At 33.6% G+C, this 40502-nt stretch carries 49 protein-coding genes, 1 tRNA gene and 1 CRISPR repeat array; of the genes, 5 read left to right on the plus strand and 45 right to left on the minus strand.

The genetic code is table 11. The features are described from left to right. Positions 1-309: a CRISPR direct-repeat array (repeat unit 23 nt; unit sequence CAACACCGCTTAGCTAGTGAAAC). Positions 310-575: 266 nt separating this feature from the next. Next, complete coding sequence (locus tag PHY84_RS02270; RefSeq protein WP_299857304.1) at positions 576-806, plus strand: hypothetical protein; 231 nt, start codon at positions 576-578, stop codon at positions 804-806. Beyond that, positions 793-1086, plus strand: coding sequence for a type II toxin-antitoxin system mRNA interferase toxin, RelE/StbE family (locus PHY84_RS02275; protein ID WP_299857305.1), 294 nt, complete (start codon positions 793-795; stop codon positions 1084-1086). The genes PHY84_RS02270 and PHY84_RS02275 overlap by 14 nt, the downstream gene beginning before the upstream one ends. Positions 1087-1546: 460 nt before the next feature. On the opposite strand, the gene PHY84_RS02280 is transcribed toward PHY84_RS02275, so the two are convergent. The 33 genes from PHY84_RS02280 to PHY84_RS02440 all read right to left on the minus strand — a co-directional run bounded on the left by PHY84_RS02280 (position 1547) and on the right by PHY84_RS02440 (position 29639). Next, positions 1547-1674, minus strand: a tRNA-OTHER gene (locus PHY84_RS02280). Between the two features lie 58 nt (positions 1675-1732). Then, positions 1733-2245 (minus strand): hypothetical protein, encoded by a 513-nt coding sequence (locus PHY84_RS02285; protein WP_299857306.1) that lies wholly within the window; start codon positions 2243-2245, stop codon positions 1733-1735. Next, positions 2242-2388 carry a hypothetical protein gene (locus PHY84_RS02290; protein ID WP_294880859.1) on the minus strand — a complete coding sequence of 49 codons (147 nt, stop codon included), beginning with the start codon at positions 2386-2388 and terminating at the stop codon, positions 2242-2244. Before PHY84_RS02290 ends, PHY84_RS02285 begins: the two co-directional genes overlap by 4 nt. Positions 2389-2491: 103 nt before the next feature. Then, positions 2492-2737, minus strand: a complete 246-nt coding sequence (locus tag PHY84_RS02295) for a hypothetical protein (protein ID WP_299857307.1) — start codon at positions 2735-2737, stop codon at positions 2492-2494. A gap of 11 nt (positions 2738-2748) precedes the next feature. Further along, on the minus strand, positions 2749-2949 hold the full coding sequence (locus PHY84_RS02300; protein ID WP_299857308.1) for a hypothetical protein: 201 nt from the start codon (positions 2947-2949) through the stop codon (positions 2749-2751). A gap of 17 nt (positions 2950-2966) precedes the next feature. After that, positions 2967-5027, minus strand: a complete 2061-nt coding sequence (gene traN, locus PHY84_RS02305; RefSeq protein WP_299857309.1) for a conjugal transfer protein TraN — start codon at positions 5025-5027, stop codon at positions 2967-2969. Then, positions 5024-5797: a DNA/RNA non-specific endonuclease gene (locus PHY84_RS02310; protein WP_299857310.1), complete on the minus strand. Its 774-nt coding sequence runs from the start codon at positions 5795-5797 to the stop codon at positions 5024-5026. The genes traN and PHY84_RS02310 overlap by 4 nt, the downstream gene beginning before the upstream one ends. Positions 5798-5810: 13 nt before the next feature. Beyond that, positions 5811-6554 carry a thioredoxin fold domain-containing protein gene (locus tag PHY84_RS02315; protein WP_299857311.1) on the minus strand — a complete coding sequence of 248 codons (744 nt, stop codon included), beginning with the start codon at positions 6552-6554 and terminating at the stop codon, positions 5811-5813. Positions 6555-6687: 133 nt separating this feature from the next. Beyond that, the gene (locus PHY84_RS02320; RefSeq protein ID WP_299857312.1) at positions 6688-7065 is read right to left on the minus strand and encodes a hypothetical protein; all 378 of its coding nucleotides are present in this window, start codon (positions 7063-7065) and stop codon (positions 6688-6690) included. A 73-nt stretch (positions 7066-7138) separates the two neighbouring features. Further along, complete coding sequence (locus PHY84_RS02325) at positions 7139-8311, minus strand: hypothetical protein (RefSeq protein ID WP_299857313.1); 1173 nt, start codon at positions 8309-8311, stop codon at positions 7139-7141. A gap of 2 nt (positions 8312-8313) precedes the next feature. Next, on the minus strand, positions 8314-9690 hold the full coding sequence (locus PHY84_RS02330; protein ID WP_299857314.1) for a conjugal transfer protein TraH: 1377 nt from the start codon (positions 9688-9690) through the stop codon (positions 8314-8316). Then, on the minus strand, positions 9687-10157 hold the full coding sequence (locus PHY84_RS02335; RefSeq protein WP_299857315.1) for a S26 family signal peptidase: 471 nt from the start codon (positions 10155-10157) through the stop codon (positions 9687-9689). The genes PHY84_RS02330 and PHY84_RS02335 overlap by 4 nt, the downstream gene beginning before the upstream one ends. Continuing rightward, a complete protein-coding gene (locus PHY84_RS02340) occupies positions 10154-10528 on the minus strand; it encodes a hypothetical protein (RefSeq protein WP_299857316.1) in 375 nt (124 codons plus the stop codon). Before PHY84_RS02340 ends, PHY84_RS02335 begins: the two co-directional genes overlap by 4 nt. Position 10529: 1 nt before the next feature. Beyond that, a complete protein-coding gene (locus PHY84_RS02345) occupies positions 10530-13070 on the minus strand; it encodes a TraC family protein (protein ID WP_299857317.1) in 2541 nt (846 codons plus the stop codon). Between the two features lie 4 nt (positions 13071-13074). Then, positions 13075-13377, minus strand: coding sequence for a TraV family lipoprotein (locus PHY84_RS02350; protein ID WP_299857319.1), 303 nt, complete (start codon positions 13375-13377; stop codon positions 13075-13077). A 153-nt stretch (positions 13378-13530) separates the two neighbouring features. Continuing rightward, on the minus strand, positions 13531-14748 hold the full coding sequence (locus PHY84_RS02355) for a TraB/VirB10 family protein (protein WP_299857321.1): 1218 nt from the start codon (positions 14746-14748) through the stop codon (positions 13531-13533). Between the two features lie 9 nt (positions 14749-14757). Beyond that, positions 14758-15465 carry a type-F conjugative transfer system secretin TraK gene (locus PHY84_RS02360; RefSeq protein WP_299857323.1) on the minus strand — a complete coding sequence of 236 codons (708 nt, stop codon included), beginning with the start codon at positions 15463-15465 and terminating at the stop codon, positions 14758-14760. Positions 15466-15502: 37 nt separating this feature from the next. Beyond that, positions 15503-16048 carry a TraE/TraK family type IV conjugative transfer system protein gene (locus PHY84_RS02365; protein WP_299857325.1) on the minus strand — a complete coding sequence of 182 codons (546 nt, stop codon included), beginning with the start codon at positions 16046-16048 and terminating at the stop codon, positions 15503-15505. Continuing rightward, positions 16045-16341, minus strand: a complete 297-nt coding sequence (locus tag PHY84_RS02370) for a hypothetical protein (protein ID WP_299857327.1) — start codon at positions 16339-16341, stop codon at positions 16045-16047. The genes PHY84_RS02365 and PHY84_RS02370 overlap by 4 nt, the downstream gene beginning before the upstream one ends. Continuing rightward, the gene (locus PHY84_RS02375) at positions 16341-16625 is read right to left on the minus strand and encodes a hypothetical protein (protein ID WP_299857329.1); all 285 of its coding nucleotides are present in this window, start codon (positions 16623-16625) and stop codon (positions 16341-16343) included. The genes PHY84_RS02370 and PHY84_RS02375 overlap by 1 nt, the downstream gene beginning before the upstream one ends. Positions 16626-16792: 167 nt before the next feature. Further along, positions 16793-17206, minus strand: coding sequence for a hypothetical protein (locus tag PHY84_RS02380; RefSeq protein WP_299857331.1), 414 nt, complete (start codon positions 17204-17206; stop codon positions 16793-16795). After that, a complete protein-coding gene (locus tag PHY84_RS02385) occupies positions 17203-18069 on the minus strand; it encodes a TrbC family F-type conjugative pilus assembly protein (RefSeq protein WP_299857333.1) in 867 nt (288 codons plus the stop codon). Before PHY84_RS02385 ends, PHY84_RS02380 begins: the two co-directional genes overlap by 4 nt. A gap of 10 nt (positions 18070-18079) precedes the next feature. Next, the gene (locus PHY84_RS02390; protein WP_299857335.1) at positions 18080-19039 is read right to left on the minus strand and encodes a TraU family protein; all 960 of its coding nucleotides are present in this window, start codon (positions 19037-19039) and stop codon (positions 18080-18082) included. Beyond that, on the minus strand, positions 19018-19635 hold the full coding sequence (locus PHY84_RS02395; protein WP_299857337.1) for a chromosome segregation protein ParM: 618 nt from the start codon (positions 19633-19635) through the stop codon (positions 19018-19020). The genes PHY84_RS02390 and PHY84_RS02395 overlap by 22 nt, the downstream gene beginning before the upstream one ends. A 69-nt stretch (positions 19636-19704) precedes the next feature. After that, a complete protein-coding gene (locus PHY84_RS02400; RefSeq protein WP_299857339.1) occupies positions 19705-20958 on the minus strand; it encodes a ParB/RepB/Spo0J family partition protein in 1254 nt (417 codons plus the stop codon). Then, positions 20945-21541, minus strand: coding sequence for a ParA family protein (locus PHY84_RS02405; RefSeq protein WP_299857342.1), 597 nt, complete (start codon positions 21539-21541; stop codon positions 20945-20947). The genes PHY84_RS02400 and PHY84_RS02405 overlap by 14 nt, the downstream gene beginning before the upstream one ends. Next, on the minus strand, positions 21538-22332 hold the full coding sequence (traF, locus tag PHY84_RS02410) for a conjugal transfer protein TraF (RefSeq protein ID WP_299857344.1): 795 nt from the start codon (positions 22330-22332) through the stop codon (positions 21538-21540). The genes PHY84_RS02405 and traF overlap by 4 nt, the downstream gene beginning before the upstream one ends. Continuing rightward, entirely contained in the window at positions 22325-22615 is a 291-nt protein-coding gene (locus tag PHY84_RS02415; protein ID WP_299857346.1) for a hypothetical protein, read from the minus strand. The genes traF and PHY84_RS02415 overlap by 8 nt, the downstream gene beginning before the upstream one ends. A gap of 57 nt (positions 22616-22672) precedes the next feature. After that, positions 22673-26713, minus strand: a complete 4041-nt coding sequence (locus PHY84_RS02420; protein ID WP_299857348.1) for a conjugal transfer protein TraG N-terminal domain-containing protein — start codon at positions 26711-26713, stop codon at positions 22673-22675. Then, on the minus strand, positions 26710-28488 hold the full coding sequence (locus PHY84_RS02425; RefSeq protein ID WP_299857350.1) for a type IV secretion system DNA-binding domain-containing protein: 1779 nt from the start codon (positions 28486-28488) through the stop codon (positions 26710-26712). Before PHY84_RS02425 ends, PHY84_RS02420 begins: the two co-directional genes overlap by 4 nt. 95 nt (positions 28489-28583) lie before the next feature. Continuing rightward, the gene (locus PHY84_RS02430) at positions 28584-28826 is read right to left on the minus strand and encodes a hypothetical protein (RefSeq protein WP_299857352.1); all 243 of its coding nucleotides are present in this window, start codon (positions 28824-28826) and stop codon (positions 28584-28586) included. A gap of 42 nt (positions 28827-28868) precedes the next feature. Continuing rightward, positions 28869-29396, minus strand: coding sequence for a hypothetical protein (locus tag PHY84_RS02435; protein WP_299857354.1), 528 nt, complete (start codon positions 29394-29396; stop codon positions 28869-28871). 21 nt (positions 29397-29417) lie between these two features. After that, positions 29418-29639 carry a hypothetical protein gene (locus PHY84_RS02440; RefSeq protein ID WP_299857356.1) on the minus strand — a complete coding sequence of 74 codons (222 nt, stop codon included), beginning with the start codon at positions 29637-29639 and terminating at the stop codon, positions 29418-29420. A gap of 179 nt (positions 29640-29818) precedes the next feature. Here PHY84_RS02440 and bamE point away from each other — a divergent pair, with 179 nt between their 5' ends. Together bamE and PHY84_RS02450 are read left to right on the plus strand one after the other, a co-directional pair. Further along, positions 29819-30217: an outer membrane protein assembly factor BamE gene (bamE, locus tag PHY84_RS02445; protein WP_299857358.1), complete on the plus strand. Its 399-nt coding sequence runs from the start codon at positions 29819-29821 to the stop codon at positions 30215-30217. Between the two features lie 39 nt (positions 30218-30256). Then, the gene (locus PHY84_RS02450) at positions 30257-30469 is read left to right on the plus strand and encodes a hypothetical protein (RefSeq protein ID WP_299857360.1); all 213 of its coding nucleotides are present in this window, start codon (positions 30257-30259) and stop codon (positions 30467-30469) included. Between the two features lie 3 nt (positions 30470-30472). Here the strand turns inward: PHY84_RS02450 and PHY84_RS02455 are convergent, their stop codons facing one another. The 10 genes from PHY84_RS02455 to PHY84_RS02500 form a co-directional block, all read right to left on the minus strand. Beyond that, a complete protein-coding gene (locus tag PHY84_RS02455; protein WP_299857362.1) occupies positions 30473-34243 on the minus strand; it encodes a toprim domain-containing protein in 3771 nt (1256 codons plus the stop codon). A 10-nt stretch (positions 34244-34253) separates the two neighbouring features. Further along, entirely contained in the window at positions 34254-34694 is a 441-nt protein-coding gene (locus PHY84_RS02460) for a hypothetical protein (protein WP_299857364.1), read from the minus strand. Positions 34695-35230: 536 nt separating this feature from the next. Then, a complete protein-coding gene (locus tag PHY84_RS02465) occupies positions 35231-35440 on the minus strand; it encodes a hypothetical protein (RefSeq protein ID WP_299857367.1) in 210 nt (69 codons plus the stop codon). A gap of 29 nt (positions 35441-35469) precedes the next feature. Continuing rightward, on the minus strand, positions 35470-35787 hold the full coding sequence (locus PHY84_RS02470; protein ID WP_299857369.1) for a hypothetical protein: 318 nt from the start codon (positions 35785-35787) through the stop codon (positions 35470-35472). A 79-nt stretch (positions 35788-35866) separates the two neighbouring features. After that, a complete protein-coding gene (locus PHY84_RS02475) occupies positions 35867-36073 on the minus strand; it encodes a hypothetical protein (RefSeq protein ID WP_299857371.1) in 207 nt (68 codons plus the stop codon). Between the two features lies 1 nt (position 36074). Further along, entirely contained in the window at positions 36075-36680 is a 606-nt protein-coding gene (locus tag PHY84_RS02480) for a hypothetical protein (RefSeq protein WP_299857373.1), read from the minus strand. Between the two features lie 14 nt (positions 36681-36694). Beyond that, positions 36695-36937, minus strand: a complete 243-nt coding sequence (locus tag PHY84_RS02485; protein WP_299857375.1) for a hypothetical protein — start codon at positions 36935-36937, stop codon at positions 36695-36697. Further along, positions 36928-37392 (minus strand): hypothetical protein, encoded by a 465-nt coding sequence (locus PHY84_RS02490; protein WP_299857377.1) that lies wholly within the window; start codon positions 37390-37392, stop codon positions 36928-36930. The genes PHY84_RS02485 and PHY84_RS02490 overlap by 10 nt, the downstream gene beginning before the upstream one ends. 41 nt (positions 37393-37433) lie before the next feature. Next, positions 37434-37688 carry a hypothetical protein gene (locus tag PHY84_RS02495; RefSeq protein WP_299857379.1) on the minus strand — a complete coding sequence of 85 codons (255 nt, stop codon included), beginning with the start codon at positions 37686-37688 and terminating at the stop codon, positions 37434-37436. Positions 37689-37718: 30 nt separating this feature from the next. Beyond that, positions 37719-37955 carry a hypothetical protein gene (locus tag PHY84_RS02500; protein WP_299857381.1) on the minus strand — a complete coding sequence of 79 codons (237 nt, stop codon included), beginning with the start codon at positions 37953-37955 and terminating at the stop codon, positions 37719-37721. 129 nt (positions 37956-38084) lie between these two features. On the opposite strand from PHY84_RS02500, the gene PHY84_RS02505 reads away from it, so the two are divergent. Next, positions 38085-38306 (plus strand): hypothetical protein, encoded by a 222-nt coding sequence (locus PHY84_RS02505; RefSeq protein ID WP_299857383.1) that lies wholly within the window; start codon positions 38085-38087, stop codon positions 38304-38306. 22 nt (positions 38307-38328) lie between these two features. On the opposite strand, the gene PHY84_RS02510 is transcribed toward PHY84_RS02505, so the two are convergent. Then, entirely contained in the window at positions 38329-38802 is a 474-nt protein-coding gene (locus PHY84_RS02510; protein WP_299857385.1) for a tetratricopeptide repeat protein, read from the minus strand. A gap of 50 nt (positions 38803-38852) precedes the next feature. Beyond that, positions 38853-40439: an AAA domain-containing protein gene (locus PHY84_RS02515; RefSeq protein WP_299857387.1), complete on the minus strand. Its 1587-nt coding sequence runs from the start codon at positions 40437-40439 to the stop codon at positions 38853-38855. Between the last annotated feature and the right edge of the window lie 63 nt (positions 40440-40502).

Consider the following 40502-nt stretch of genomic DNA (forward strand, 5'->3'; position numbering starts at 1 on the left):
CAACACCGCTTAGCTAGTGAAACCCGGAGGAGGACGAGCCAGAATACAGCGACGACGAGCGACACTTTACCACAACACCGCTTAGCTAGTGAAACTACCAGCAAAAAGCTAAAGAAGACATTTATAACGGCGACACTTTACCACAACACCGCTTAGCTAGTGAAACCCTTTTGTATAAACTTTAGGAGCGAACCCGCCTTTGCGACACTTTACCACAACACCGCTTAGCTAGTGAAACCTAATAATGGTAGCGTACTCTTTATCCGAATATAGCGACACTTTACCACAACACCGCTTAGCTAGTGAAACATAAACTCCCCCTTTTCATCTTCTACAATCGATAAAAATTTTACTTCCTTGTCGGTTTCATCTAAAAATCTTTTAAAAAACTTATACCTATCACCATTTTTCTCAAACGCCGTAAGCAACCAATGCTTAGTAACCCCGTCATAATCCAATCGTACACTTGCAAAATGATTGTCAGACTCTAACTTAACCCTGTTTTTTGAACGTTTAGCTAGTGAAACTTTTACTTAAAATTGTGTATAATCATACACATAAATAAGGAGTGACAAATGAATACAACTAGATTAAATATAACATTACCTACTTCTATAAACAATGATATAACTCGTTATGCTGAAGAATTAAACGAAAAAAAGAGCCATATTATCGCTTCTGCTCTTGAGATGTATTTTGATTATCTTGATATAAGAGTAGCGGAGAAGAGGCTTAATGACCCTAATCTTAAAACTGTTCCTATGGATGAATTTTTTAAAGAATTGGGCTTAGATGTACGAGATTGATTTTTCAATTACGGCAAAAAAGGATTTTAAATCTATTCATAAATCTGATATAGTATTCATTCGTGATTCTTTATATCAGTTCGCTCAAAACTTTAATGCCGAATATGAGAAATCTCTTATGCACTCTGGGAAGATAAAAAAGCTTAAAGGTCAAACAGAGACACTTTACCGCTTAAAACTCCGCTCTTATAGAGTTGTGTATAAAAAATATGAAAATAAGCTTGTGATTTTAGTTTTACATGTAACTACTCGTGAGGGTGCTTATAAAAGTTTAGATTGATATTTATTTTTCTATGATATACTTCTTTCGTTTGAACAACAAAAGATGTCTTGTCCGACTGATTATCGGACTACTTTGAGTAAGGGCTAGGGCTTCGGTCTTAGCCTTTTTTTTTGCCTTTTTTTTGGCAAGGATGGGGTGGGCGGGAATTCAAAGGAAAGGAATCTTTTGAAGTTCAACATATTAGTAGTTTTTTTAGTGTTGATGGTGTTCGCACCCGCTCTACATTAATCAAAACAGAGGGATTAATCACCCCTCTGGCTGCTATGCTATTATCGATATAATTTGATGTTCCAATATATCATTATTCTCTTCAATATATTTATATGCTCCAGCTGTTAAACAATTTTTTGATGTTACATATAATATTTTTTGCGTATAACCATTTTTTCTTCTAAGGGTACAGAGGGTTTTTACTTAGTTTTTAGAGGGCTTTAAAAGTCCCTAAAATAGGGCTTTGTGGTGGATAGGGAGGGATTTGAACCCTCGGTACGGTTACCCGTACGCATCCTTAGCAGGGAAAAATTAAATCTTATAAACACGTATTTATGAGGATTTTGTCATATGTAATTAACGCCAATTGGCACTATTTCTTTAATTTTTAGCGACACTTTTAGCGACACTTCTACTTTTTTTATAATCAAATTTACAACAGCGTAGAATCTTCATCTAAAAGGTTAAAAACCATATAATCTTCATATTCATTTTTGCCAGAACCAGGAATATTTACAAAACCGTACTCATTATATATTGCTCTCATTTTATCGCTTATAGGGACTAAATAAACATGATTAATAGCTACTAATTTTTGAATATCTATCGCTATATTAATAATATGGTCAAGTAGTAAAAAACTATATTTTATATTTGAAAACTCTTCTATTTTTGATCTATACTCTACTTTTAAATACAAAAACTCAACGATGACACCTGGAACATTATCGATATCATCATGAGTAGTTTTAAGTGCAAAAAATCCAAAAATATCATCTTTGCTTAAATCATAAGCTTCATATATGATAACTTGCTGGCAAGCAGCTGTCTCTCTAACAATACTAATATATTTTTTGATATGCTCAGAATCTTTTGAAAAATCAAGCTTCTTAAAAAATGATTCTAGCTCTTGAGCAGATAAAGGGCTTATTGAAATATTTTTCAACTTGCTTCTTTTTGAGCCTTAAGTTCTCTTAACTTAGAAGATTGTTTTGCAGTACTAACTCTTAATACTTTTTTTTGCTCAGGAGTAAGGTTAGTTATGGGTTGAGCTTTTTCAAGTTTTCCATCTCGTATAACATAAGCCATAATAAATCCTTTTTTTATTTTTAAAATTATAACATACTATTAACTACTTATCGGAGTTATCGGTCTTACCAATATAATATATAAAAACCAGAGAAGCCCTATTTTAAAGGTTCTCGGAGTTATCTGAGTTATCGGTTTTTTTTAATTTTTCCAAGCTCTCTTTTACCTCTTCATAATTAAAGGCATATCTTATCATTGATGTTCCCGGTGTTCTAACATCATGAAATTTAATGAGTCCTCTTTTTACTAATCTCATAAATTTACCACGAGTAAATACATTTGCGCTCAACTCTTTGTTTAGTCTCGTACATACCTCTTCTACAGGTATAAAATCTTTTTGGTTACTCATCTTTTTGCCTTTTACCTTATTTTACTCTTATTCATAATTTTTATCTCTTCAAATTTCAAAGAAAAAATTTTATGAAGCAATTCTATATCGTCCAAAACATCAATGATATCTCTTTTTTCTAGCTCTTCAATCGTTCTTTTAAGCCAATAACTAACATCAGGAGCTAATAAAATTTCTTGTATTAGCTTAGAACTTGTATCTTTTTTTGGCATCTAAATCCTTTTTCTGCTCATCTGTTAATATCTTTTACTTTGTTTTTTATATTGTCAGTAATAGTTGTCATGTTGATAGTATTAAGCTTTATATCTTCAAAAACCTCACTTAAATCCATCTTGCTAAAATCAAGCTTTTGAAACTCTTCTGGAGTAAAACCTCTGCATTGAGGATTCTCGCCGCTTCCCCAGCCTATATTTAATTGAGCGCGTCCTTGTTCTTGAAGTATTCTTCCAAGTTTTGAATTAAAGCAGCAGTGCCCTTTAGATTTTTGAACGCATATTTTTACAAAACCTAGTTTGATTTTCTTAGAGCAAAACTCTCCGACGTAGTGGCACTGTTCAGCTTTATTTTTTTCAGCAAGAAGCTTTTCATTAGCTTTGCATGCTATTAACCCAGCAAATACTTTGTCTTTATCACAACATCCGCCGCCTACCAAACCAAAGAACATATCCCATGAGCGGCATTTTTCGCCTTTACCACTAAAAAGGTATATCTGTCCATCACACCCTCCGTTCTCATTCCAACCGCCATTGTCAGGATCAGAAGCTCCGACACTTGCATCTAAATTTTCAACATCACTCTCTCCAATACAAGGGAATGGACTACACTGCCATTGATTGTCAACCCAAGCAGGCTCTCTCAAGGTAGAGTTACATGTATAAGCAACTGCTTTACAGTTGTCTGGAGGAGGTGTAGAGCTGTTACAAGGATCATCCAAAGTAGATGTATTATCAAGCGTAAGATTTGGATCTGTTTTTAAACAATTACCGCCATCGTCAATAACCGTTCCTGTAGAGCATAGATAGTTGTAGTAGGTGTAGCTTATTGTTTTCTTACAGTTTGTGCCGTTGTCGGTGTAGGTTGGGGGGCAGGTGTAAGTTGTGGTCGTGCCGCCTCCTTCGCTAACCAATCTAAATTTAAGGTAACCATTAGCCATTGCTGGTTGGACACTAATACTTCCTGATGATGACACATCAGTCCAATTAGAATTAGAGCTACTGGTTTGTTGTAATTTATTATCATAAAATCTAAATTTAAGGTAACCATTAGCCATTGCTGGTTGGACACTAAGACTTCCTGATGATGACACATCAGTCCAATTAGAATTAGAGCTACTGGTTTGTTGTAATTTATTATCATAAAATCTAAATTTAATGTAACCATTAGCCATTGCTGGTCGGGCACTAATACTTCCTGATGATGACACATCAGTCCAATTAGAATTAGAGCTACTGGTTTGTTGTAATTTAAAAGTTAATGGATTTTGAGTGACAGTTGCTACCTTCCCCACATAATCCACCACAGTCCCCGTATTCGCCACGCTATACCCATCGTTATAATCCCAATAGGTGTCTGCGGGGGCTAAAGCTTCTGGGCAATAATTTGTTCCGTATTGGTCAGCCATACAGTTAAAAGTTTGCCCCGGAGTTAAGACATCCGCTGTTTCATCCCAAACGCTGGTATTACATTTTTTTGCCGTAAAATCATCAGCAGAGATAGCGTCATCTTCTTTAAAACATTCAGGCTTTGTGTCATACTCAAATACCGCTATGAACATAGCAGGATTGTTAAAAGAATCAGCATGGGAACCATAATCTGCCCACTTGCCGTTATTTCCACTTATAATTCCCCAATGCTCTCCGAGAGGTGCTACCATAGCCATATTATCTACAATATCATAGTCTCTTACAAAGTTGTCAGGTTGAGCTGCATCCCAATTTGAATAGGTCAGAGCTTCATTTTTAACAGTCTTGAAGCGTGATGGATTAGTGCTGCATACACCACTACCCTCGTAGCAATAGCTTGATGAATAGTTTGGGTCCCAAACACCAATCCAAGCTGCACTGCCTCCAATCAGTCCTTTGATAAAGTTATTCTCTGTTGTAGTATTTGGAATGGCTAAATATCCACCGTTATTTTCAGCAACCTGTTTTGCAACATCAAATGTCAGCTTGTCTGTTGTAACAGTATAATAGTGTCCGTTGTACTCCAAAATATCTTTCGTGGATGAGCAATCGAGGGCAAAAAGAGAACTGAAGAATATTGCTTGTATAAATAATAAATTTATTTTCAATTGAGAATCTCTCTTAATAAATTTTCTGATGGTTTACCAATATAAAATCCTTGCGAAAACTCAATGTCAAGCTCACAAACTTTATTGTAAATACTTTCATCTTCTACATACTCTGCTATGATTTTTATGTCATGAATTTTGCAAAAGCTTAAAACTGGCTTATTCTCAAAATAAAAACATCTTTGATATTTCTGTTCTTGATTGTAATACATCTTCCAAAAAGCATCTGGTACAGCAATTTGATTGTGTCCTATACGCTTAGGACTGTTAGAATAGATTACACCATTGAGAACATCAACTTTACCCATCTTTGTCGCTATGGCTCTTCCAAAGCGTTCTACGCCTGCCCAAGCTTTTTTGTCTCTATTTACTGTAGAGTGTTGAGGAATAATATTGCTCATGACATAGACTGCGTTTAGGCTTCTTTGAGAATAATCGAACGATGCATCTTCTGCCATATGTCCTCTGTCCATGCCATAGCGATTTCTGATATAGTCGGAATGTTCGCTGCTGTATTGATTTGGTATGTTTTTGTCTGGATAAAAACGAGGGCGTTCATCGATATTGCCTTTGTTTGCTAAAGAGCCGTCTATTGTGTAAGCAACATATTTTGCACCCTTTACCTTATAGTCATAACAAGTCTTAAAATACCCGTCGTTTTCAAGAACCTGATCGCACACTTTATCGTTAAAAAATTGATGCAAGAAAGTATCGCTTGCCAAAGCCAGTGATGTGGCAAGCACCATAGTTGAGAGTATTTTTTTAAGCATTTCTCATCCCTCCTTATTTAATATATTTTTCTAGTTTTGGAATATCTGCACCATTGACAACATCAACAATTTTTTGCTCTTTTTCATCAATTACATAAATTTTTGGAGTACCCTCAACTTTCAGTTCTTTTGCAAGAATCTCCATTTCTTCTAGTTGTTTTTTTGCAGCATCAGTCAACTCTACTGTTGGGATATTTTCGCTATGTATATCATTTAATGCTTGTTTAAAGTCTTTTGAAGATAATGCTATCTCACTCCACTCTTTTGCATTTTTATGAAATGGAAGAGGAGTAAAGTTGTAGTAAACTGTTGTGTTGTTTTGGCTAAAAAACTTTTCAACTGTTTTACAGAAAGGACATTCAGGGTCTGTGAAGAGTACAAACGAATAGTTATTTTGAGTGCCTTTGTTGAATATAGCTTTTTTTGCAGGCTTAAGCAATTTATCTATTGATATATTTTTCAGTTCATTTTTCGCCAGTTCTTCTTTCCACTTTTGCACAAAATGCGTGGTATAACTTTTACCCTCTTTACTCCACACTTCTCCAAAAACTATTGTTTCGTTTAAAGGATTGATATAAAGAAGTTGCCCATTGTCAAAATAAACTCTATAAAATCCATCCAATTCCACAGCTTTTTCATATTTTATAAACTTAGAATTTGGAATAACATTTTGGATTAATGCTTTTTGCGCATCGACTTTTGAAATATCTGCCAGAAGAGCAGATGCCATTAAGGATATAAACAATATTTTTTTCATCTCTTGCCTTTTTTTCTATTTACTCTTATTCATAATTTTGATGATTTTAAAGATATAGATGCATAAAAAAGGAAGTAGTTTTTTTGAAGTTAATTGGAATTTTTAGATTTTATTCTTTATTATCGGTAGTTAATTATTTGTATGCTTTTTGCTCTGTTGTTTTCTGTAATTTCGCAAACATATCACAATGGTTACGCAATGTGATTGTTTTTTTCAACAAGTCTTCACCAAGCATATTGGTAAACTCTTTTTCTTTTCGATAACTTTCATCTTCCACTATCTCCAATAGTTTTGAGGCAGTTGGATGAAACAGTGAAAATTTGCCTCTCCACTCATTGTAGTAAGGGCAATCAGAGTTGGCAATCTGCTTGAAGCTTAAGCTTCTGCGCTTAAAACATATTTCCTCTTTTCTTTTATGAAACGCGCTATAAATTAAATGCAAATGCGTCAATGCACCTGAAAGGTCTCTTGTTTCGATACACTTTTTAGCTTTTTTTATGTTCTTTTCCAATACTTGCTCCTATCGTAATTTTTTAAGGATTTTAAAAATGCGTGTATGAAACAAGTTCATTGGAGAAAAAGATTTAATTAGTAGAGCAAGTCATGTCTTTTGCTAATTCGTTAAGCACACTAAGACTAGCAACAGACTCATTAAAGCTTGATTTATTTACTTCTCCACAAGCATATTTGACAGTCTCACCTGTTTCAAATGGGCAGATATCCCGATTTGCACCGGTACATTCTCGTAGCTCATATTCAAAAACTTGAGTATTTGTCGTATTGGATGTATAAGAAGTTGATCCGTCAGTATAGATTTGTCCGTTTGAAACAATTCTTTGAATTTGACAGTATGTAGGTTCTTCTAAATCTTCTATCCTAGACATATTGAAAGTTTCGCCTGCAGCAGAAACTATTTTATTGGATTCAGTTGCTACAGGTATTGAATCTGCCTTTGTTCTTAGGGCATTTTTATCGGCAGTAAAATCAATACTATTTTCATTTACCGTTGCTCTGAGTAAAGTTCCAGCTGCCGTATTTGGATTATTTTGGTCGTTATACATTGTAGTATTACCTTGATTAATTATGCTTGAGTTATCGGTCTCACTGTATGCATAGTTGCTGCTACCTGTTTGATAGTTTCGGCAAGTATCTTGATTTTCTCCAAAAATCTCAACTATAGAGTTGTCATTACTTACTCTTGTAAGCACAAAACGAGGCATATTTGCTTGTAATATATTATAGATACCTGCTGATATATCATTCAAAATTCTATCATTGCTAGAACTCGCCAAGCTCCCACAAGAGCTGTTAATGCAGTAGCAATTTGAGGAGCGATTGGAGGCAGCTAAAGAAATACCGCTTGAATTGTATTGATATCTATGATAGCTACAGTTATTCCAAGTGCCTACATCACACTTAACAACCCCGTCTGCGCATATCCCGCTTATACCTGTAAGCGTACTATGCATTTCTTTTGTACCATCTCCATTTATATCAGCATTAACAGATATGGAAATATCACTAGTGCCCGTATAAGAGATATCTGCTATAGCTTGAGTTGAGCCGTCGCAAGTCATATTTGCCTTAAAAGTAGACTTGCCATCAACGGTATTAAAACTAGAAGCACCCGTTCCTGGAGCAACGATTGTGTTTTGAAAATTTTTGCCAAAATGATTATTTAAACTTTTTGCTTCGTTTAAATATTCCCCAGCATTTATGTTACTAATTAGCGTAAGTAAAAATAATAATTTATACATTGCTATTTACCCATAAAGGCTTGATTTGCAGCTTGGGACTTAAGGTCTTGATCTCTTTTGCGGATAAGATCTAATATATTTTTATGTTGTGTAAAATTTTCCTGAATAGCAGAATAATATTGCATTGTTTGCTTGTTTAGCTCATTTATTTTTTTGGTCATTTCATTTGCATGTTTAACATTTTCAGGTGAAAGGTCTTTACCATGAATAGCAATATAAGAAGAAATACCTCTAGCAATCAATCTTGATAAAAACAATACTAAATCTTTTGTCTGGTCTGCAGCAATCTGGCTAGTCATAAAATCAAAATCGTTATCAGCTCTGCTTAATACTGCGGTGTTTAAATATTTGTACACAGGAAAACTTAATGTTGATAAAAATCTTTTATCATCATCATCTAATATTTGCCTATTTTTCATCTTATTGTAAATCTCGGTTAGATGTTCTTTGATAATATCTTTCGCACCCTTCGTTATATCATGCTCATTAAATTTTGAGAGATTTTTCGTTGCGGTTGAATAACTAGAATATGGTATTTTTCCACCTTCGTAAATTGTTTTAAAAAGATCATTTGTTGTTCCACCTGGTACTGCATACGCAGTCGGTTTTCCATCGGTATCCTTACCGCCGATAACATCACCTATTGCAGCTCTAAAAATTGATAAAATAAGTTTATCTCCATCAGCATCATTACCTAAAAGATCTAATTTAGAAACATTAGGCAACCCTTTTGTTGAAACAAGATGCAGTAAGCTACCCTCAAGAATTAAGATTTCCATCATATCATTTGCTTTTTGTGCATTTCCACCAAAATAATTTTTTAAACTACTGTTCCATCCTTGAATAGCTTCTGTTCCTGTTTTTAAATTTTGGGACATCCATGAATCTGATTGCCCACTAAAGACAGACTGATTCATCGCTTCGCCGACTAGCTTGCCCGCACCTTCAGCGCCTTGTATAGCACCACAAGTATCAAAGTTCATTCCATTTATCATATTTGCAAATTTCTCAAGCTCATTCATGATGTTTTGACAATCTTTGCATAGAGCGGAAATCGCCATTTGATAAACAAATGCTGGAGCCGCAGCACTTATTGCTTTTAGCTTTTCAATAATAAACTCTGGTTGAAGATAGTTAAACCCTCCCATGCCGATATCTATACCGCCGCATCCAACATTGAATCGTGGAGGATCTATGTGAAAAGGCGTAATTGTTCCGCCAACCTCTCTATAACGTATGGTTTGAGAACCTAATGTGTAGATACCTCTTGTTTGAGTTTGATAGTAGCCCATATCTGTGCCGACATCAATCATATTATCTTTTATCCAATCTGCCGATAATATGCCAATTGCGACAATACTTAAAACTATTTTTTTCAAAATATCCTCCTCGCACTTTTTGAAATTTGCTTTTTATCCACTAACCCAAAGTATCTACTGTCAAAACTTTTAAGATGCTCACCCAAAGCAAAGAATTGGTTGTTTGGAATAATTCCGTCATAGCTATAATTTGGCATAAGCTGTCCTTCATTGTTTTTTTGGAATATGGTTGCAATTGCTCTTCCGTCACAAACTACTTTGTAATCCTGAACCAATAAATGCTGTCCACTATCACAACCGATTTTTTTAATAAACAGCTTGCCACGATGATAATTTTTATAGTCAATTTTGTTATATTCAAACACAACATAATCATTTGCAGCATCTTTATCTTGAAGTAAAAAAAGCGAGCCATTTACAGATTCGCTTTCAGGAATTACAAATTTCATATCCGATGCTTTTAGCCCAACAAATATTGCAACCATAGACACCACAACAATTGATATATTGAGAACTTTTTTATTCATGGCAATAGTTTTTGCTGTTTAAGTCTATTGATTAAATCATCGGTAAGATCTATGATTTTATTTGATTTTGTGGTTAAGATATGCGTTTTTGGATAAACAAGAGTCTCTTTCTCTTGAGAGACAGTATTTATATAGTCGTTAGAAAAAATAATAATTTTTTCTAAACTATCGTAATGTTTAATAACATCATCTTCGGTTGCAGAAGAAGCTTGCAGTGTTGCTTGTTTTAGCTGGTAGATTCTTTGTGCATCTACAACATAAACCTTTTGATTTGAAGTTTTATATGCATCATAAGCATAAATACCGCCGCCAATTGTGACAGCTACAAAAACTACATCTATTAGCCCTTTTAAATTATTTTTCAAATTCATTTTACGCTCCTATTTTTTCTTGATCTACGATATATTGAATCGCTTTGCCTGTTGACAACTGATGCTTATTCATAATTTCGTTGATTTTTGCTTTGTCTTTTGGATCGGAACTGCTTAGATAGTAAAAGTATCTATCTATTAAAAGTCTAACGACCGATATTTCATTCTCTGGATTGATGTAAAATATTTCAGAGTAGTATCCTTTTAAGCTTTTTGTGCTTTTTAGCAGCTCTATATCAAGTTCTGAGAGCGTAAAGAGTCCTGATTGCTTGATAGCATTGATAGCAGTATCGTTTTGATTGAGAAAGAATTTATAAGGACTGTTTGCCATGATTGCTTGTCCTGCAATAGATAAGCCGCCTGTTTTCATATTGTAGATATCTTCAAAACTTTGAGTGATAACGATAATTGAAGCATTGTGCTTTCTAAATCTTCTATACGCTTGGTCAAAGAAAGCATCCATAATCGCGTTTTTACCTAAAAACTTATGTGCCTCATCGATAATTACTTGTGTCTGAATATTAAAATCATGATTGTTATAGATAAACGAAGCAATGTTTGAAGCCATTATATAAATTAGTGCATCTCTAATATCTGCTCTTTGCTCAACGCTGGAGAGGTCTAGCACAACCATAGGTTTAGTCATATCCACATCTCTAGCACCGGCTACAAATTTATAATATGCTCCGCCTTTACACCAAGGCTTTAGATGAATAGCAAAATCTCTTAACCTAACATCCTCACACTTTTGCAAAAGATGTTCTTGAATATCATGAATTTCAAGAATCTTATCTTTATTATTGTCTAGCAAATGTGCAATAACATCTTGTAAAACACCTTTGATATATCGTTCTTCAGACTGAGCTTGTTCCGAAAAAAGATTTGCACCTATCATGTAAACAAAGTTGATCATAAACTCTGTCTGTTCAAGTACTTCATCAAGCGTTTCTTTGGCTGCAGTTTGAAGATACTCATTATATGTTGTCTGCAGCCCATGAAAAGGATTGAAAGAGATAGGTTTATTCATGTCAATGGATATATATTCACCCCCATTCTCTTCACAAATCTTTTTATAAGATTCCCCAATATCTATAATAAAAACTCTCGTTTTTCTGCAATACTCATTGAAAGCAATAAAGTTTGCCAAAACAGATTTTCCTGCTCCGGCTTGTGCAACGATAAAAGCATTTTTTGAATAGTTAGAATTAAAAATATCTACACCGCACATTTGCCCTCTTTTACTGACAAATATTAGGTTTGGATAGTTACCGCTATAGTCTGCTTCCAAAGGTAAAAACTGACACACTTCATGTACAAAATGGTTTTCATCGTTAGATTTAGAGATAAGCTGAAAATACTCTTTGTTGATTCCAGCCGGTAAGCTGCCTATAAACAATGGCATTACCGCAAATGTAAAATCTTCTAAGATGATACCGCCTATCTCTTCCTCGCCCTTTTGAGTTTTTTTCTGCCAATATGATTTGATTCTATCTGTATTTGCTTTTGCCAGCTCATATGTTTTACCGCTGACCCAGATATTCAAATCAACCTTAAATAAAGGCTTTCTATCCTCAATATTTTCAATAATATCCTGTATCTCTGTTTTTTCTTTCTTGACTTTACTTCCTGTATTTCCCCCACCTTTAACAATTTGTTTATTTCTTTTTATAGAGGCAGATTCAGTAGAACTTACTCTTGTAAGATTAAGACAAATCATATAATTATCTACGAATTGATTGCTATCCGAACCTTTGGAGATATAATCCCCAAGCTTCATGCCAAACTCACTTATATGTGCATATTTTGGATATTTTATTGGAGTCAGAGCTTTAAAGTATTTTCCATCTACTACGACACTGTCTTTGTAAACAGATATTTTATTGTCACTTGCCATAATCTGTTTATTAAAGAATTTTCTCTCGTTGTATTCTTGAATATTCTGCATGCTATGATTTGGATTTACCATTTCAAAAAATATTGCTTTTAGCTCATTTTCTTCTAAGTTTGTTGGGTAAAAATGGTTAGAATTTAAAATATTGAAAACATCTTCTTTGATAGCTTTTAACTTACTAAAATCTCTATTTTTCAAGACAAAAAAAACTCTATTATTTTTAATTTGCGTAGAAAATCTTGCATTTATAGGCTCTTCGGTTTTTTGGCGTAAAAAGTTTACAAAGTTATAAACACCGTTTAAAACGATATCTTCATCTCTTTGCGTATGCACTTTTGTGTATTCTTGCAGATACAGTTCTATATTTTTAGAGCCAAAGAGAATTATTTGTGTATAAAAACCTTCAGGTATTTTTGACAAAGCTTGCTCAAAAGTCTCTGCTGTTTCACTGCCCATTCTTATTCTAGGAGCAAGTTCACATATCCAAGCATACTCGCCGTCGTTTGTTTCCCAGATACCATTTTCGTCATATATAGAGGGACGAATATAATCAGAGAAGTGAGAAAATGTATAATGCTTTTTGTCATCGTATGCGTTAGAAGCAATGAATCTATCTCTGATATTTTTTCCTATCTTTTTGAACATAGACATATATTTACTCCTTGTTTATGGAAAAATATTTTTTATCTTCGGCAAACGCAGACTCTTGAATTTTTAAATGAAGCCTTGATGCCTCATGATAATCACCATCGGAATCAATATAGCTTTCAATTTTTATTTTGGCTATTTTAGGTTTTGTTAAAAGCGGACTTTCGCTATCGACTTTTTTTTCAACAATTTTAACTTCCAAATTTTGTACTTCTGGTACTTCAAGCTTGTTTTCTGCACATCCTGCAAACGCAATCCCAACTAGTAAGATTACTACTGTAAAAAATCCCATTTTTTTCTCTGTTTTCATTTGTCTTTCCCTGCCTCTAAATTGTAATTGTCTCTTACCATCCCACATCTACCCGCATCTAAATCAGAGTTACAGCTAAAATTCTCTTTATATGGCATTAGCCAACAACCGTTAAAAATTAACATAGTGATTATCAATAGAACTATTTTCATCTCACACCTCTTTCTTAAATTCTATTGTCGATACATCTGTAACCATAATATCTACATCTATATTTGGCTTAATCTCAATGGAAGGTTCAATTTGCCTAACCATATCCATATAAAATTTAGACATTTCCGATCCAGCTTTTGACATTCCTCCGTACGCTCCACTCTTTAGCATTTCGTCACTGCTCATTCCTTCGTTAGATGTAAGAGTTCCTGTAGTAGTTGTCAAAACACTTTGGTATTGGCTACTTCCACTTTTTGCAAAGCCATCCACAAAACCAGCAATCAAACTTCTGCCAAGTAGTGCGCCTTGTTTACTTACAACTACTCCACCAATGCCGTTTGTCCCACTTGTGCCAAATACACTTGCTGAAAGTTTAGAGACTAAAACTTCGCCATCGTTTGTCGTGCATGATAAAAAATTTGTTCTGATATGAACCGTCTCAGTCGCAAGATCTCCTTTTGCTTCTCCCTTAACTATGCACTCTTTAATATTTAATTTACCTCTGTTTGGAAGAATTGCCAAATCAGTTACTTTTAAAAATACAGGTTGCGGTTCATGTACAGCTTTTGTAAGTGTTGGTGCTCTAACCCCACTTATAAGTCTTGCTTTTATTAATACTCCAGGAGCAAGAGTTATATTTTTTTTCCCGCGGGAAATTTTTTTATCATCAGTGATGTTGTCATCATTTTTTTTTATATCAAAAACCATGCTGTCTTGCATATTTTCAATCTTTATTATTTTCTCTACAGGTTTTTGTACGACAGCTGCTTGAGGATTTGTATTTTGGAAACTTTGGAAAGGAAGAGGATAAGAATCTTCTTCTTGATTTGAGTCAGAATACTTAAAATCTACACCTTTTTTAGATTTTGATTCAGGTGTATTTTCTGCCATTTGCTCCATCATCTTCTTCATTTCATCAATCTGCTTAAGCTGCTCTGCTTGTTGTTTTTTCATCTGCTGTAATTCACTTTTTTGTGCACTTATCTCTGGAGCAATTTCGCCTACAAATTTTGTTTGCACCATGTCGTCGTTTTTAAATATTCTGATTTTTTCTTTTTCAACCACCGTGTTATCTTCAGTTGAGCCAATTGCAACCCAAACTCTCCAAGCGACAAGAACAGCCAACGCTGCGCCACCTGCGATAAGTTTTATATTTCTTTGCTCTTTTTGTGCGTCTAAATTCGGAGATATTATCTCGGTGTTATTTTCTTCTTCCATGATGGCTCCCTATTTGTTCTGTTCACACAAAATAAAATAGTTTTGCTCAAATACAGCAGTGGCAACTATCTTATTTTTAACAATTTGATTGATTTTTTCGATTGTTTTGTCGCTTTTATTGAAGACAAAAAATTTATGTACTTGGTAATTTGTACCGTCAAATTGACTTAAAAACAAAAAATCATCATGCCTTGCATTTTGAACAATCTCAGTAAAGCTATTGCTCAATTTATTTGCTATTGCCAATTTAAAAATATTTTTTATATTTTTAGTATATTCGTTTGAGGCTTTTTCAACTTTTTCGATATCTTCTTTTTTTACCGTATTGTCGGTTATGTACACGGTTCTTGTGTCGATTTTATCTGGAACAAAAACTATTGCATAGGTTTTGTTTTCTGTCAAAAAAAACACTTCGGCTTCTTTGTCTGCATAAACTATTTCCGTTTCTGTCACTTTATTGTCAATAGTTTCTGTCTTTTTGGAAGGTATGACTTTTACATATGCTTCATGTCCATTTGATTGTATGTTTAAGTTTTTCTCTTGGCTAAATATTTTGCCTGTAATGGCTGCAGGTAAAACAATTCTGTTTACACTGTTTTTGCTAATGCGTATCCTTAGAGTTTCATTTTCATACTTAAATGTATTTGCATCGGCTTTTGGAGTATCTGCCATCAGAAGAGCAGATGCCATTAAGGATATAAACAATATTTTTTTCATCTCTTGCCTTTTTTCTATTTACTCTTATTCATAAAAATCATTTAATTTCAAAAGTCGAAATATAAAACCTTCCGTTTTGAACTTCAAAATAAATTTTTAAAACCACCTCTTTTTTTTCAACAACTTTATCTCCGATTATGTTGTGCTTTGTCCCCTGAACTAGAATATGGTCTTTTTCATATTTGAATGTTTTTGCCCAAAAAGCACTTGTTATCCCATTTTCAACAAGGTATCTAGTCTGATTTACTAATTCCTGCCTGAGATTTTGATAATAGGAAGGAGCTGCAAGATCAAGGATTAACTCAAACTGTCCTTTTGCGCTATTTGGAGAGACATTTAAAAGTGCAGTCGCTACATATTGCCCCATCTGCTTTAAGTATGTTTCACTTACATTTCTTGAAGTTACCCAAAACTCTTCCGTTATATTTGTTGGCACAACCACAACTTTTTGCTCAGTGTAAAGCTTATAAATTGTAAAGCTACAAACAGCCAATGCTCCCGCCAAGATTATAGAAACTGCCTTATTAGCAATTTCTTTTGCAACTAACTTATCGTGCTCATTTTTAAAAAATTTTCTGGTCATTTTACAAACTCTCTTTCATGGCTTTTTGGAAATGTTTTATAATCTGGGCTTGTGATGCCATACCACCACAGCATCACCCAGTAATAACCTTTCACTTTAGTTTCATTCAGCTCTTTGATAAGAATCATTAAATAAATTGCGACAGCGATAGTTATTAAAGTAGCCGTAAAACCAAATTGAAACACTTTTGCAATGGCTATACCACCGATAGGTATAGCTATATCATGTAATGTATAATTACCTATCGTAATATCCTTATTGGTACTACGATAGATTTTTATATAGTTGCTCATTAGATCATAGCACCAGCAATCGCTTGAGCAATGCTGTCCAATTGCCCAATAATTAGAGCTAAAGCACCTACCATAACACCTTGAAACGGATGTTCTTTATAGGCTCTAAACACAGCCATAGCCAACATACCTACAACAAGTATCGGCTGCAGATATTGGTCTGTCAAAATTGCCTGAACTTTCGTCCAAAGCCCACTCATTCCCAGTGTATCCGTTGTTCCAGCAAATGCTGCCCCACAAAAAACCATCACCAATACGGCAGTAAATATAATCTTTTTATCCATTTTTTTCTCCACTGATATTTTTAAATTTAAAATCCGCTACAACAGCAACATTTGTTAAAAGTGTGTTTTTAACCAGTATCAATTTTTTTCATGGTTCAACCTTTTTCTCTGTTTCCCCTTATTCATAAATAAGTTGAAAAAAAAGGTTTTTAAGAATGTGAGTGTTTTTATATTTCCAAAATCTTTATCAAATAATTAACAAATTCATTGATATCTTCTGGCTCGCCTACCATTGGAGCGATAACAAACTTTTTATTTTGAGTCATAACGAAAGTAGTGGGGGTAGATGTAACCTTGAACATCTGAAGCATCTGAATATCATCTTCAACTAAAGCAAATATATATTTTGAGCTTAAGTGCTGTTTGGTTTTAGCATCCAAAGATACAAGTTTATTTTTGAAAGTTACACAGTGGCTGCAACTGCTAGAAGAAAAAATCAATATAATTTTTCTTGTGTCTTTTGGATTTGAATAATTTAAAACCTCTTTGATATCATAGAAGTAGATGCCGTTTAAATTAAGCACCGGAGTACTCGCAAACAAATTTGAAATGAGAATAATCGTTAAAACTATCTTTTTCATTTTGTTTCCAATTTTTTTAGAATATTTTGTAAAAAAGAGTTTTGTTTCTTTTCATTCATTTTTTTAATGACATAGCCAATAGGCATATCACCGTAAAAAATATATGTATCAGCATCTGCTTTATCAGCGTTTTCAGATTGTACCTCTTGCGATTTCATCTCAAAAAAATCTTTTTGTGTATATAAAATTGCTGGTACTTGCTTTATATTGAAATGTTCAGATAATCTTGGATCTATTACGATTTTTGCATTGGCGTATTTTTCTCCTATAAGTTCTTTAATCCATTGTAAAGTAGGCTTTATCTTTTGCATACCGCCTATAGCACCTTGCATTACAAAAACTACATTATCTTGAATATATTTTGTACTCTCAAGATAGTTTTCAATCGTCTCTTTAGGCAGTGATGAACTTATAAAAATATAGATTGTCTCTTTTGAATTAAAGTAAAAATTTTGCTCACCTTTTTCCTGTTGAGATTTTACATATTGCTCTGCTATTACCGTTTGTTCGCCCCAACCTAATTTTTTGTCATAAAGCAGATTGTCTTTTGCCTCACGAAACTGTTTTTTAAACTTATCGGAATGAATAACTTCAGCATCTGATTTAGCTGTATTTTCAGCATTTTCATCTGCAAGCCTATTTTCAAAAATGTTTTTTGCATCTGCTCTGATAGAATCAGAAATATTTATATCTTTAAATAATTTTAATGCACTCACATCTGCGCTATTGTTGATATTGCTCTCTTTTTTTACTTTTTCAATACCTGTACTATATTTATCTAAAAATATTTTTGATTCATTTATATCAGCTTCTGCTTGTAAGTCCATAAAAGCAATAGCAGACAATAAGATTAGTTTTTGCATAATTTTCTCCTTATAAAACACAACAATCCCTTTTTTTAAATAGCATAAATCCAAAGTTATCTCCGATAAATGGTGGATTGTGCCCTGGTGTCCAAATTAGTCCTGATGTCCCAATCGTTGTTGCATAAGACGGTATTGGAGAAACTAGCTGCAAGCGATATGCTGATTTTCTCCAGATAGGAGCTGGATAGTAACCGCATAATCCTGCTTGCCCCCAACTACCCCATAGTATCAATTGCCTGTGTAGCTTATAGATCATTGAAGATGCTACACTTGCAGCATCTTCCACCATATTTTTTGTATTTGTCCATCCTGTTAGAGGATAAGCATTACCCCAAGTTCCCTTGCACCAAAAGAGAGGGTCTATCGGATTAAAAAGAGTAGCAGCAGCAGAGTCGGCTACACAAGCTAAGTTGGCAATTGGATTCCCAAACAACAAAGCTTCAGGTGTCATAAAAGCACTAAGAGTATCGCTATTCCAAAGAGGATCTACTTCTGTAACATATGCATAGTCAGCCCCAGTACTTTGAAGGCATACAAAATCTGTTAATAACTCAAGTAAGGAAAAAATAGGAAATATTAAATAATGCGCCTGATAGAAAGTTTTTTGTCTATCTTGCCCATCTCCATATGTACCGCCTCCTATTCTTCCTACACCTGCTCCAAAACCAAAAGTAGGAAAGCACCACGAATCAGAAACGACTTCAATTATTCGAGACGGTTCAAAATAGGATATAGGTATACCTATTCTTGGAAATGGATCCGTACACACACAAATAGGGCTGCCTACGTGGCTTGAACTATCTGGCATTCTTCCAGGAACAATAGTTGCCCCAGCAATTCTAAGAGGAAACATTGCGCTATAGTCAATCTTACCTATCAAATCAAGAGTTAATGCCCCCGTTGGCGCACAAACAGCAAAAGCATTTACAACAAACACAAAATAAATTATTGACAATTTTTTAAACATATTTCACTCACTTTGATTTTATTTTTAATTTGTTTTACAATCGATGGGGTTTTTTGGATTTGAAATTTGTCGGCAACCTCTTTAGTAAGATAGTAAGCAGGTTTTTTAAACTCTTCCGTAATCTCAAATGCATTGCCGCCCGCCAATAAAACCATATATTTTGCACTATCAAGATAGCTGTTCTTTTTTGCCCACTCAAGCTCTATTTTATTACTTGCATCGATAATTACAATTTCTTGCTGCATGTGTACATAATCAGCAGGATTAAATTTAAACCCTTTTGCATACATAATCCGCCCCGTAGCATCTTTAATATCTTCAGGCACCGTGTAAGTCATATCTGGGTAAAAAACTTTATTTTTTGTAGCTGCCGTAAGTTTTCTTTGCTCAGGCTTCCAATCTCTAGCTTTACTCTTTTGTTCAAGTTGTTTTTTTGCTATTTTTGCCTCTATGTTTTTCTCATTCTTTTTAATATGTTCTTGAATATCTGCTATTGCATTTTTTTCCGCAAAATCATAAGTTTTTCCCTCTTGAAAAGTAAAAGTTTCACTAAAAAGAAGTTGTGAAATTAGGCATAAAATTACAAACGGTTTCATGAATTTTCTCCCCATTTTCTTTTTTTAAAGGCATTTAACAGGCATGCTATAAGATTTTTCAGCATGTTCTTATATCTCCTCTATTGTAATTTTGTAGTTTTTATTATCATCCAAACCGTAAACATGCAATGGATGGGGTGTCGAGAAAATAAGCCCATTTCTAAACCCATCTTTCCATTCTGGAAAGTTTATCCCTCTTGATGATGTTACAAAACATTTTTTATCTTTCTCTTCTTTCCCGTGGGAAATTTCTTCCTTGTTTTTTCTTAGAGTTCTTGCTTCAAAGATATAATTTTTATCTTTTGCATATTCTGAATAATGCTCTCTTCCTAGCTCTAACGCCTCGTCTTCATTATAAGCTCTTACTCTGTGTCCACCACCGCCATGAGAAGTTTTTTTATTCTGATAGCTTATAATGTATATTTCTTTTTTATTTAGCTCTTTAATCTCGTCTTTGAAATCTTTTAAAAGTTCAAAAAGAGTAACCTCATAAGAGTTATCAAGATATGTTCCGTCCATTCCGCCGCCTACTACACGATTGCCGTCTAGTTCTGCACCAGAGGAGATAGCCTTCTTAAGCTCTGAAATTATCTCATCGATATTTGTGATTGTTTTGTACTCTACGACAGGATGTTTATATTTTTTATTTTTAGAGGTCTTTTTGGTATCTTTTTTGATATTGTCTGCTTTAAAAATCTTAATATCATCCCTCGTTATCTCACCAGCTATATATTTTTCATATACCTCTCTTTGGGTATCTTTATTTTTTACTCTGCTTATCTCTTCAAGTACCGACAAAGAAATGTCATTTTTATTTTCTTCTATCTCATTCAAGATTGAACTATCAAGCTTTAGAGAGCTAAAAACTTTTGAAATATAACTGGAACTCTTACCTATAGCAACCGCCAAATCTTGTTTTTGTGCATACTTACCACTTGCCCATAATTGCCCTATAAACTTCGCTTTTTCAAAATCACTCAGGTCTTCCCTTTGAATATTTTCAATGAGAGATAGTTCTTGCACTTTCACATCATCTGCTTGCAGCACATGTGCTTTTATGCTTTTTAACTCTAAGTATTGACAAGCTCTATATCTGCGCTCCCCACTTACTACCATATAGCCGTCCTCTTTTTTAACTACTGCTATGGGTTGAATAAGCCCTTGCGCTTGTATGCTCTGCGCCAACTCTTCTATGTTTTGAAAATTTTTACGAGGTTGATTTGGATTTGGAAAAATTTTTGTCAGTTCCAGCTCCATAAAAGCACTTACACCTGTAGTGCGTGTTTTACCGGAAGTCGCTTTATTGATTTTATCTAAGTTCATCTCTTACTCCTAAAATCTCTTGTTTCGCTAGAAGATGATCTGCTACTTTAAAAATATGACTTCCATCTCCCATCGTAGTTTTAAAAACTTTGCGTGAACGAACTACAGTGTTAAGTAGTTTCATTTTATTTTTACTAACTGCTTCTTTGATAATGTCAAAGTTTTTTGTAAGGGGATGGATGTTATTTAAGACAACATGTATTTCAGCATCTACTTTCAGCTCTTTTAAAATCCCTTCAAATGTTCTAAATCCTAGAACCTCGGTAATACTTTCGCTGATAGGAATAACTATTCTGTCAGAATGTTCTATCGCTGCACGGTTGATATCGCTATCAAAACCACCGACATCAACGATGCAAATTTCATCTGGAGCAACAGCATCTAGTTCATTTATAAGCTCATCTACACTAAGCGGCTGTAAAACATTAAGCGTATCCCCACTTATAATATTTACAAAATAGAGAGTTTGTTGAAAATCAAGGTCTATAATCTTAACTTCTTTATTTTTAAAGCTATGTGCCAAATGCCATGCAAGGGTACTTTTACCTACTCCACCTTTCGTATGCGCTATTGTTATTATCATTTTTTCTTCTCCTCTTTAAATATCTCTTTGCTATATTCATAAACTTTATTCATAATTTTGTCTTGAGTGCTAAGTCCTATTGCAACTCTTTTCCAAGCTTGTTTCCCATCAAAATCTATCATCAGCCAGATATCAGGCAACCGTTCATCACTTATTTTCAACCTCGCAAAAAGCTCATCCGCTTTTTTATTATTAATGTCAATTTTGAGTTGTTTTATCTCCGAATAGTCATAACTTATAAAATTCATTACATCATCTTGCTTTGATGTAGCTTCTTTTTTGTTGCTATCATAAAACATAACGACAGTCATATATTTGGAAAATTTTGAGAAAAAGGTTTTCTTCTCAGTTTTAGAGGCTTCACCCATAGCACTCTTTGCAAAAGAGGTCTTAGCAATATTTACGCTTATGTCAAGCTCTGGATTTTCCAACATCACTTCTCCCCAAGTTTTTGTCAATGCATCCGCTTTTTGCTGCACAAAGTTTTGAAGTATGATAAATTTTCGGACATTATCTTTAGTGGGGTTCATAGTAGATATCTCTTTTGCCTCAGTGATTAGTGCCTCAAACTCTTTTGCACTAAGCTCTTCAAGATCCTCTGGTATCTCTACTATTTTTTTAGGTTTTTTTCCCGCGGGAAATTTTGCAGTATCTTTTTTGGTATTGTTGTCTTCTAATTTTTCAGTTAAATTTGCATCCTTATATGCAAACCATCCCTCTAAATTATTTTTGTAAAAATTTGCGAAAGCCATACTGGAACACAATAGCGACATTATGATTACTTTAGTCATTGAACCCACCACAAGTATCACTGCCAAAGCTGTTGCCAAAAGTATCAATACCACCCATGCCACCCATCATAAGCCCGCCGCTTACAGGATTGATTAAACTATCGTTTGTATCATCATTATTGATTTTTTTAGTTGTTGTAGAGGTATTGTCAATTTCTACAGATGAAAGTTCACTATCATCTATATCTTTCTTTTTAAATATCTTGTTTGAAATATAAGACAAGCCCAGCATAAGTGAAGTCCAGCCTATTACCACGCCTATTATAAATAATATATCTTCCATTTTTTCTCCAAAATCTGAATTTATCTCTTATTCATAATTTTGGAGATTTTTTAAAAGCTACTCTTTTTCTTTCATCTCTGCAACTGCCTCAGAAATAGTTTTGACACTTTTTTCTGCTTTTTGAACTTTATCCTGCAAAACTTGTTTTTCTCTTCTTGCATCATCATTCTGCATTGGAGCTTGAGCAACTTCACTCTGTGCTATCGGTTGAGCTTGTTTTTCTCTATGTTGAATAACTTGTTCTAATTGTCTCTCTGCTGTATTGCTTAAACCTGCTCCAGCATTATTTTTTTCCCATAACTGCAAATCTTTCAACTCTTGAGTCGAAAACTGGTCAAGTTTTTTAGTATCTAAACTATCGCTGAAGATTCCTTTATCTATCAACCCATTTTTCACCGCTTTAGCGTATGTCTCATCTGCTCTTTGCTCATCCTCGTTTTTACCAAGTATGCTATCCGTTGTATCAAGAACTTTCTGTCCTAAAGGATTAAGCTTTGCAGCGGTTATTATTCCTGTAGTATCTTTAGCCTTTTCAACTTTCTGTTTAGCCTCAAGCGTTTTCTCATCAATCTTATCTTCAGAGTTTAGTTGATGTTTATCTTTAAAATCATGCATAGATTTTTTACTATCTCCCTCTAAAGAGGTTGATTGTGTGTCATAGCTATCTTTGATATTTTGTTTTTTACTATCTATTTCTACCTCACTTCTGGGTGTGTTAGCAGTATTTTCTTTTGCTTTTTCAACAACAGGGATAACATCACCTTTTAAGGCATCACCCTTTGTTGAATAATCTTCACTGGTTTTCTTCATCTCTTCACTTTGAGCCGATATTATAGAGCCTGCTTTTTGAACTTTATCCTGCAAAACTTGTTTTTCTCTTCTTGCATCATCATTCTGCATTGGAGCTTGAGCAACTTCACTCTGTGCTATCGGTTGAGCTTGTTTTTCTCTATGTTGAATAACTTGTTCTAATTGTCTCTCTGCTGTATTGCTTAAACCTGCTCCAGCATTATTTTTTTCCCATAACTGCAAATCTTTCAACTCTTGAGTCGAAAACTGGTCAAGTTTTTTAGTATCTAAACTATCGCTGAAGATTCCTTTATCTATCAACCCATTTTTCACCGCTTTAGCGTATGTCTCATCTGCTCTTTGCTCATCCTCGTTTTTACCAAGTATGCTATCCGTTGTATCAAGAACTTTCTGTCCTAAAGGATTAAGCTTTGCAGCGGTTATTATTCCTGTAGTATCTTTAGCCTTTTCAACTTTCTGTTTAGCCTCAAGCGTTTTCTCATCAATCTTATCTTCAGAGTTTAGTTGATGTTTATCTTTAAAATCATGCATAGATTTTTTACTATCTCCCTCTAAAGAGGTTGATTGTGTGTCATAGCTATCTTTGATATTTTGTTTTTTACTATCTATTTCTACCTCACTTCTGGGTGTGTTAGCAGTATTTTCTTTTGCTTTTTCAACAACAGGGATAACATCACCTTTTAAGGCATCACCCTTTGTTGAATAATCTTCACTGGTTTTCTTCATCTCTTCACTTTGAGCCGATATTATAGAGCCTGCTTTTTGAGCTTTGCTTGTATCTAGTTTAACTCCAAGAACACTGTCAATAGCGTTCATCTTTTCATCTTTATATAAATCATCTCTCATCATGGCAGCAGCAAGTTCAGCAGCTCTTGTTGGATCTGTTTTTCTAACATCAGATAGTTTTGTCCCGTCTTTCATTACTGCTTCATCTATAAACTTATTGAAAACTTTTGGCAATACATCTTCGGTGAAGTTTTTATCTCTTTTTTGAGCGGTTGAATACTGTTCAGATAATGCTTCAGTTTGATTATATGATTTAGCATAATTGTCAGCAATTGTTTTAGTATCACTATCTCCGTAACCAGAAGTCTTTTGCACCTGGTCAGCAAGTGCAAAGGAGAGTCCATCGGTTTTTTGGATTTGCTCTGAGAGATTAGTGCTGAATGACTTCATGAAACTATCTGCCTCTGAAGCAGAAAGTTTTGTTGAATAGCTCTCTCCATCTGCCGTTTTACCGCTAAAGGTTAAAGACCCGTCAACTCCTGCTTTGAAGCCTGTTATACCTTCTAATAACTTCGTTGGGCTAAATCCTGCATGGGCACTTAAATTTGCTCCATTTTCAGTTGTAAATGTTAAATCTTTTCCTCCAGATTTCATATCGCTTAATGTTTTTTGAGTACTTTCATTTGTAGCTGAATTGAGCGCATCTCCTGTTTGATGAGTCACCCCTTTATTATCAGTAAATGTACCAGTATTAATAATTTGTCCACCTGTACTAATGGTATTAGCAGTATTTCTTGCAAAACTAGAGCTAAATGCATCTCCAAGCTGTGATGTCTCTTGTTTTGATGCATTATAATTATCAGAGATACCGTTTGCTATACTGACCCCTGTTGTGCTATTTGAGACTTTTACAACTTCACCTTGCCCATTTACAGCAATATCTGCTGCTCCACTTGCATCTGTTTTTGTCAAACCTTGCCCATCGCTATTTAAATAGGAACTTCTACTTGCACCTTCTGAATTTATCCAAGATTTTTTCCAAGCATTTTGCCCTGCATAATCATGTGTACCGTATTGATCCGTTGCATTGAAAGAGCCTAAGCGACTATTTCCTGCATTAATATTACCACTAGATGTTTGACTTGCTGCTCCTCCTGCTGCACTTGTACTTGCTGCACCGACTCCACCGAACAAACTTACAAATCCGTGCTCTGATTTTTTAGCTATAGCATAAGCAAAAACAGGTATTGAAGCAGCTAAATACCCTAAAAAAGAGAGATAATTTTTTAAATTTTCAGATACATCATTTAGATTTACCATTGTTAAACCGCCATTGGTTATATTCGGCAATATCCTTTCAATGGATATGTTAAACATTCCATTTATTAATAATGCCAATGGTGTCCATAGCACCATTGCAAACAGTAGCGTAAACCCCATTTTGATATGTCCTAAATCGCCATAGATTATAGACAGCAACACAAGTAATATAAAAATACCCAAAACAAGAGTGGTCATAACTGCTTTCATTAACGGTAAATTCTGTTGAGCAAGTATTCCTGTAACTGCCCAAGTCTGCTGTTGATTTGTCTCTGATAATGCCTTTGCATACGCTAAAGCTGAAGCATCACCACCCGTTGCGAGTGCAACCGCTTTTAAGCCGTCATTTGTCATATTTATAAGCGTTTGTTGAAATAAATAATCTTGTGAATTTTGAGAAACACCAAACATCATTCTTGTAGTTTCAGCCATTCCATTTTGAAAAACTGTTTGATCAACCATCATTTTATTTGCGGCAATTTGCTCCATATCATCTAGCTTACTGCCTAGTGCAACTTTTAAATCAGCCCATGCATCTTGACATTGCATATCTACCCCGTTTGGATTTGCGGCACTATAATAAGGCGTAAGATAACCTGTTACGCTCAAATCATTTTTTAAATTTGTACTCATGGTCAAAACATCACCACTCATTTCATTGGCAGTTATGGCACTAAATACACAATTTCCCATATACTCATTAAAAGTTCTTACTAGATAAGCATCTACCATATAAGAAGAGCCAAGGTTAATAGGAGCAGACATAGTAAAGCCTAATCCTGTTTTACTATAAGAAATTGAATTAGGTGTTGCAAATGCGATCTCAAATGCTTTTGCTAAATTTTTTTCCAAGCTTGTAAACAAAGAGAAGGTTTCGCCGATTCCTATCGGAACATTATCAATAGGAAACGCTTGCCCTGTTATCTCATCCTCTACGATATACTGTTTTGTTTGTGTAGAGAACATTCCGATTATTATAGTCGTGATAAACAGGTACTTACCCATCGCAACTGCCATATCAGAGCTGCTACCGCCACCAGCAGTATTTCTAATCATTAGCAAAAGTCCACCGACTGCAAGTGCTGAAGTTATAAGATAGCTCTCTCTTGAAATAATCGTTACGCCCTGAAGTACTTTATAAAATATTTCACCATAACCCCATGTATATATAGACGGGTCGGCAGCAAATACATCTGAAGCGATTGCTGCTACCATAAAAAACAATAAACTGATTTTTCTCATATTGTGTATCCTTTTGTTGTTGATTCAGCTCCGACTAACATAAGTGTCTTATACTGCTCTTGTGTAATTTCATTTCCGTTTTTATCTTCATATCTCGTTTCAATTTCGCCTTTATCCACTTGAGCTTTTCCTTTTGTTTTTTTCTCTTGAGTTGTTTCTTTAGCTTGAATTTTTTTAGCAGCCGGAACCGTTTCTTCATTTGTATTTACAGTCAAACTATTAAACATCTGATTTATTACCGCTTTTTTAAAAAAGTTTATTTGAGATGGTTGAAAGAATTTAAAATGCACAACCGTCACAGGGAAACCAGGCATTTTTAAATATGCAGACAATGGTTTCAAAAGCCCAAGCTCTCCTGTTAGCAACACTTTTTTTGTAGTATTGCGTTCGCTGACTTGCTCTATATCTCTCTGAGCATCTCTGCTTATCATGCGGTTCTTATTTTTTTCTTCAACTTCTTGCTCTCCAAGGAACTCGCTTATAAATTTTTGTCCTTTTGGATCATCATATTGGAGCATTAGCTTTGTACCCAAGAGCTGAAAAATATTTCGCATAAGATGTTCACCGTAAAGCTCTTCCAATCTTGCCAAATCTTGAGTAGCTAGCACAACACAACCACCTTTGCTTCGTCCCTCAGCAAGTTGATCATTAACTTCACTCAACTTTCCAAGAGTTTGTGCCTCATCTAAAAAAATCCATATTCTTCTATTTGGATTGTTTTCAAGACTAAGTATTGTTCTAGTCATCATGTCAAGCATTACTCTGAAATATCCCTCGTAATTGCCCTCTTCTTTTTTTGTTTGCACTAAAAACAATCTCTGGTCTATATTTTTATTTGCAGTTGATTTTATAAACTTAGTTATCGAAAAATCGCTCTCTTCAAAATAAAATTCAGGTCGCATTATTTTTATAAAGTAGGGTTGTAGATTCATCATGATACTTCCCGCCGTTGCTTCTGCAGCTTCTGTCAGTAGAGACTTTATGCTCAACCCGTATTTATCGTTTACATCCTGCAAATTAGCCCATATCTCTTCTTTGGTTTGAAACTGTCTTATAAAATCTATAAGTTTCTTTGTTGATGGTTTCGGACTTGTTTTTACTTTTATGATGATACCTTTTAGTATCATTCGTGCTGTATTGTCCCAAAACTTCTCTTTTGACTGTGTATCGGGTATAAAAGATTTAACTATCTTATCTGCCTCATCAAGCATCTCTTGCTCATCATCAGGTATATCTAAAAAGAAGTTCCATTTAATGCTTCGTGCATCAGCCGGATAAAATAAAAAATCTCTATCCGCCCTGTAGTAAGCTATCCAAAAATCAGGTTTTCTATCATATACAATCATAGTTTCTTTAAAATGGACAACTTGCTCAAGCACTGAAAAAATACCTTGAGTTTTTCCGGAACCTGCCATCCCAATTATTCCAATGCTCCTATTTTCATTTGTATATGGCAGCGGCACTTTTTCTTTACCTATAAAAAGCCTTGATTTTTCTTTAATCATCTTTCTCAATTTTTTTGCATCTTCAATTCTATTGCCTCGAATGAGACTAGTGCTCTTATCGATTACAAGTTTATCAATCAGTAAAACACTCACTATAAAACCCACAACACCACCCCAAATCAGAGCATTGAGAACCCAATCGCTCAATGCCCAATCATAAAGAAAAGATAACCATTTAGCCAAAATCGGTATCGGAAAATCTTTAAAATAAGCATAAGTTTCATAGTTTCGTATATCAAAATTAAATAAGATAAGATCTATATTGAACATAACACTCAGCGAGACAACAAAAACCATGCTGCCGACAACACCAAGTATTGCCAGTTGTATTTTTCTTAGCCTTAACGGACTTATGATCAGACTGGTCATTTTGACAACTCAGAATTAATAGAGATTGCCACTTTTTTTACATCTTTAGTGTAGTTCACATTAAACTTGTTTTTTTCAATTTTTCTTTTTAGTTTATACACCTGCCTTATCTCTCTAGTTAAGAACTTTAAATTTTCACTGCCTCTTGAGGATTCTATTTCATTTATCAACTTATTGACAACAGTCAACTGTGCCGCCTGTCCAAGCATCTTCTCACTCCTATTTTTTCTATTATTCATAATTTTCTAAATTTTCCCACGGGAAATTTAGATGACGATTTACTAATTCCTGCTCACAATAGCTTTGTAGGTAGAAATCAGATTTTTTCTATAGATTTGGTTGTACTTCTCTGTTTTAGAGTGATAAGCAGCTATTCCACGCCATGAATATCCGACTTCATTTACCATCTGCTCCACATAGCTACAAGCTTTAAAATAGCTAGGCTCTATTCTAAAATAATCTTCATGGTTCAGTTTTTGGTATTTATAATTTAGCTGATACGCTCCCAGATCAACATTTGTAATACCTTGTTTAACAAGATGGTTTAAAAAGTTTACGCAACTATCCAAACGCTTGCAATCAAGAGTTCTTTCATCTAAAAAGAAATCATTGTAGTATGCTTTTACAGATTTTGCCTCTGCAGGATTATTGAACGAGATAAGATACTCATATCCTGGATTTTTAGTAGAGTGCCTTTCATTGAGCAGAATTGACAGCATAAGGTTATTATCAATCTTACAATCTCCAAAGATATTTGTAACAATCAAACTGCACACAGCAATCATTCTTTTAATTATCTGTAATTTCATAGAATAGGTCTATTTTTAAAATCATGTATGTTCTTGTGTTTCATCTATCTCTCCTCTAAAGCTCTTTGCCCATTCCAATAGTTCATTTTTTCTATAAAATATTCTTTTCATTGCAGGGTATCGTTTAACAATGTAAAGCCCTTCTTTTATGATTTTTTTGTCTCTCCACATCTTCATAGATGATGGATCAACATCCAATAATATAGATGCTTGCCTTTCGCTAATAAACTCTTCTTTTTCCATCAGATTAAATCTCCTTTTTGTTTTGATTTATCTCTTATTCATAATTTTCTAAATTTTCTCCAATATTTAATTTCAAGACTTTAATTGTCAGGCACACTCTTATTCCTTTGTATTTTTGTATAATGCTTTTATTCATATTTTTTATGAATAGTAAATAAATTTAAACTGGAGTAATAAAAATGCTAAAAAAAATAACTGCATCATCGATGTTGGTTGCAACTTTAATTTTAGGCAGTGGATGTGCTGTAAAAACTGGTAACGAAACTTTAGGAGCAATAGAGAAGAGTGAAATTGACACTAAAATAGTGAAAGGTAAATCTACAAAACAGGATGTTAAAACTTTGTTAGGCGACCCTGATAAAACAGATTTTGATAATAATTCTTTAGAGAAATGGACATACTTGCACACTAGAAAAGATGCTAAATTTGTAAATTATGTTCCTGTTGCAAATTGGTTTGTTGCTGGCACTAACGACACTACAAAATCATTAGTCATAGTTTTTGAAGAAAACGGTATTGTAAAAAACTTTATTACTTCTGATGCAAAAGGTGAAACTAAAGGCGGATTGTTCCAATAATTTATGTCCGACTTATGTCGGGCAATAGAAAGAGAAACGATGAAAAAAGTCAGCACAGCAGCATTGCTTCTTTGTTTGTCGCTTTTTGCACTAGATGAACAAATAGTTTACCAAGATGCTAATACAAGTAATGCTGTATCAGATGATAAAAATTCCATACCACAAAAAACAATAAATTTTTTTAGTGGCATAGTGGATGATTTTAGAGAGTTTGCAGCTGACAACAATCTCATAGATAAAAGTAAGCGATAGTTTTTACATTCCCATACCCGAACTTCTTACCTGCTCTTTTTCAAGATTTATATCTTCCAATGCTTTTTCTTGTAGAGCTGCATCTTTAACTTTTTGGTTTTCTTCACTTTGCTGAGTTTCAAATTCTTGCTCCGGAGTATCTTCTTGAGCTTTGCTAATCATAGATACGGTTTTGGCAAATTCTATATCATCTCTTAACTCTGCTTGAGTCTCTTTATCTAAACCGCTATCTTTTAAATGCTGCTCCGCTTGTTTAAACTCACCTTTTTCTATCAAGCTTTGTATATCTTCAATTTTCGCTTCTTTATTTTCTAAAATATAGTTTTGCCAATCTTCAACGGTTGCATTGCTTATAAGCCTTTGCTCTACATCAACGCCATTTTTTACGAGATCATTGATATCTTGTTTGTACTCTCCGACAGCTTCATACTTTACAAAATCAAATTTTTCTATATTTGCTTTTTCTACGATATCAGATACAAACTTCTCTCCTGGCATATCGTTTTGATTAAAAAATGTAACTTTCTCAAAACCTTGCTCATTTAATAGATCTGCTATTTTGTTAGCTTGTCCCGTACCGTTTGCGATAATGACATTTGTTTCATTTAAGTCTATTTTACATGCTGCCGCTGCATAATCCATTTTTGATTCAAAGACTGCATAATCTTTTGTATCATTTTCTCCTGGAATAAGAGTCATATCTTTAAGTCCAAAAGATTGTGTCTTCATGGTTGCCCCATCTCTTAAAACTTTAGGATTTAAAAAGTGGATATCCGCACCTACTTTGTCTAGCTCTATAGGTTTACTCATATCACCCGTAAGAACACCAACGCCCATATTTGTATAGCTATACTCTTTTCCATTAGCTCCTACACCGCTTATTTGCCCCTCTATGATATACATGTTTTTAGGGATAGAATCTATTCCCCTGTTTGACAAGAACTCTATTGCTTTTGTATCATCTGGAGTAATCTCCCTATAACTCAAAACTTTTGAATTTACATTATTCTCTTGAGCTTTTGCAATGTTGATATTTTTTATCTCTTCTAATCTTGATAAATGTTCAGTAGTTAATTGGATTTTTGCCATACTTTGGTTTGATTCGATAGCTTCTGCAAGATAATTTTTTAACCCGCTTGCATCAAGAGAATAGTTGAGTGCATCTTTATAGTTCATGCCTGTTGCAACCATAACCACATTTTCAATAGTACCGCTTTCTCCGCTTCCGAAATCTTTAAACTTCCACACACCGCTTCTATCTAAATACATTGAAGCACTTGGGGTTCTGTCATCTGCTCTAAGTCTAAAACTATAGTTGCTGCCACCCTGTTTTGTTGTAAAATCAATGCCTAGAGAATTTAATACATTTGAAGGGTCTGAATGTATAAGTGTCTCTTTTGTCATAGTCCTTAGAGAATCAATTTCGGCTTGAGATAGCCTAAAATTATTAATATAGCTAGATTTTTGCTGTATTTCGTCAGATATTGCTGGAGCTTCTGCCTCTTCTTTGGTTAAAGTATTCTCATGTTCTTTTTGTTTTGGCAGCATATAGTTATTTGAATTTACCTGCTTCCAATCTTTTAAACTTGTATTGCTTAGTTCTTTAAACTCATCGGTTCTTTTAAAATTTATAATTTGCTGTTTTGTTTCTATCTTTTGGATACTAAACTCTTTTTGCAGTTCTTCTCTTTTAAATCCTGCATTTTCTAAAGCACTTACAGATACTTGTTGCTGTTTGTCGGCAACATGGCTGATTCTTTCTATCTTATCTTTTTGTTCTGGAGTAAACTCAGGGCTTTGGATCGCTTTTGTTAAAAGTGCATCAAACTTTTGCCCATTCTCCCCATATTCCAATTTGATACCGTCCATCTCTACTATTTTTTCATCTTTTGAAAAAAAGCTTGTATCAATACCGTATTTTTTTAAAGAGGACTCCGTGATATCATCATAAGCTTTTATCTTACCTCTCAAGCCGTCCAACCGCTCTATATTTGTTTTTTTATCTTCTTTGGATATCTCATGTGACTTAGCTGCTTTTTGAAAGTACTTGATTCGAGCTTCTACAACATCAACAAGAGCTTTCCTTGTGTCGTTTGCAAAAGCCGTTTTGTCTAGTTTGTAATGATGAGTTAGCTTAATTGCACCCATCCTGTCTTTTGGCATAGCAAAAGGTATATCTACTCTTGTGTTTAAATTTTCTAATCTACTATATGTCTCTTTTGACATCCTATCTTTATTTTCACTGTTCCACTCTCTTACACTCCCCGCATTTTTATCAAACCACTCTGTGCTTTTTACAAAATTTTCCATGCCTTTTTTTGTTAGTTTTCCATTTTCATCTTTTTCAAGATTGAGTGAAAGATTTTTGGCATCTTTGTCTGTTAGTAAGAGTCCTTTGTCGATAGCTATTTTATCTGCCAAAAATAATTTATCATGTTGTTTTAAAAACTCGCCAAAACCTTCTATATCTTTTGGGACTTCACCAAGATTATATTTTACAGCAAGAGCATTGGCATCATTTGAAAATTTTGTGAATGTATCTGCATATCTATTTTTAGCATTAGTCGTAAACTCATTGTATTTATCTTTATTTGCCTCAAAAAACTGTTTAACCTTATCGGTGTCTTTTTGCATTGCTTTTTCATCAAATTCAAGATTGTATTTTTTTGCAATTTTTTCAGCCAAATAAATATTTTGCTTTGCAAATTCTGCACCGGGAACATCTCCAGTAAATCTTCCAATTTGCATAGCTAAAGAGAAATGTGTTTCATCTTTATAAAAAAATGTAAACATGTTTTGTTTTGCTTCGGCAACGGCTTGAGTATTTTCATAGAATCTCATCTTTAGTTCAAAGAGTTCATCTTTAAACATTTTAATACCTTCACCATCAACATCATTCGTTTTCATCAAAATGTGTGCATGTGGATTATCTGTGTTTCTATGAACTGCATAAATAAAATCATAATTTTTATTATATTTTTCTCCAAAGTCAGACAATGTTTTATTTATTATTTTTTGAAATTCACTATCGCTCATTTTTAAATTTGGATTTGGAGAAAACACAACTCTTCTCTCACCTGTTATATCATCTCCAAAAAATGATTTTGCTTGAGCAATTGATAATTCAAAACCATTCTTATCATAGAGAATTCCACTTTTAAACTCATCACCTAAACTAGCTTCCTTTGCACTATCTCTTCCCATATACTCAATATGTTCTTCTGCTCTTTTTAAACTTGCTGCATCATTTTGAGCACCTTCTCTTGCAAAATAATCAATAGCTTTTGCTGCTCTTTCTCCAGCTTTTTTACCTACGGTATAAGCAGATTTTCCAAAATTATCAGCACCTGTAAACTTTACAATTGCAAAATTTTTAATGACTGTAACGGCACTACTTCCACTGCTAATCTTTCCACTTGAAGATGAAGATGTCTTAGCGACACCATCATCAACTATTTTAATCGGAGCTACGCTTGCGCTACTATCACTTGCTTTGACTTCGGGAACATTTTTAAATGAAGCTGCTTCAGATTTTACACCGCTGCTATCTGATGTTATCGGTAGTGCAGTGCTAGATATCTGGGTAGATGATGAAGAACTTTTGCCATCATCACTTCCGACATTTATATCATCGGTATCAAAACTTACTCCACCACTTTGATTTGATTGTTTTGAAGATGAAGAGCCACTTTTTATAGGTTTCTCGCTATTTTCAATAGCCTCTTTTTTTAATTTTTCTCTCTCCAAGTAAAGGAGTAATTCTTTAGAATCCACTGCGAAATCCTTAACTCAAATGTTCAGGAAAAATATTACTTGTAATATTTTCTTTTGAGTTTAGCGAATCAACGGGATGTGTTTTCAGTGCCGCACTTTTTGAAAGCGATACTATCCTTCTTATTTCTCCAGATATTTTTTCTGGTTCCAAGTCGGCAAAAATCAATTCACCAAAAATATATTTTATAAGATGATGATTACTAAGTATGTAACTCAAGCTTCTAACATTTTGTGTTTCAATTTTTAAAAATTTTTCTTCAATTGTTTCAATAAGTTTTCTTTCAAAACCATCAAATCTCTTAACGACTTTTTCTTCTTGTTTAGCAGAAGCATGGTATGCCTCTCCCAGCTTTATTCTCACGGCTTCTGACTTAGATATATTGTGAGCGATACTGTCTTTTGTAATCATCTCGTATAGGCTATTATCCACGGTTATTGAAAATACTTTCATCTTCCATCCTCTTTATGTTAATTTGCTCTTATTCATAATTATGTGAATTTAACAGCTATCTAACAGCTATCTAACAGCATTGAAAATTGTTAGATACGAAAGAAAGTACAAATTATTGTTTTTTAAAAAACACCCCTTAAAAAAAATAACATATAAAAAAACAGCTACCATAACAGTAGTCAAACCCCATTAAAAAGAGAAAATCAAAAGATTATTAACAGAAAAAATAACACAAAAAACATACCGTTTTAACTTGCTTTCAAAAAAATATATTTTTTTGAAAAAAATCTAACACTTCAGCAACAATCATATTTCCAATCTCAACCAACAAAAAAATAGCTACTGCAACACAACGATGAGCAAAAAAAAAGCAACACAAAATGAAAAATTGATTTCAAAAACCACATATCTGTAGTGATGCAAAAAAAGAAAAGAGCTGAATAATTTATTTGGTAAAGTTGAAAGTAAGATGTAGCTGCATGCAGATATTTAGCAGTTTATTTTTATATCCAAACTGCTAAATATAAAATCTATTTTTATGAAATGTAATTCTCTTTTATGAAATTTTTTAAATCATCTTGAGAGATTTTTTCTTCATAAAATTCTATAGCTTTATCGGCTATTTTTATTTTGCTTTGAGCTTCAAGCTGCTCTGCTTCTTCGATAAGTTTCTTTGATTGTTCTTTTGCTTTTTGCAAAACTTCTTTCGCTTTAAGCCGTAACTCTTCGATTTTATTTTCTGCCATTTGCGTTTGACTCCTGTTTTATTTTTTTGTCAAACATTATTCATAATCTTTTTAAAATTCAAAAATTCTTTATCCTCTTTTGAAATTTTAATACCATTTTCTTCTACTGTATTCCAGTCTTTAAAACAAATCAATTTTATTAAATCGCGCTTAGTATCGATGGTTACAATTTTTTTAAATTGTTCTTTATATTTGTTGTAAATCCAAATAATCTTTTCAACATCATCTTCATCATCAAATATAATTCCATATTCTGATTTTAATCTATCTAATCCACATCCGACTATAGATGCCTCGTCGGATTGGTTTCCATATTTTTTTGCAAGTAATATATTGAATTTTGGCATATTTTTTCCTTTTGTTTATAAAATATTTGCTTTATCCATTGACAGGGAGCAAAATTTGTTCGGTGCCGTTTTTTATTTTTCACCATCTATTTGTATGAGTTCTAAGATATCGATGAGACTTCATTGGTTCTTCATTATCATCAGTAAGCCTATAATATGATGTTGTATTATTTTGCTTACCCTCGTCCCAATACCAACAAAGCCATATAATCCCATAATGATAATCTCTTGTTTTCATTGTCCAAACAATTTTTGGTAAAAATGCAAATTTTTGTATTGTAGCCATTTTATGCCGCCTTTTTTTCATAATTTTGAGCAACAGGTCGTAATTTTTTACGTTTTACTCCAGTGAATTTGCTCAATTCATCAAGAAGAAAATCTACTACGACATAGCTGCTTTGTTCTATCTCCAGTGTGATTTCACCTATCATGCCTAAAGCAAATGCATCCATCTGTTTTTCATTTATGTTTGCATATTTGTTTAGTTGCTCTGAGTACAAACCATACACACGCATGACAGCGGTAGCAAGCTCGATGGGAGTTTTATTTTTTACAAAAACGTCAATCATTTTTTGCCAAGCAAAATTAGAATAAGATAGTGCCTTTAAATACTCGTTTTTATTAGTTCTGCTTTTTATTGCCAAAAACTTTCTAACCCGTGAGCGCAATAGTTCGACTGATTTTGTTCTCTCGAATTTCACTCTATGGTCATAAAAAGAGAGTAAATTTCCCATGATAGAGGCGGCTATGATTGTATTTTGAATAGGAGATGTTTTTATTTTATATATGAAGCCATCATCACCGAACTTGCGCATAGCAGTTAGAACCAATTGCAAATTTTTAATTTTCTCAAAATAGATTTTCTTACCGCTTTTTGTTTTTAATACCCACATTTCACCTCTCTCCTTCAATATGCGCTTGATCTGTATCCGCTGCTGATACGTTCGTCACTCTTGCTTGTATTATAGCCTTCCATATCTATCTCAACAAGGCTATCTCCAATTAAAAAAAGCTGCTTTCTTCTTTCTTCAATTGCATCAAAGTAGCTCTTTTTTGCATCATCATTCAAAAAGCTATGACTGACTAGAAGTCCGTACTTGTTTAATGTCTCGTCATCTGTAGCTAGTTTGATTTTTTCATTCAACTCCATTTAGCACCTCCTAGGGAACCAGTCATTTCTTTTAGAGAGACCTTTATGAATTTATTTATGCCCTTTTTTTGTTTTGCTGCTGTTACGGCTTCTTCCAAAGTTGCATAAAATCCGTGATTTGTGCTTCTATCCCACGCTCCGCCGTCAAGGCATCTTAAGTTATATCTAAAACCGGAGTGCCATGCCTCTAACCAGTTGCTTTTTTCTGCTTCTAATCTTTTTAAGTACTGCTCTTTTGTTCCGATTTGTTCATCAGTAAATGAGCAGGGCGTGGTTTTCAGTCTATGGTAATGTTCTTCCCATGTTTCTTGCTCTAACTCTTCTATGATGATATATGGCTTGCGCCAAAACTCATTTATTTCTTTTTGGCTTCTCTTGTCATTTGGTGTACTGTCAAAATATTTTCTTAACTTTGGATTTACCAAAACTCCATCGATTTCAAAAGTTTGTCTCATAATGTAGCTCCATATTTTAAATATTATTCATAAAAAAAGCATCAAGCAGCCGTAGCCACTTTAATTGCTTGTGTTAAATTGTCACACCATACACCGCCCCAATAGTCAGTCATAAGATCATCGTTATCATTTACACCTCTGCATCTGATACAAGTGATATCTTTGGAATCATCATCCATTCTGCCATTCACCATAAATTCAACTACATGTCTGTTTATCTCTGCCCAAAAGAGGTTACCGTCTTGCTTTACCTTGCCGTGTTTTGAGAGTTTTTTAATTGCGTTTGTGAGTTTCATTTTTTTATCCCTGGAATGAATATCTCTAGCCTATATAGCTAGAGCATTTGCAAGATGTTTCATGAAGTGTAAAACATCACCGTTTTTAAAATCAATTTGAACTAAGATATCTTTGATTTTTCTCTGCTCATGCTTTGGAGCAATTACAATAGCATCAACAACAATTTGAAGTGTCATAAAGTTAGTTCCGCTTTCTCCTTGTGCTTCGATTGAAGTTTCAAGACTTATGTTTTTCTCTTCAAAGAGAGCTACTAAGTATTTTTTCATCTTTTAACCTTTATATTTGTTTTATAGTATAATTATAACAAAATAATGAGTTAATGTCAAGTAATTAAACAAATATTTAAGTAAAATATGAATAAAATAACAAAATAAAAAGTTTTATGGGATATAAACATGATTGAATTAAAAGATGTTTTAGATAGGTTAGATATAAATGCGGCTTCTTTTTATGAACTAGCAGGAACTACACAGCAGAAGTTATCTTATGCTAAAAAGCATAATCAGGAAGCTTATGAAAACTTTCTCTTTAGTGGTATATGCAGGCATTATGAAATGGACCCAAGTAAACTTATTGATTTGATAGAGAGCATTAAAAAGATAAAAGAGTCTATTTAATTTCCCACGGGAAATTTTTGTTTTATCTTTTTTTATTAGCTATATCATCAGCATATTGTTCAAGTTTTTTATTTAAAATTAAAATCATAGCTTCGTATTTATGGCAACCTGTTGAGTTTTCTCTTTCACATGCTTTTTTATAATATTGAACCGCTTTTTTAAAATCTTGTTCCACGCCGTCTCCCATATCATACATACGCCCAAGATTATAACATCCACCGCCTCCGCCATAATCTTGATTTTCACAAGCCTTCTCCCATAGATTTTTTGCCTTGTTGTAGTCTTGTTCTACACCTTCTCCATTTTTATACAAAATCCCAAGATTACTAAGATGAAAGCATCCTTTAGTATTTCCATCATCGCATGCCTGCTCCCATAATTTCTCTGCTTTAGTATAATCTTTATTCTTATATGCTTGCAAACCATCATCCACATTATCCGCCATAAGGTTCATATTTAAAAACAAAGCTAACAAAACCTTTAAATATCTCTTCATCTTTACAATCCTTTTTTCATTTATTCATAATTTTATTATTATCACTAAATCTAATCTATAATTGAGCCGCTCGCCAAGGCATGTGCTATCATTTTTCCTGAATAAATACCTTTTTTTAGTGCATCAATATTTCCAACAACTATAAAAATATACTTCGCCCTTGAAACAGCAACATTTAACATATTTGGCCTGCTATTTATAAAGTTAATACTGTCATTTTTACCTACTGTAGCAGAGAATATTACAATAGGAAATTCTGCTCCTTGAAATTTATGTACGGTTCCTATCTTTTCAAGTCTTCGTGTATGATTGATAGTTTTTTTATATCTGGTTATTAGTTTGGACGCTTGATTTCTATATGGAGTTATTATTCCTACATCCTTTTCTAAATCGAATCCTGCTAATCTGATTTTTTCTAAAATCTCTTCAATACGATCAATCTCTTCAAAATTTACATTATCATTCATTGCTTCTATTTCTACATGTGAGCAATATAAGCTTTTCCCTCCAAAATTATCATAACTTTCTTGCAACTTATCATCTTTTCCCCATTGTGTTTTTACATGTAATTTATCATAGTTTGCTACATCAATAAAAATATCTGCTATATCTTTCAAGCATCTTCTATGCTCATCAAGAACTATACTGTCTCCTATATCATCAAACTCAACACTTTGACATTTTGCAGCTCTATGATATGCAGTGCTCATAGTTGGCGAAAATTTTTGATATTCTATAAACTGTTTTTCTTTATCTTCTTCTATATAATCCCAAGTTTTTTCTTTATACTCCTCTTTTTGAGTATCACTTATTGAAATAATCGGTTCAAGCTGCTTAGGATCTCCTACAACTACTGCTCTTTTACTTCTTGTAATTAACGGAAATAATAAATGTGGCGGTATCATTCCTGCCTCATCAACTACTAAATAATCATAAATATCAGGCTTTGGAGAAAAGAACAATCCTAAAGATGAAGCCAATGTGGTTGTCATTACAGGATATACTAAGGATATGTTTTTCTTGTGATATTCCAAATTTTTTAAAAATTCTGATTTTCTATCGTCTGATTTAAATATTTTCATAGAGTATTCCCACTCTTCAAGGCTTTTAATAATTTCTTTTTTATTTTTTAATATTATTTGCCAAATATATTCTAATGATAATGCAAATAATTTTGCATTTTTAGCATGATATTTGTTTTTAAAATATGTTAAAAATCCATCTTTATAGTTTTTATAGTATAAAGAAACATTGTCCTCTAAAACTTCTTTGTTTTTTAATAAACTTTTTTCATACTGTTCTAATTTTATCTTTAAAGATTCTATATTTTTAATTGTAGTATTTGTATCATCGATTCTTTTATTATATTTATTTTCAAATTTTTGAAATTCATTATATAAAAAATCAAATTTTTCACATTCGCCCAATGTAGTAGCTACTTTTGATATATTTGCATGAAAATATTCTATCTTTCCGGGTATTCTTAAAATATCATCTATAGTATTAAATTCTAAATCTACAAAACATCTTTTTACTAAATCTTTATTTGAGGCTATAAAGTTTTTTATAATAGTACTCAACTTTCGCACATAGAAAATCCTAAATTTCCTACATTCAAAAGCATAAATAAAGCCCATAAATAGGCACTTTAAAGTATAATTTGTTTACGACAACAGACCAATACAAGGTGCTTTTTTATG

The organism is Sulfurimonas sp., from assembly GCF_028694605.1.
GTDB lineage: Bacteria > Campylobacterota > Campylobacteria > Campylobacterales > Sulfurimonadaceae > Sulfurimonas.

Excerpts from the sequence above, each read along its gene's own strand:
- PHY84_RS02270 (WP_299857304.1), top strand. The coding sequence starts at position 576 with ATGAATACAACTAGATTAAATATAACATTACCTACTTCTATAAACAAT.
- PHY84_RS02275 (WP_299857305.1), top strand. The coding sequence starts at position 793 with ATGTACGAGATTGATTTTTCAATTACGGCAAAAAAGGATTTTAAATCT.
- PHY84_RS02290 (WP_294880859.1), bottom strand. The coding sequence starts at position 2,388 with ATGGCTTATGTTATACGAGATGGAAAACTTGAAAAAGCTCAACCCATA.
- PHY84_RS02295 (WP_299857307.1), bottom strand. The coding sequence starts at position 2,737 with ATGAGTAACCAAAAAGATTTTATACCTGTAGAAGAGGTATGTACGAGA.
- PHY84_RS02300 (WP_299857308.1), bottom strand. The coding sequence starts at position 2,949 with ATGCCAAAAAAAGATACAAGTTCTAAGCTAATACAAGAAATTTTATTA.
- PHY84_RS02310 (WP_299857310.1), bottom strand. The coding sequence starts at position 5,797 with ATGCTTAAAAAAATACTCTCAACTATGGTGCTTGCCACATCACTGGCT.
- PHY84_RS02315 (WP_299857311.1), bottom strand. The coding sequence starts at position 6,554 with ATGAAAAAAATATTGTTTATATCCTTAATGGCATCTGCTCTTCTGGCA.
- PHY84_RS02325 (WP_299857313.1), bottom strand. The coding sequence starts at position 8,311 with ATGTATAAATTATTATTTTTACTTACGCTAATTAGTAACATAAATGCT.
- PHY84_RS02335 (WP_299857315.1), bottom strand. The coding sequence starts at position 10,157 with ATGAATAAAAAAGTTCTCAATATATCAATTGTTGTGGTGTCTATGGTT.
- PHY84_RS02340 (WP_299857316.1), bottom strand. The coding sequence starts at position 10,528 with ATGAATTTGAAAAATAATTTAAAAGGGCTAATAGATGTAGTTTTTGTA.
- PHY84_RS02345 (WP_299857317.1), bottom strand. The coding sequence starts at position 13,070 with ATGTCTATGTTCAAAAAGATAGGAAAAAATATCAGAGATAGATTCATT.
- PHY84_RS02350 (WP_299857319.1), bottom strand. The coding sequence starts at position 13,377 with ATGAAAACAGAGAAAAAAATGGGATTTTTTACAGTAGTAATCTTACTA.
- PHY84_RS02355 (WP_299857321.1), bottom strand. The coding sequence starts at position 14,748 with ATGGAAGAAGAAAATAACACCGAGATAATATCTCCGAATTTAGACGCA.
- PHY84_RS02360 (WP_299857323.1), bottom strand. The coding sequence starts at position 15,465 with ATGAAAAAAATATTGTTTATATCCTTAATGGCATCTGCTCTTCTGATG.
- PHY84_RS02365 (WP_299857325.1), bottom strand. The coding sequence starts at position 16,048 with ATGACCAGAAAATTTTTTAAAAATGAGCACGATAAGTTAGTTGCAAAA.
- PHY84_RS02370 (WP_299857327.1), bottom strand. The coding sequence starts at position 16,341 with ATGAGCAACTATATAAAAATCTATCGTAGTACCAATAAGGATATTACG.
- PHY84_RS02375 (WP_299857329.1), bottom strand. The coding sequence starts at position 16,625 with ATGGATAAAAAGATTATATTTACTGCCGTATTGGTGATGGTTTTTTGT.
- PHY84_RS02380 (WP_299857331.1), bottom strand. The coding sequence starts at position 17,206 with ATGAAAAAGATAGTTTTAACGATTATTCTCATTTCAAATTTGTTTGCG.
- PHY84_RS02385 (WP_299857333.1), bottom strand. The coding sequence starts at position 18,069 with ATGCAAAAACTAATCTTATTGTCTGCTATTGCTTTTATGGACTTACAA.
- PHY84_RS02390 (WP_299857335.1), bottom strand. The coding sequence starts at position 19,039 with ATGTTTAAAAAATTGTCAATAATTTATTTTGTGTTTGTTGTAAATGCT.
- PHY84_RS02395 (WP_299857337.1), bottom strand. The coding sequence starts at position 19,635 with ATGAAACCGTTTGTAATTTTATGCCTAATTTCACAACTTCTTTTTAGT.
- PHY84_RS02400 (WP_299857339.1), bottom strand. The coding sequence starts at position 20,958 with ATGAACTTAGATAAAATCAATAAAGCGACTTCCGGTAAAACACGCACT.
- PHY84_RS02405 (WP_299857342.1), bottom strand. The coding sequence starts at position 21,541 with ATGATAATAACAATAGCGCATACGAAAGGTGGAGTAGGTAAAAGTACC.
- traF (WP_299857344.1), bottom strand. The coding sequence starts at position 22,332 with ATGACTAAAGTAATCATAATGTCGCTATTGTGTTCCAGTATGGCTTTC.
- PHY84_RS02415 (WP_299857346.1), bottom strand. The coding sequence starts at position 22,615 with ATGGAAGATATATTATTTATAATAGGCGTGGTAATAGGCTGGACTTCA.
- PHY84_RS02420 (WP_299857348.1), bottom strand. The coding sequence starts at position 26,713 with ATGAGAAAAATCAGTTTATTGTTTTTTATGGTAGCAGCAATCGCTTCA.
- PHY84_RS02425 (WP_299857350.1), bottom strand. The coding sequence starts at position 28,488 with ATGTTCAATATAGATCTTATCTTATTTAATTTTGATATACGAAACTAT.
- PHY84_RS02430 (WP_299857352.1), bottom strand. The coding sequence starts at position 28,826 with ATGAATAATAGAAAAAATAGGAGTGAGAAGATGCTTGGACAGGCGGCA.
- PHY84_RS02435 (WP_299857354.1), bottom strand. The coding sequence starts at position 29,396 with ATGAAATTACAGATAATTAAAAGAATGATTGCTGTGTGCAGTTTGATT.
- PHY84_RS02440 (WP_299857356.1), bottom strand. The coding sequence starts at position 29,639 with ATGGAAAAAGAAGAGTTTATTAGCGAAAGGCAAGCATCTATATTATTG.
- bamE (WP_299857358.1), top strand. The coding sequence starts at position 29,819 with ATGCTAAAAAAAATAACTGCATCATCGATGTTGGTTGCAACTTTAATT.
- PHY84_RS02450 (WP_299857360.1), top strand. The coding sequence starts at position 30,257 with ATGAAAAAAGTCAGCACAGCAGCATTGCTTCTTTGTTTGTCGCTTTTT.
- PHY84_RS02460 (WP_299857364.1), bottom strand. The coding sequence starts at position 34,694 with ATGAAAGTATTTTCAATAACCGTGGATAATAGCCTATACGAGATGATT.
- PHY84_RS02465 (WP_299857367.1), bottom strand. The coding sequence starts at position 35,440 with ATGGCAGAAAATAAAATCGAAGAGTTACGGCTTAAAGCGAAAGAAGTT.
- PHY84_RS02470 (WP_299857369.1), bottom strand. The coding sequence starts at position 35,787 with ATGCCAAAATTCAATATATTACTTGCAAAAAAATATGGAAACCAATCC.
- PHY84_RS02475 (WP_299857371.1), bottom strand. The coding sequence starts at position 36,073 with ATGGCTACAATACAAAAATTTGCATTTTTACCAAAAATTGTTTGGACA.
- PHY84_RS02480 (WP_299857373.1), bottom strand. The coding sequence starts at position 36,680 with ATGTGGGTATTAAAAACAAAAAGCGGTAAGAAAATCTATTTTGAGAAA.
- PHY84_RS02485 (WP_299857375.1), bottom strand. The coding sequence starts at position 36,937 with ATGGAGTTGAATGAAAAAATCAAACTAGCTACAGATGACGAGACATTA.
- PHY84_RS02490 (WP_299857377.1), bottom strand. The coding sequence starts at position 37,392 with ATGAGACAAACTTTTGAAATCGATGGAGTTTTGGTAAATCCAAAGTTA.
- PHY84_RS02495 (WP_299857379.1), bottom strand. The coding sequence starts at position 37,688 with ATGAAACTCACAAACGCAATTAAAAAACTCTCAAAACACGGCAAGGTA.
- PHY84_RS02500 (WP_299857381.1), bottom strand. The coding sequence starts at position 37,955 with ATGAAAAAATACTTAGTAGCTCTCTTTGAAGAGAAAAACATAAGTCTT.
- PHY84_RS02505 (WP_299857383.1), top strand. The coding sequence starts at position 38,085 with ATGATTGAATTAAAAGATGTTTTAGATAGGTTAGATATAAATGCGGCT.
- PHY84_RS02510 (WP_299857385.1), bottom strand. The coding sequence starts at position 38,802 with ATGAAGAGATATTTAAAGGTTTTGTTAGCTTTGTTTTTAAATATGAAC.
- PHY84_RS02515 (WP_299857387.1), bottom strand. The coding sequence starts at position 40,439 with ATGGGCTTTATTTATGCTTTTGAATGTAGGAAATTTAGGATTTTCTAT.